Annotated in this window: 46 protein-coding genes and 1 pseudogene (1 of these 47 only partly in view); 22 read left to right on the forward strand and 25 right to left on the reverse strand. The window is 63.9% G+C overall.

Annotated features, from left to right (window positions below):
• The 3 genes and pseudogenes from AC1MHZ_RS07195 to AC1MHZ_RS07205 form a co-directional block, all read left to right on the forward strand.
• A protein-coding gene (locus AC1MHZ_RS07195) for an RHS repeat-associated core domain-containing protein (RefSeq protein WP_482966170.1) crosses the window boundary here: on the forward strand, window positions 1–1,444 show its 3' end. The gene continues 2,783 nt to the left of window position 1, outside the view; 1,444 of the gene's 4,227 nt are visible here — the last part of the coding sequence; its start codon lies beyond the left edge, outside the window; it ends in the stop codon at window positions 1,442–1,444.
• A complete protein-coding gene (locus tag AC1MHZ_RS07200) occupies window positions 1,422–1,859 on the forward strand; it encodes an NTF2 fold immunity protein (RefSeq protein WP_172402955.1) in 438 nt (145 codons plus the stop codon). Before AC1MHZ_RS07195 ends, AC1MHZ_RS07200 begins: the two co-directional genes overlap by 23 nt.
• Window positions 1,860–1,916: 57 nt before the next feature.
• Window positions 1,917–2,402, forward strand: a pseudogene (locus tag AC1MHZ_RS07205) (HNH/ENDO VII family nuclease); the annotation flags it as partial.
• A 180-nt stretch (window positions 2,403–2,582) separates the two neighbouring features.
• Here the strand turns inward: AC1MHZ_RS07205 and AC1MHZ_RS07210 are convergent.
• From AC1MHZ_RS07210 to AC1MHZ_RS07235, 6 genes are read right to left on the reverse strand one after another with little or no spacing between them, the layout of a single operon-like run.
• Window positions 2,583–4,208, reverse strand: a complete 1,626-nt coding sequence (locus tag AC1MHZ_RS07210) for a BatD family protein (protein WP_482966171.1) — start codon at window positions 4,206–4,208, stop codon at window positions 2,583–2,585.
• Window positions 4,205–5,923 carry a tetratricopeptide repeat protein gene (locus tag AC1MHZ_RS07215; RefSeq protein ID WP_084855089.1) on the reverse strand — a complete coding sequence of 573 codons (1,719 nt, stop codon included), beginning with the start codon at window positions 5,921–5,923 and terminating at the stop codon, window positions 4,205–4,207. The genes AC1MHZ_RS07210 and AC1MHZ_RS07215 overlap by 4 nt, the downstream gene beginning before the upstream one ends.
• Window positions 5,920–6,996 (reverse strand): vWA domain-containing protein, encoded by a 1,077-nt coding sequence (locus tag AC1MHZ_RS07220; RefSeq protein WP_480462889.1) that lies wholly within the window; start codon window positions 6,994–6,996, stop codon window positions 5,920–5,922. The genes AC1MHZ_RS07215 and AC1MHZ_RS07220 overlap by 4 nt, the downstream gene beginning before the upstream one ends.
• Entirely contained in the window at window positions 6,989–7,483 is a 495-nt protein-coding gene (locus AC1MHZ_RS07225) for a DUF4381 domain-containing protein (protein WP_084855091.1), read from the reverse strand. The genes AC1MHZ_RS07220 and AC1MHZ_RS07225 overlap by 8 nt, the downstream gene beginning before the upstream one ends.
• Entirely contained in the window at window positions 7,480–8,424 is a 945-nt protein-coding gene (locus tag AC1MHZ_RS07230) for a DUF58 domain-containing protein (protein WP_084855145.1), read from the reverse strand. Before AC1MHZ_RS07230 ends, AC1MHZ_RS07225 begins: the two co-directional genes overlap by 4 nt.
• 4 nt (window positions 8,425–8,428) lie before the next feature.
• A complete protein-coding gene (locus AC1MHZ_RS07235; protein ID WP_084855092.1) occupies window positions 8,429–9,388 on the reverse strand; it encodes an AAA family ATPase in 960 nt (319 codons plus the stop codon).
• 217 nt (window positions 9,389–9,605) lie between these two features.
• On the opposite strand from AC1MHZ_RS07235, the gene AC1MHZ_RS07240 reads away from it, so the two are divergent.
• Complete coding sequence (locus AC1MHZ_RS07240) at window positions 9,606–10,928, forward strand: T6SS phospholipase effector Tle1-like catalytic domain-containing protein (RefSeq protein WP_482966172.1); 1,323 nt, start codon at window positions 9,606–9,608, stop codon at window positions 10,926–10,928.
• Between the two features lie 60 nt (window positions 10,929–10,988).
• On the opposite strand, the gene AC1MHZ_RS07245 is transcribed toward AC1MHZ_RS07240, so the two are convergent.
• The 4 genes from AC1MHZ_RS07245 to AC1MHZ_RS07260 form a co-directional block, all read right to left on the reverse strand.
• Complete coding sequence (locus AC1MHZ_RS07245) at window positions 10,989–12,317, reverse strand: MFS transporter (protein WP_084855094.1); 1,329 nt, start codon at window positions 12,315–12,317, stop codon at window positions 10,989–10,991.
• A 42-nt stretch (window positions 12,318–12,359) separates the two neighbouring features.
• Window positions 12,360–13,553: an L-2-hydroxyglutarate oxidase gene (gene lhgO / locus AC1MHZ_RS07250; protein WP_084855095.1), complete on the reverse strand. Its 1,194-nt coding sequence runs from the start codon at window positions 13,551–13,553 to the stop codon at window positions 12,360–12,362.
• A 104-nt stretch (window positions 13,554–13,657) separates the two neighbouring features.
• Window positions 13,658–14,368 carry a FadR/GntR family transcriptional regulator gene (locus AC1MHZ_RS07255; RefSeq protein WP_084855096.1) on the reverse strand — a complete coding sequence of 237 codons (711 nt, stop codon included), beginning with the start codon at window positions 14,366–14,368 and terminating at the stop codon, window positions 13,658–13,660.
• A 220-nt stretch (window positions 14,369–14,588) separates the two neighbouring features.
• Complete coding sequence (locus AC1MHZ_RS07260; protein ID WP_084855097.1) at window positions 14,589–14,942, reverse strand: hypothetical protein; 354 nt, start codon at window positions 14,940–14,942, stop codon at window positions 14,589–14,591.
• 337 nt (window positions 14,943–15,279) lie between these two features.
• On the opposite strand from AC1MHZ_RS07260, the gene AC1MHZ_RS07265 reads away from it, so the two are divergent.
• Window positions 15,280–20,145, forward strand: coding sequence for an NAD-glutamate dehydrogenase (locus AC1MHZ_RS07265; RefSeq protein ID WP_084855098.1), 4,866 nt, complete (start codon window positions 15,280–15,282; stop codon window positions 20,143–20,145).
• Between the two features lie 203 nt (window positions 20,146–20,348).
• Here AC1MHZ_RS07265 and ppsR read toward each other — a convergent pair whose 3' ends face one another.
• Window positions 20,349–21,167, reverse strand: coding sequence for a posphoenolpyruvate synthetase regulatory kinase/phosphorylase PpsR (gene ppsR, locus AC1MHZ_RS07270; RefSeq protein ID WP_084855099.1), 819 nt, complete (start codon window positions 21,165–21,167; stop codon window positions 20,349–20,351).
• A 179-nt stretch (window positions 21,168–21,346) separates the two neighbouring features.
• Between ppsR and ppsA the strand changes: the two genes are divergently transcribed.
• The 8 genes from ppsA to AC1MHZ_RS07310 all read left to right on the forward strand — a co-directional run bounded on the left by ppsA (window position 21,347) and on the right by AC1MHZ_RS07310 (window position 29,591).
• Window positions 21,347–23,722 (forward strand): phosphoenolpyruvate synthase, encoded by a 2,376-nt coding sequence (gene ppsA, locus AC1MHZ_RS07275; protein ID WP_084855100.1) that lies wholly within the window; start codon window positions 21,347–21,349, stop codon window positions 23,720–23,722.
• A 95-nt stretch (window positions 23,723–23,817) separates the two neighbouring features.
• Entirely contained in the window at window positions 23,818–24,807 is a 990-nt protein-coding gene (locus AC1MHZ_RS07280) for an alpha/beta fold hydrolase (RefSeq protein ID WP_324817247.1), read from the forward strand.
• A gap of 152 nt (window positions 24,808–24,959) precedes the next feature.
• The gene (rraA, locus tag AC1MHZ_RS07285) at window positions 24,960–25,451 is read left to right on the forward strand and encodes a ribonuclease E activity regulator RraA (RefSeq protein WP_224458467.1); all 492 of its coding nucleotides are present in this window, start codon (window positions 24,960–24,962) and stop codon (window positions 25,449–25,451) included.
• Between the two features lie 27 nt (window positions 25,452–25,478).
• Window positions 25,479–26,474, forward strand: coding sequence for a zinc transporter ZntB (locus AC1MHZ_RS07290; protein ID WP_084855103.1), 996 nt, complete (start codon window positions 25,479–25,481; stop codon window positions 26,472–26,474).
• A gap of 213 nt (window positions 26,475–26,687) precedes the next feature.
• Window positions 26,688–26,939: a hypothetical protein gene (locus AC1MHZ_RS07295; RefSeq protein WP_043206741.1), complete on the forward strand. Its 252-nt coding sequence runs from the start codon at window positions 26,688–26,690 to the stop codon at window positions 26,937–26,939.
• 2 nt (window positions 26,940–26,941) lie between these two features.
• Window positions 26,942–27,766, forward strand: coding sequence for a mechanosensitive ion channel family protein (locus AC1MHZ_RS07300; protein WP_084855104.1), 825 nt, complete (start codon window positions 26,942–26,944; stop codon window positions 27,764–27,766).
• 113 nt (window positions 27,767–27,879) lie between these two features.
• Entirely contained in the window at window positions 27,880–28,446 is a 567-nt protein-coding gene (gene sigX, locus AC1MHZ_RS07305) for an RNA polymerase sigma factor SigX (protein WP_084855105.1), read from the forward strand.
• A 110-nt stretch (window positions 28,447–28,556) separates the two neighbouring features.
• Entirely contained in the window at window positions 28,557–29,591 is a 1,035-nt protein-coding gene (locus tag AC1MHZ_RS07310) for an OmpA family protein (protein ID WP_084855106.1), read from the forward strand.
• A gap of 97 nt (window positions 29,592–29,688) precedes the next feature.
• Here the strand turns inward: AC1MHZ_RS07310 and AC1MHZ_RS07315 are convergent, their stop codons facing one another.
• The 4 genes from AC1MHZ_RS07315 to AC1MHZ_RS07330 form a co-directional block, all read right to left on the reverse strand.
• Entirely contained in the window at window positions 29,689–31,359 is a 1,671-nt protein-coding gene (locus tag AC1MHZ_RS07315) for a bifunctional protein-serine/threonine kinase/phosphatase (protein WP_482966173.1), read from the reverse strand.
• Between the two features lie 10 nt (window positions 31,360–31,369).
• Window positions 31,370–32,581 (reverse strand): nitrate/nitrite transporter, encoded by a 1,212-nt coding sequence (locus AC1MHZ_RS07320; RefSeq protein ID WP_482966174.1) that lies wholly within the window; start codon window positions 32,579–32,581, stop codon window positions 31,370–31,372.
• Window positions 32,582–32,789: 208 nt separating this feature from the next.
• Window positions 32,790–33,365: an ANTAR domain-containing response regulator gene (locus AC1MHZ_RS07325; protein WP_084855109.1), complete on the reverse strand. Its 576-nt coding sequence runs from the start codon at window positions 33,363–33,365 to the stop codon at window positions 32,790–32,792.
• Window positions 33,366–33,376: 11 nt separating this feature from the next.
• Window positions 33,377–34,591, reverse strand: coding sequence for a CmpA/NrtA family ABC transporter substrate-binding protein (locus tag AC1MHZ_RS07330; RefSeq protein ID WP_482966175.1), 1,215 nt, complete (start codon window positions 34,589–34,591; stop codon window positions 33,377–33,379).
• A gap of 128 nt (window positions 34,592–34,719) precedes the next feature.
• Here AC1MHZ_RS07330 and AC1MHZ_RS07335 point away from each other — a divergent pair, with 128 nt between their 5' ends.
• Window positions 34,720–35,745 (forward strand): quinone-dependent dihydroorotate dehydrogenase, encoded by a 1,026-nt coding sequence (locus AC1MHZ_RS07335; protein WP_482966176.1) that lies wholly within the window; start codon window positions 34,720–34,722, stop codon window positions 35,743–35,745.
• Window positions 35,746–35,844: 99 nt separating this feature from the next.
• On the opposite strand, the gene rmf is transcribed toward AC1MHZ_RS07335, so the two are convergent.
• Window positions 35,845–36,060 (reverse strand): ribosome modulation factor, encoded by a 216-nt coding sequence (gene rmf / locus AC1MHZ_RS07340; RefSeq protein ID WP_080642046.1) that lies wholly within the window; start codon window positions 36,058–36,060, stop codon window positions 35,845–35,847.
• A gap of 551 nt (window positions 36,061–36,611) precedes the next feature.
• Between rmf and rlmKL the strand changes: the two genes are divergently transcribed.
• Together rlmKL and AC1MHZ_RS07350 are read left to right on the forward strand one after the other, a co-directional pair.
• Window positions 36,612–38,804 carry a bifunctional 23S rRNA (guanine(2069)-N(7))-methyltransferase RlmK/23S rRNA (guanine(2445)-N(2))-methyltransferase RlmL gene (rlmKL, locus tag AC1MHZ_RS07345; protein WP_482966177.1) on the forward strand — a complete coding sequence of 731 codons (2,193 nt, stop codon included), beginning with the start codon at window positions 36,612–36,614 and terminating at the stop codon, window positions 38,802–38,804.
• 94 nt (window positions 38,805–38,898) lie between these two features.
• Window positions 38,899–41,289, forward strand: coding sequence for a sensor domain-containing diguanylate cyclase (locus tag AC1MHZ_RS07350; RefSeq protein WP_482966178.1), 2,391 nt, complete (start codon window positions 38,899–38,901; stop codon window positions 41,287–41,289).
• Window positions 41,290–41,484: 195 nt separating this feature from the next.
• Here AC1MHZ_RS07350 and dacB read toward each other — a convergent pair whose 3' ends face one another.
• A complete protein-coding gene (dacB, locus tag AC1MHZ_RS07355; protein WP_482966179.1) occupies window positions 41,485–42,948 on the reverse strand; it encodes a D-alanyl-D-alanine carboxypeptidase/D-alanyl-D-alanine endopeptidase in 1,464 nt (487 codons plus the stop codon).
• A gap of 186 nt (window positions 42,949–43,134) precedes the next feature.
• On the opposite strand from dacB, the gene AC1MHZ_RS07360 reads away from it, so the two are divergent.
• Complete coding sequence (locus tag AC1MHZ_RS07360) at window positions 43,135–43,482, forward strand: YggL family protein (protein ID WP_482966180.1); 348 nt, start codon at window positions 43,135–43,137, stop codon at window positions 43,480–43,482.
• A gap of 33 nt (window positions 43,483–43,515) precedes the next feature.
• Here the strand turns inward: AC1MHZ_RS07360 and AC1MHZ_RS07365 are convergent, their stop codons facing one another.
• From AC1MHZ_RS07365 to AC1MHZ_RS07390, 6 genes are all read right to left on the reverse strand, one after another.
• A complete protein-coding gene (locus AC1MHZ_RS07365; protein WP_482966181.1) occupies window positions 43,516–47,127 on the reverse strand; it encodes a transporter substrate-binding domain-containing protein in 3,612 nt (1,203 codons plus the stop codon).
• Between the two features lie 8 nt (window positions 47,128–47,135).
• Window positions 47,136–47,756: a response regulator transcription factor gene (locus AC1MHZ_RS07370; protein ID WP_084855125.1), complete on the reverse strand. Its 621-nt coding sequence runs from the start codon at window positions 47,754–47,756 to the stop codon at window positions 47,136–47,138.
• 270 nt (window positions 47,757–48,026) lie between these two features.
• Window positions 48,027–49,358, reverse strand: a complete 1,332-nt coding sequence (locus AC1MHZ_RS07375; protein WP_084855126.1) for a deoxyguanosinetriphosphate triphosphohydrolase — start codon at window positions 49,356–49,358, stop codon at window positions 48,027–48,029.
• Window positions 49,359–49,432: 74 nt separating this feature from the next.
• Window positions 49,433–49,762 carry a hypothetical protein gene (locus tag AC1MHZ_RS07380; protein WP_482966182.1) on the reverse strand — a complete coding sequence of 110 codons (330 nt, stop codon included), beginning with the start codon at window positions 49,760–49,762 and terminating at the stop codon, window positions 49,433–49,435.
• Window positions 49,759–50,133 carry a phage holin family protein gene (locus AC1MHZ_RS07385; protein WP_084855128.1) on the reverse strand — a complete coding sequence of 125 codons (375 nt, stop codon included), beginning with the start codon at window positions 50,131–50,133 and terminating at the stop codon, window positions 49,759–49,761. The genes AC1MHZ_RS07380 and AC1MHZ_RS07385 overlap by 4 nt, the downstream gene beginning before the upstream one ends.
• A gap of 9 nt (window positions 50,134–50,142) precedes the next feature.
• On the reverse strand, window positions 50,143–50,457 hold the full coding sequence (locus AC1MHZ_RS07390) for an ElaB/YgaM/YqjD family protein (RefSeq protein ID WP_084855129.1): 315 nt from the start codon (window positions 50,455–50,457) through the stop codon (window positions 50,143–50,145).
• A 299-nt stretch (window positions 50,458–50,756) separates the two neighbouring features.
• Between AC1MHZ_RS07390 and AC1MHZ_RS07395 the strand changes: the two genes are divergently transcribed.
• The 5 genes from AC1MHZ_RS07395 (at window position 50,757) to AC1MHZ_RS07415 (ending at window position 54,103) form a co-directional block, all read left to right on the forward strand.
• A complete protein-coding gene (locus tag AC1MHZ_RS07395) occupies window positions 50,757–51,965 on the forward strand; it encodes an ammonium transporter (RefSeq protein WP_482966183.1) in 1,209 nt (402 codons plus the stop codon).
• 72 nt (window positions 51,966–52,037) lie between these two features.
• Entirely contained in the window at window positions 52,038–52,274 is a 237-nt protein-coding gene (locus AC1MHZ_RS07400) for a glutaredoxin family protein (RefSeq protein WP_084855131.1), read from the forward strand.
• Window positions 52,275–52,363: 89 nt separating this feature from the next.
• Complete coding sequence (locus AC1MHZ_RS07405; RefSeq protein ID WP_482966184.1) at window positions 52,364–52,795, forward strand: D-Ala-D-Ala carboxypeptidase family metallohydrolase; 432 nt, start codon at window positions 52,364–52,366, stop codon at window positions 52,793–52,795.
• A 64-nt stretch (window positions 52,796–52,859) separates the two neighbouring features.
• Window positions 52,860–53,168 (forward strand): transcriptional regulator, encoded by a 309-nt coding sequence (locus AC1MHZ_RS07410; RefSeq protein ID WP_084855133.1) that lies wholly within the window; start codon window positions 52,860–52,862, stop codon window positions 53,166–53,168.
• A gap of 50 nt (window positions 53,169–53,218) precedes the next feature.
• Window positions 53,219–54,103, forward strand: coding sequence for a pseudouridine synthase (locus AC1MHZ_RS07415; protein ID WP_084855134.1), 885 nt, complete (start codon window positions 53,219–53,221; stop codon window positions 54,101–54,103).
• Window positions 54,104–54,392: 289 nt separating this feature from the next.
• On the opposite strand, the gene AC1MHZ_RS07420 is transcribed toward AC1MHZ_RS07415, so the two are convergent.
• Both AC1MHZ_RS07420 and AC1MHZ_RS07425 read right to left on the reverse strand, forming a co-directional pair.
• On the reverse strand, window positions 54,393–55,958 hold the full coding sequence (locus AC1MHZ_RS07420; protein ID WP_368829521.1) for a methyl-accepting chemotaxis protein: 1,566 nt from the start codon (window positions 55,956–55,958) through the stop codon (window positions 54,393–54,395).
• 63 nt (window positions 55,959–56,021) lie between these two features.
• The gene (locus tag AC1MHZ_RS07425; RefSeq protein ID WP_084859035.1) at window positions 56,022–56,807 is read right to left on the reverse strand and encodes a CPBP family intramembrane glutamic endopeptidase; all 786 of its coding nucleotides are present in this window, start codon (window positions 56,805–56,807) and stop codon (window positions 56,022–56,024) included.
• Between the last annotated feature and the right edge of the window lie 159 nt (window positions 56,808–56,966).

A 56,966-nucleotide genomic window follows, 5' to 3' on the forward strand; every position in this document is an offset into this window, starting at 1 on the left:
GGTCTACCGGACCCAGGGCAAGCTCACCAGTTGCTTCGGTTATGACGCCATGGGGCGCAAGGCCTGGCAGTTTGCCTCGACCTTGCCAGCCGACAAGCTCTCGCAAGTGCACAACACCGGCATCAATACCTCGCTGCTGGTGGAGCATGCCTACAACCCGATCCATCGACGTTACCAGTACGACCCGGCCGGTGAGCTGGTGCGCACCCTCGACAAGCTGCGCGGCGAGGTCAAATACGAATACGAAGCCAACGGGCAATTGCGCAGCCGCGATACCGGCTCACTGATTGGCAGTGAAGAGTTTCGTTACGACGCGGCGGCCAACCGACTCGATTTCAACGCGCGCCAGTTCGACAAGGTCAAGGACAACCGGATCAAGCAGTGGCGGGACCAGGAGTACCGCTACGATCCGTGGGGCAACCTGATCGAGAAGCGCTCGGGGCATAGCAAGCTGCAGCACTTTGTCTATGACTGCGAAAATCGATTGGTGCGGGCAGAAACAACGGTCAATGGCAAGCTGGAAAGCACCGGGCACTACCGTTATGACAGCTTGGGACGGCGGGTTGCGAAGCAGTCGGAAATCAATGGCGAAGTCGAGCAGAAGCGCTTCCTGTGGCAAGGGCTGCGGATGCTGCGTGAGGAGACGCCGGGACAGAGCATTCTGTATTTCTATGAGCCAGGGAGTTACGCGCCGCTGGCACGCGTCGATCAGGTCGAAGGGGAAGGGCAGAAGGTCTATTACTTCCATACTGACCAGATCGGAACGCCGCTGGAGCTGACGGATAGCGAAGGTGGGATCGTTTGGCAGGCGACGTATCGCTCGTGGGGTTCGATAGAGCAACTGACTGTTGATGAGGTCGAACAAAATCTGCGCTTTCAGGGGCAATACTTCGATGACGAGACGGGACTGCACTACAATACCTTCCGTTACTACGATCCCGAGATCGGGCGTTTTACCACTCAGGATCCTATAGGACTACTGGGTGGGTTCAATATTTACAATTATGCGCCTAGCTCAACTGGTTGGCTTGACCCACTTGGTTGGTGTGTCACCACGAATGTTACAAGAGGGGCGGCAGGTCAACCCTTAAGAGCAACTGCTACAATAACTAAAAGCGATCTGAAAACAGGCTCGGCCACTAACCAGTCATCGAGGGCTTGGGCTCGTATGGTGGGGAATCAGGACGATGATGCTGGCCATATAATCGGAAAGCTCCTAGGTGGCTCTGGAGGGAAGCATGGGGTGTTTCCACAGCTTTCAAAAGTGAATCGTGGTTTGTTTAGAGATTTTGAAAAGCAAATTGCAAAAGATGTTTTTGATAATGGGCCTGTTGATGTCGAGCTTCTGTTTAAGTACGGTGCTGGTGGTACAAGGCCAACTAAAGTTATTTACAATGTATTCAGGAATGGGGAAATCGTCGATGGCAAAGTATTCAGAAACTAATTTGAGTGATGAGTGTGTGATGGTGTTGAAAGGCTTTATGAGTGATATGCATGACTGGGAGACGGAATGTTATAAGAAAAGTGTCGAGAATTTTGATGATGATTTGCATGGGTCGGATGTCGAGGAAGTTATGCGTAGTGAGCTTTTGAATATCTTCAATAAATACGTACTGAAGGGGGGGAGGAACTATGATCGAGTAGAGAATTTGGTTTGCGGTAGACATCCTGAATATGACGAGGAAAGTGATCAGATTGAGGTTGTTGGGGTTGGTGAAAAGGGAGTGTCAGTTGTCATCAAGAAAACCAAGGGTTTGGCCTCTTTGTTTCGCTTGACTCTTTCTTTGACTGACGGTGTATTCATGATTGCCAGTCGAGAGCTGCAGAGTGGTGGAAGGTGGCAAAAAACCTACATTTGATTTAAGGTTTGATCTTGCCGTGCTGTTAGTTTGTCGCTAATGGTTTGGCTTGTTTTCCGGCGTTTCAGCTACAACGTCGGAAGTCATCTCACCCGACTGGATGAAATTGGCTACGGCGAAAACGCCGAACGCCCGGAACGGCACACGCTGTTCGAGCGTGACACCATTGGCCGGTTGGTCGCCAAGATCAACCGCGATGCGAGCCAGACCTTCGCGTACGACGACGGCGACCGGTTACTGAGCATCGAGCGGCAACCGACCGGGATCGGCAAGCGGCTTGGGGTCACGGAAGAGAAGCTGGAGTACGTCTACGATCTGCTGGGCCGGCTGACGAAAGAAATCACGCCCGCTGGCACGCTCAGTTATGAATATGACCCGCTCAGCAACCTGACCACATTGACCCTGCCAGATGGCCGCAAGGTCAACCACCTGTACTACGGCAGCGGGCACCTGCACCAACTGAACCTGGACGGCCAAATCATCAGCGACATGGAGCGCGATGACCTGCACCGCGAGGTCTACCGGACCCAGGGCAAGCTCACTTTGCGTTCCTTTACAGCTACCTCACCCACCGCGCGTATTACCTGAAGCAGACAACGGATCAGCAGGGCTGGAACCCGTTCGAGGGCCAGCGGATGATTTAAACCGGGTTGGTCGGCCCCGCCATCGATTGCTTGGGGCCGCTGGAGGCTTGAAGATTCCAGGCGTGCCCTGTTTCAAGCCTCACTTCGGGTAGAGCGGAGGTAAGCTTGTGCTTTCACCTGCCGGCAACAACACCTGCTCCGCCGGCGGAATCGTGCCGATCGCTCGCCATAAGTCCTCACCCTGCCAGTACTGACCGCTCTCGCTGTACAGCGCCCCATTCAATCCATCCAGCGCGTCCGACAACGGCACGAAACGGGCGGCCATCTCGGCGAGGGTTTCCGGTTGCTGGCGCGCCCAGGCATCCAGGGCCTGGCGGGTGGCCTGGGGGTCGTTGGCCTGGCAGGCGCGCTTGAGGTCGTCCAGCAGGGTGCGTGGGCTTGGCCCGCTCTGTGCGGCGCGCAAGATGGCCGGTTGCGAGCGTGCGCGCCACCACAGGGCAAAACCCAGCACGGTGGTCAGGGCCAGCAGCACCGTCGCCAATTGCCACGGCCAGAGCAGGGCCGTGCCGCTGCTGGTGTCGCTGACCGGCGTTTCGCCGCTCAGGGCCGGGTTGTCCTGCACGGTCAGGGTGCGTGCCGGCAGGCTGCTGTGTTCCAGATGATCTTCGCGGGTGTTCCACCAGGTGACGTCCAGGGCTGGCAGGGCCAGGTCGCCGCTGTGGGTGGGGACCAGCGCCTCGCGTTCTTCACGGTTGGCGGTCATGCCGCGTTCGTTGATCTCGTTGCGCAGCAGCGGCTGGTCGGGGTAGCGGCGCAGGCCATGGATTTCGGTGGCCGGCAATTGAGGAAGCTGGGTGCTGGACAGCCCTTCGGCGCGCAGGGTGATGCTGCGGGTCAGGGAGTCGCCGATCTGCGTGGGCTGGCCGTTGGGTTCCGGGTTCCAGTGTTCCTCCAGGCTCAGGCTGCGGGCGGGCAGCCAGGGCTGGTCGGCTGGCCAGGCGCTGGGGATCGGCCGCACGCCAAGGTGCAGCGGCAGCGAGCTGACCTGCACCTGGCGGCCGACCCGGGGCGTGCCGGCCGGCTGCACGCCGCTGTCGGCGGCGGTGGCGGTGAAGGTCAGTGCCGGGATGTCGAGGCTGCCGCTTTGTTGCGGGTAGAGCGCATAGCGGGTCTCGATCACCCCGTGGCGGACCCCGTTGATTTCCTTTTCATAGGTGCGCGACTCGCCCAGCGGCTCGACCTTGGCGTTGTCCAGCTGCAGGGGGCTCAGGCTGCTGTCGTCGTACAGCGGGACCGAATGGTAGATGCGCAGGGTCAGCACGGCCTGGGCCTGGACATAGACATCCTGGCGGTCGAGGGTGGCTTCGATGAACACCTGGGCGGCGCTTTCCGGGCGGCTGGCGTCAGCCTGCAACACCTGCAGCTCGATGGCCTGGCTCTGCGAGCGGCCTAGCTGCAGTTCAGGGATGCGCAGGCTGCCGCTGCGCCGTGGCAGCAGGGTGATGATCCAGCGGGTGCTGGCGCGGGTCTCGCCGTCCAGGGTGTGCAGGCTGTTGAGCTGGCGCGTGCCGCGCACTTCGAAGTCGCCTTCCAGGGCGCGCAGATCGGGCTTGCCGAACTGCGTGACATCCTGGCTTTCCAGGGTCAGTTCCAGGGTTTCGCCGGCCTGCAGGCGGGTGCGGTCGACGCTGGCCTGCAAGGTCGGTTGCGCCTGGGCCTGGAGAAGCCACAACAGGCTGAGTAGGAAGACGCCGAGGCGACTCATCGTGGGTTGTCCTGATGCAATTGCTGTTCATACCAGAATTTGCGCCGTAGCAGCTGGGCGGGGTTGTCGGGAATCTCCCGTAACCATTGCTCCAGCGCCTGGCGCTGTTCGGCATCCAGGCTGGTGGAAGCCGGCCGCTGTGGTGGCTGGGTCACCCCATCGTCAGCGCCGGGCTGGTTGCCGCCTTGGGCCTGCTCGTTGCTGGCGCCTTCGCCGGGTTCTTCGGCGGCGCCCTGTTCTTCGTTGCCGGGTGTGCCCTGGGCCGGGTTGGCCGCCGAGCTGCTGTTGCCTTCGGTCTCGTTGCCGGGTGTGCCTTGGGCATCGCTGTCGGCCGGTTGTTCCTCGGCCTTGGCCTGGCGTTGTTGCAACAATTGCTGGACCAAGGCCTGGTTGTCCAGTGCCGGTTGCAGGTCGGGCTGGCGTTCCAGGGCTTGTTCGTAGGCATCCAGCGCGGCCTCCAGTTCGCCGGCGCGGGCCAGGGCGTTGCCCCGATTGTAATGGGCCGCGGCACTGCTGCCCTGGGCGAAGGCCCGCGCGGCGCCTTCGTAGTCGCCGGCCTGGTACAGCGCCACGCCACGCCATTGTGGGTCCTGGAAGTGCCGGGCGGCCTCGGCGGGGCGTTGTCGCTCCAATAGACGCTGGCCTTGTTGGTCAGGGCGCAGCCACAGGTCGTTGAATTCGAAGGCCTGACTTGGTTGTGGCAAGGCCAGCAGCAAGGGCAGGCAGAACAACCAGCCGCGTCGGCCGGCGCAGGCTGCCAGCAACAGCAGGGGCAGCAGCAGCCAGTGGCCCTGGTCGGCCCAGCTGTCGAGCTGCATTGTCTGGCCGTCGTTGCGCAGGGCGCGGGGAGTGTCGAACAGGCCCAGGCCACGCAGGTCCAGGTCGTCGATGCGGGCATGACGATAGCGCCCGCCGGTGCCGTTGATGAAGGCCTTGAGGCTGGCGCCGTCCAGGCGCGGCACGAGAATGCCGCCTTGTTCGTCCTTGAGGAACTCGCCGTTGGCCTGGCGCACGGGGGCGCCTTCGGCGCTGCCGACCCCCAGCATCAACAAGCTCGGGCCCTGGCGGCCGAGGGCCTTGAGAATACCGGTGCGTTCCTGCTCGTTCAGGGAGGAGCCGATCAGCAGCAGACGGCCCTGACCCAGGCCGCTCTGGGCCAGCAGGGCCAGGCCTTTCTGCACGGCGAGGTCCGCGCGCTGGCCAGGTTGCGGCATGATCGACGGGTCGACGGCCTCGAGCAGGTTGCGCGTGGTGCCCAGGTCGTCGGACAGCGGCACCAGGGTATGTGCGCTGCCGGCATACACCACCAGCGCGGTCTGGCTGTCGCGGCGGTGCTCGAGCAGGTCCAGGACCTTGCGCCGGGCCTGTTCCAGGCGGTTGGGCGCGCTGTCCTCGGCGAGCATCTGCGGGGTCAGCTCGAGCAGGATCACCAGCGGGTCGGCAGGGCGCTGGCGGGTTTCTTCAAGGCGTTGCCAGCTGGGGCCCAGCAGGGCCAGGACCACCAGCAGCCAGGCCAGCCCCAGGGCTACCCAGGGCAGCTTGCTGGCCTGGCCCTTGCCGCCGCCGAGCAGCACGGCATGGAATTGCGGCGGCAGGATCATCTGCCAACGCCCGGCACGCTTGCGCCGATGCCACAGCTTGAACAGCAGCCAGCCGAGCAGGGGCACCACCAACAGCCAGAGCGGGCGCAGCCATTGTGGCCAGAGTTCGATCATCGCCGCCTCCTCAGGCGCAGGCGCTTGAGGCGCTGGCGCCATTCCGGGTGCGGCTGCAGGAAGCGTGGCCGGCGCAGCAGGCGCTGCAACAGGTTGTCCGGCCATTGCACAGCCACCACCAACAATACGCTCAGCAGCAACGCCAGGGCCAGCGGCCAGGCGTACAGCGCCTTGGCGGTGCGCGCCTGGGTCGGTTGCTGGGCCACCGGTTCCAGCTGGTCGAGGGCATCGCCGATGGCGTCCAGTTCGGCGCCGTTGTGGGCGCGGAAATAGGTACCCTGGGTCAGCTCGGCGATCTCCTTGAGCGAGGCTTCGTCCAGGTCCAGGCTCGGGTTCAGGCCGAGCAGGCCGGGGGTGCCGCTGGCCTCGGGGTTGGCGCCGATGCCAATGGTGTAGATGCGCACGCCTTCCTGGGCAGCCAGGCGGGCGGCGGTCAGCGGGTGGATCTGCCCACCGTTGTTGGCGCCGTCGGTGACCAGCACCAGCACACGGCTCTGTGCCGGGCGCTGGCGCAGGCGCTTGACCGCCAGGCCGATGGCGTCGCCGATGGCGGTGTTCTTGCCGGCGATACCGATCTGCGCTTCGAGGAGGAAGGTGCGCACGGTGCGTCGGTCGAAGGTCAAGGGCGCCTGCAGGTAGGCCTCGCTGCCGAACAGAATCAGGCCGACCCGGTCGCCTTCGCGATCTTGGAGAAAGTCGCCGAGCAGCGCCTTGACCAGGTCCAGACGGCTGATTTCGTCGTCCTTCCACTGCATGTCGGGGAAGTCCATGGAGCCGGATACATCCACCGCCACCAGCAGGTCGCGGCCACTGGCCGCCACGGGTACCGGGTCGCCCAGCCATTGTGGGCGCGCGGCAGCCAACAGCAGCAGCACCCAGATGACCACGAACGGCGCCTGTTGGCGCCAGGTCGGCAGGTTCAGCCGCGCCCGGCGTCCGGCGAGGCCTTCGAGCTCATCGAGAAAGCCTACCTTGAGTACCGGCTCGCCGCTGTCGGCGGCAGGCAGCAGCAGGCGCGCGAGCCAGGGCAGCGGCAACAGCAGGAAAATCCACGGCCAGGCCAACTCAAACATGCTTGCGGATCCAGGTTTCGACCGCCTGGGCAAGCCCGGCGATGGCCTTGTCGTCGAGCTTGCACTCGGGTTTGTAGGCGCCTTCGACCAGTACCATCCAACGGGTCAGGCCGGCGGCCGGGCAGCGGTTGTCGAGAAACGCCAGCCATTGCCGGCCGTTGAGGGTATGGCTGTTGGCACCGGGGTAGTGGTTGCGGCACAGGCGCTTGAGCAGCGCGTTGATCTGCTGCAGCCAGGCGCCGGCCGGCGCGCCGTCGTACGGGCGCGGCAGGCGGGCGAGCTCGGCCAGTGCCTCCACGCGCACCGGGTCCAGGGGCAGCTCGGCGCGTACGATCGGGCGCTTGGTCGGGCGCCAATGGCGAACCCGCCATAGCCCCCAGCCAAGCAGCGGCAGCAGGGCGAGCAGCACCCACCAGCCGGGCGCGGGCGGCCACAGGCTGACCGCTGGCGGGGCGATCAGCGGTTGCAGCTGGTCCAGCGGGTTCATTGCGTGCTCCCGGGCCGCTGGGCGTTGAGGTACTCGCGCAGCTGTTCGATCATTTCGCTCTGGGTGCTCAGGGGCATCATCAATACCCGTAGCTTCTGCGCCAGCAGCTCCCAGCGTTCGATGCGCGCCTCGGCCTGCTGGCGGTAGGCCAGGCGCAGGTTGGCATCGAGTGTGTCGAGTTCCAGCTGTGCGCCACGCTGGGCGAAGCGCAGCAGGCCGGCGGCGGGCAGGGCATGGTCGAGCGGGTCGGACACCGGCATCAGCAGCACGTCGCAGTGGCGCGAGAGCATGCTCAGGTGCTGCTCCACGCCGGGGCTCAGGGCACGTTCGTCGCAGATGATGATGGCCAGGCTGCCGGGGCGCAGCACCTCGCGGGCGCGGCGCAGGGCCAGGGCCAGGCTGTCGGCCTGGGGCAGGGTCTCGGTGTGCAATGCCTGGTTGACCTTGGCCAGGCGGTTGAGCAGTTGCAGCAGGCTCTGCTTGCTGCGCCGTGGCTTGATCTCGTGGTGCTCGTTATCGCCGAACACCAGGCCGCCGATGCGGTCGTTATGCCCCAGCGCGGCCCAGCCGAACAGGGCCGCCGCCTGGGCGGCCAGTACCGACTTGAACATCAGCCCCGAACCGAAGAACAGGCGCTGGCTCTGCTCGACCAGGATGAAGATCGGCCGCTCGCGCTCTTCGTGGAACAGCTTGGTATGAGGCTCCTGGGTCCGCGCGGTGACGCGCCAGTCGATGTTGCGCACATCATCGCCCGCCTGGTAGACACGTACCTGGTCGAAGTCCACGCCGCGCCCGCGCAGCTTGGAATGGTGCAGGCCGACCAGCGGGCTGCGCTGGCCGGGCCGGGAGAACAGCTGGATCTCGCGCACGCGGTGGCGCATGTCGATCAGCTCGGCCAGGCCAATGCGGATGCCGGGTTCGGCCAGGTACGCGGTGGGCATGGAATCAGGCGACGGCGACAACGTCGAGGATGCGCTGGACCACCCGGTCCTGGTCGATCCCCGCCGCTTCCGCCTCGAACGAAAGGATGACGCGGTGGCGCAGCACGTCGAACAGCACCGCCTGGATATCCTCGGGGCTGACGAAGTCGCGCCCGGCCAGCCAGGCATGGGCCCGTGCGCAGCGGTCCAGGGCAATCGAGCCGCGTGGGCTGGCGCCGTAGGCGATCCAGTCGGCCAGCTCGGCATCGAACTTGGCCGGCGTGCGGGTGGCCATGACCAGTTGCACCAGGTATTCCTCCACGGCATCGGCCATGTACAGGCCGAGGATTTCCTTGCGCGCGGCGAAGATCGCCTGCTGGCTGACCCGCCGTTCCGGCTTGGCCTCGCCGCCCAGGGCTTCGCCGCGGGCCTGCTGGAGGATGCGACGTTCCACTGCGGCATCCGGGAAGCCGATCTTCACGTGCATCAGGAAGCGGTCGAGCTGGGCTTCGGGCAAGGGGTAGGTCCCTTCCTGCTCGATCGGGTTCTGGGTGGCCATGACCAGGAACAGCGGCGACAGCTCGTAGGTGCTGCGCCCGACGCTGACCTGGCGCTCGGCCATGGCTTCGAGCAGCGCCGACTGGACCTTGGCCGGGGCGCGGTTGATTTCGTCGGCCAGCACCAGGTTGTGGAAGATCGGGCCTTGTTGGAACACGAAGCTGCCGGTTTCCGGGCGGTAGATCTCGGTGCCGGTGATGTCGGCCGGGAGCAGGTCGGGGGTGAACTGGATGCGGTGGAACTGCGCCTCGATCCCCTCGGCCAGTTCCTTGATGGCCTTGGTCTTGGCCAGGCCAGGCGCGCCTTCGACCAGCATGTGGCCGTCGGCCAGCAATACGATCAGCAGGCGTTCGACCAGTTTCTCCTGGCCAAGGATCTGGGAGGAAAGAAAGGTGCGCAGCGCGATCAGCGCCTCACGGTGTTCCATCGTCGACGGTTCCTGGAAATGGGCCGGCGATGCGTGTACCGCAGCGTCCGGGCAGGGGCTGATACTTTAATCCATACGGGCCCATGCCGACCAATGGCGGCGTGGAAATTTCTCGGCAGGCACAGTGCCATCTGCCTGACCACCTCGGTAATCTGCTGATTTTCCAGGCCAGCGGTTTGCTCCTTCATTGTTCATTTTCGAACAGCGGAAAGGACCGATGGACCTACCACAGCCGACTGGCCCGATCACCTTGCGGATCGGCGTTTTCTTCGACGGGACCGGCAACAACCAAGGCAACAGCGTTGCGCCCGGTGGGGCGGTGGACGGCCGCCTGGGCAGCTACGGCAATGCGCCCAGCAACGTGGCGCTGCTCCATGGCTTGTACCCGCAGGCCAGCGATGGCGCTTCCACGGTGTATCTCAGGTGCTATATCGAGGGGATCGGTACCTGGGCGGGCAAGGACGATTCAGCATTCGCCCAGGCGACCGGCCTAGGCCGCAGCGGCGTCGAGGCCCGTGTCGCGCAGGCCGCCCAGGCGATCGCCGGGCAGATGCGTGCCTGGCTGGCCAGCCGCCCCCAGGCGCAGGTCGTGGCGCTGGAGTTCGACCTGTTCGGCTTCAGTCGTGGCGCGGCGGCGGCCAGGCACCTGGCCAATGACCTGGGCAAAGGGGGCGATAGCCTGCTGGCGCGGACCGGCGTGCTGGGCGAGGGGTTCGACTGGCAGGCCAGGCCGGTCATCAACTTCATCGGCCTGTTCGACACCGTGGCGGCGATCGTCGAGCCGCTCAAAGGCAATTTCAGCCCGGCCAACGACCGCTATGCCGGGCTGCAGCTGGGGCTGGCCGCAGGTGCGGCGCGCAAGGTGGTGCAACTGGTGGCCGCTGACGAGCACCGGCATAACTTCCCGCTGGTGCGCAGTGACAACGACATCGTCGTGCCAGGCTCCCATTCGGATATTGGCGGGGGGTACCTGGAATGCATGGTTGAGCAGATGCTGCTCAGCAAGCCGCGCTCGAACCTGGTGCCGGTGCGCACACCTGTGGAGCAGACCCAGGCCTACATCCTGACCACCGCACAATTGGCCAGGGACCATGCTCATACGCCAGCGCCTGCGCCCCGGGTCTTGACCTGGGAGGAGCCGGTCGAACGAAGCGACCCCCGTGATGAGCCGTACAAACGGGTCTATGCGGCGATACACCGCGAGCGGGAGGTACGTGGGCACTTGTCGCGGGTGTACCTGCGCATCATGCGTGAACTGGCGGTGCGGGCGCAGGTGCCGTTCGCCGAGGTGGACGAGAGGGGCGCGGCGTTCTGCTTGCCGCAGGAGCTGCAGGGGATCAGCCACAAACTGCATGACTTCGCCTTGGGGCGAAGCACTGAGCCGGGGCTGACCGTGGAGCAAAGGCAATTGCTGGAGGCGCGCTATATCCATGCTTCGGCGCATTGGAATGCGCTGAAGGGGCTGCGCAACGGTGAACTGGATGTGTTGTACATCGACCGGCCGGCGGAGGGCGGGCGGGTGATGCATGGCAATCGGTGATTGGCCTGAGCCGGCCCGATCGCGGGACAAGTCGGACCGCGATCAGGCCGGAGGGGCCGGTCAGTTCTTCGAGGTCGAATGCCTGCGCCCCTGGTCCAGCAGCGCAAAGACCACCACCAGCACACCGGAGACCGCCAGGATCAACGCCACGCCATCGGTGGAGTGGGTCGCCGAGCCAGCCACCAGTGCCAGGCCGCCCAGTGGGGCCAGGCCACCGGCCACGGCCGTGCCGATCTCGCGGCCGGTGCCGAAGCCCGAGGAGCGGGTCTGGGTCGGGAATTGGCGGCTGAGGAACGAGCCTTGGGGGGCGAACATCATCGGGGCGAGCAGGCCGGTGCCGATGGCGATGGCGATGTAGATCAGCGTCGGCTCGCCGGTTTCCAACAGCTTCAGGAATGGGAAGGCGAACAACGCCGACAGCAGGCCACCGAGCATCAGCACATGCTTGCTGCTCCAGCGGTCGCACAACCAGCCGAAGAATGGCACGGCGAAGATCGCCACCAGGCTGGCCAGGGTCACCGACAGCGAGGTGACATGGGCTTCGACGCCCTTGAACTGGGTCAGGTAGGCCAGGGAGAAGGTCTTGAAGATATAGCTCAGGGCGTTGTAGCCCACGGCCACGAAGAACACCACGGCCAGGCCCTTGAGGTCGTGCTTGAACAGCAGCTTGAGCGGGGAGACCTGCGGCTTGTCCTTGGCCTGGTCGAGTTCCTTGAAGTCCGGCGTCTCGGGGATACTCTTGCGCACCCACAGGCCAATGCCCACCAGGGCGATGCTGGCGATGAACGGGATGCGCCAGCCACCGGCCAGGAGGAATTCGTTACCGTTCATGGTCAGTAGGTACACCGTCAACGACGACAGCAGCAGACCCAGGTTCAGCCCCAGCGCCGGCCAGGCGCCCTGGCTGCCGCGCTTGCCTTCGCTGGCATGCTCGTAGGAGGTGACGGCTGCGCCCGATAGTTCGGCGCCTGCGCCCAGGCCCTGGATGATACGGATCACCACCAGGATGATCGGCGCCCAGATGCCGATGCTGGCGTAGCTGGGAATCAGGCCGATCAACGCGGTGCACACGCCCATCATGCAGAAGGTGATCACCAGCACCTGCTTGCGGCCGAACCGGTCGCCCAGGTAGCCGAACAGCACGCCGCCGAAGGGGCGGGCGATGAAGCCGATGGCGAAGGTGGAGAAGGCCAGCAGCGAGGCCACCGCCGGGTTGCTGGCGTCGAAGAAGATCTTCGAGAAGACGATCGCCGCCATGGTGGCGTACAGGTAGAAGTCGTACCACTCCAACATCGAGCCGAAAATGGTCGCTGCGGCCACCTTGCGCAGGCGCTTGCGTTGCTGTTCCGGGGTTTCGGGCGCGGCCGGGGCCGCCTCATATACCGACATCTGAGGTTCCTTATTGTCTTTGTAGTTGGGTGTGCAGCAGGTTCAGCGGGCCTTGAGGATCCTTTCGGCGATCATCTGGCCGATGGGAATGGCCGAGGTCGCGGCCGGTGACGGGGCATTGCAGACATGCACCATGCGCGGGGTCTCGGCGAACAGGAAATCGTGCACCAGGGTGCCGTCGCGCATCACCGCCTGGGCGCGGATGCCGGCCTCGTAGGGCAGCAGGTCCTGGACTTCGAGCTGGGGGCAGTACTTGCGGCACTGTTCCAGGTAGCCGCGCTTGAACAGCGAGTTCTTCATCTCGGTGGTGCCGGAGCCGAGGTTGTTCCAGAGGGTCTTCCAGAAGCCGGGGAAGCGCGCGTATTCGGCAACGTCCCGCCAGTTCACCGAGAACTTGCGGTAGTTCTCCCGGCCCAGGCCGAGCACGGCGTTGGGGCCAACGGTGACGCTGCCGTCGATCATCCGCGTCAGGTGCACGCCAAGGAACGGCAGGTCCGGATCGGGGATCGGGTAGATCAGGTGGTTGACGATCTGGTTCTTGCTCGGCGGCAGCCGGTAGTACTCGCCACGGAAGGGGATGATCTGGTGGTCGATCTTCACCCCGGCCAGGCGCGCCAGGCGGTCGGACTGCAGGCCTGCGCAGGCGACCAGCTGGCGGGTGCGCCAGCTCTGGCCGTCGCTGCTGACTTCGACATGCTCGCCGTGTTCCTTGATCGCCCGCACCGTGGTGGCCAAGCGCACTTCGCCGCCGGCCTTCTGGATGACACGGGCCATGGCGTCGCACACCTGCTTGTAATCGACGATGCCAGTGGCATCGAGGAACAGTGCCCCCTTGCCGACGATATTGGGCTCGCGGCGCTTGAGCTCGGTGGCGTCCAGGCGTTCGACCTTCAGCCCGTTCTGCCGGGAGCGCTCGTGCAGCGCCTGCATACGCTGCATCTCCAGGTCGTTGGAGGCCACCAGCAACTTGCCGCAGACCTCGAAGGCAATGCCGTGCTCGGTGCAGAAGTCTTTGGTGGCCTGGGCGCCGCGCTTGCACAGGTCGGCCTTGAGGCTGCCCGGGGCGTAGTAGATGCCCGCATGGATCACGCCGCTGTTGTGGCCGGTCTGGTGACGGCCGAGGCTGGTTTCCTTCTCGAGGATCAGCAGCGATGCGCCGGGGCGCTGTTCGAGCAGGGCCATGGCGGTGGCGAGGCCGACGATGCCGCCGCCGATGATGCAGTAGTCGTAGGTCATGCAGGAGGTACCTTGGATTTCTTGTCGGTGGATCTGCTTATCAGGTTGTCAGACTAAGTAGGGCGTGTGAAAGGCTCGCCAAGCCATTGCGTGTGGCTCCGGTATCAGTCGAGTTCGGGAAGGTCGATTTTCAGGCGCCGTGCCGAGGCCCGCAGGTGCGCTTCGGCGCACGCTGCAGCCGCCAGGCGGTCGCCGTCGGCGATGGCCTGGTACAGCGCCTGGTGTTCGCGGTTGGCATCGGCCGAGCCGCCCACCGAAGAGGTGGCGGAGTTTTCCCAGGCGCTACGCCGCGCGGCCGCCAGCTGGCCGCCGAGAAAATCGTGGAAGGCCACGAAATAGTCATTCTTGCTGGCTTCGGCGATGGCCCGGTGGAAGGCCACGTCGGCGGCGGAGGCGCTGGCCAGGTCGCTACGCTTGTCGAGCATCGCCTGCAGGGCTTGGCCCATGCGCGCCAGGTCCGCGTCGTCGCGACGGCGGGCGGCGATGGCCGCAGCCTGGGTCTCGATCCACAGGCGCATTTCGAACATCTGCGCCAGGTCCGGCTTGCGCCCGTTGCTGCCGGGGAAACGGAAAACGGTGCCGCTGGGGGTTTGTGAAATGTACGAGCCGAGCCCGCGCCGGGCGATGAGCACGCCATCGGCCTTGAGTTGCGCCACCGCCTCGCGCACGACCGAGCGGCTGACGTTCAGCTGTTCGGCCAGTTGCTGTTCGGTGGGCAGGCGCGATTCGGCAGCCAGGCGGCCGGAATCGATCTCTGCGCGGATGGCGCTGACAACCCGTTCGACCAGGGTGTCGGGGCGCTGGAGCTCTAGCATTGGGAATGATTGCCTATTGATCAGGTTGTCAGACAATGCCTGTGCCGGGGGCGGTCTGTCAATGATCTGGCGTTATCGGGGGGGCTGTAGGAGCGGCCTTGTGCCGCGAAAGGGGCGCGCAGCGCCCCTGGCCATCCATGCGTCTATACGCAAGAACCTAGGGCCGCGTTGCGACCCTTTCGCGGCACAAGGCCGCTCCTACAAAGGGGGCGGGTCGGCTTCAGAGCTCGGAAACGAAAGTCCCGGTACCGTCGAGGATGTTGCGCAAGGTCAGCTCGACCTCCTCGAGGTCGGTACCTGCCGAGGTCAGCACGATCTCCAGCTGTTCGGAGCCCTTGAGGGCATCCCGGTCGCTGGCCGCCACTTCGATCAGCAGCCGCGTGGCACTGAGCGTCACCTTCAGGCCGTCGAGCGTCGATGGCTCGTCATCCAAGGTCAGGTCCACGGTGTCTTCGTCCGGGTAACGGGTGAGCAGGAACATCTGGCCCTTGTCGCTGTGGCAGCACAGGGTCGCCATGTTGTCTTCTTCTTCGTCGCAGGGCGTGGCGAAGAGCAGGGCGGTTTTCAATTGCATGGCTGGCTCGGGTCGAAGGTATGAAAGGGGAATTCTGACAGCCTTGCCCGCGTACATAAACGTAAAGTTACCGCCCCTTGACCGAAATTGTCGCAGCGCTGCAAGCCCTGGTGACCACTCAGTCGTTAAGCTGCCCAGTCGATGGACACCCGTAAAGCCACAGCCCGAGGGCGGCAGTCGTCTTTGCAGGTGCTCATCCATGAACGGATGGACGCGAAATGGCGTCCGACGCCTGGTTTTCACCGTCCAGTCGCCACGGGTTGGCTATCGTTGATTCGTGTACGGCGGACGCACGCGACGCTTCACCAAATAACAAAGCCCAAGCGGAGTACCACAGATGGCGTTCTTCACCGCAGCCAGCAAAGCCGACTTCCAGCATCAACTGCAAGCGGCCCTGGCGCAGCACATCAGCGAACAGGCACTGCCACAAGTGGCGCTGTTCGCCGAACAGTTCTTCGGCATCATCTCTCTGGACGAACTCACCCAGCGCAGGCTTTCCGACCTGGCCGGCTGCACCCTCTCTGCCTGGCGCATCATCGAGCGCTTCGATCCCGAGCACCCGCAGGTACGGGTCTACAACCCCGACTACGAACGCCACGGCTGGCAGTCGACCCACACCGTGGTCGAAGTGCTGCACCATGACCTGCCGTTCCTGGTCGACTCGGTGCGCACCGAACTCAACCGCCGCGGCTACAGCATCCACACCCTGCAGACCACGGTGCTCAGCGTACGGCGCGGGGCCAAGGGCGAGCTGGTCGAGCTGCTGCCCAAGGGCACCCAGGGTGAAGGCATCCAGCATGAATCGCTGATGTACTTGGAGATCGATCGCTGTGCCAGCGCCGCCGAGCTGACCACTCTGAGCAAGGAGCTGGAGCAGGTACTGGCCGAGGTACGTGTGGCGGTGGCCGACTTCGAGCCGATGAAGGCCAAGGTCCGCGACCTGGTGGAGCTGGTGGAGCAGACCGCGTTCGGCCCGGCACAACACGACAAGGCCGAGGTGAAGAGCTTCCTGTCGTGGCTGCTGGACAACCATTTCACCTTCCTCGGCTATGAAGAGTTCGTGGTCGAGTCCGATGCCGGCGGTGGCCACCTGGTCTATGACGAAGGCTCGTTCCTGGGCCTGACCCGCCTGCTGCGGGCGGGGCTGGGCGCCGACGACCTGCGCATCGAGGACTACGCCGTCACCTACCTGCGCGAACCCGAGCTGCTGTCGTTCGCCAAGGCCTCGCAACCGAGCCGCGTACACCGCCCGGCCTACCCGGACTACGTGTCGATCCGCCAGATCGACGCCGACGGCAAAGTGGTCAAGGAGTGCCGCTTCATGGGCCTGTACACCTCCTCGGTGTACGGCGAGAGCGTGCGCACCATTCCGTACATCCGGGGCAAGGTGGCCGAGGTGGAGCGCCGCTCGCACTTCGATCCCAAGGCCCACCTGGGCAAGGAGCTGGCCCAGGTACTGGAAGTGCTGCCGCGCGACGACCTGTTCCAGACCCCGATCGACGAGCTGTTCACCACGGTCATGGCGATCGTGCAGATCCAGGAACGCAACAAGATCCGCGTGTTCCTGCGCAAGGACCCGTACGGTCGCTTCTGCTACTGCCTGGCCTACGTGCCGCGTGAAATCTACTCCACCGAGGTGCGCCAGAAGATCCAGCAGGTGCTGATGGAGCGCCTGAAGGCCAGTGACTGCGAGTTCTGGACCTTCTTCTCCGAATCGGTGTTGGCACGGGTGCAGTTGATCCTGCGTGTCGACCCGAAGAATCGCATCGACATCGACCCGCAGCAGCTGGAAAACGAAGTGATCCAGGCGTGCCGCTCCTGGCAGGACGACTATTCGGCGCTGGTGGTGGAGAACTTCGGCGAAGCCCAGGGCACCAATATCCTGGCCGACTTCCCCAAAGGCTTCCCGGCCGGCTACCGCGAGCGTTTCGCGGCGCATTCGGCGGTGGTCGACATGCAACATGTGCTGGCGCTGTCCGAGAGCAAGCCGCTGGCGATGAGCTTCTACCAGCCGCTGACCCAGTTGGCCGAGCGCCAGCTGCACTGCAAGCTGTACCACGCCGATACGCCGCTGGCGCTGTCGGACGTGCTGCCGATCCTGGAAAACCTCGGCCTGCGCGTGCTGGGCGAGTTCCCGTATCGCCTGCGCCACGCCTCGGGCCGTGAGTTCTGGATCCACGACTTCGCCTTCACCTACAGCGAAGGCCTGGACCTGGACATCCAGCAGCTCAACGACATCCTGCAGGACGCCTTCGTCCATATCGTCAAGGGTGACGCCGAGAACGACGCCTTCAACCGCCTGGTGCTGACCGCCGGCCTGCCATGGCGCGACGTGGCGCTGCTGCGCGCCTATGCCCGCTATCTCAAGCAGATCCGCCTGGGCTTCGACCTGGGCTACATCGCCAGCACCCTGAACAACCACACCGATATCGCCCGCGAGCTGACCCGGCTGTTCAAGACCCGCTTCTACCTGGCGCGCAAGCTCACGGTCGACGACCTGGACGACAAGCAGCAACGCCTGGAGCAGGCGATCCTCAGTGCCCTGGACGAGGTCCAGGTGCTCAACGAAGACCGCATCCTGCGTCGCTACCTGGACCTGATCAAGGCCACCCTGCGCACCAACTTCTACCAGCCGGACGCCAACGGGCAGAACAAGCCGTACTTCAGCTTCAAGTTCAACCCCAAGCTGATTCCCGAGCTGCCCAAGCCGGTGCCCAAGTTCGAGATCTTCGTCTATTCGCCACGGGTCGAGGGCGTGCACCTGCGCTTCGGCAACGTGGCCCGCGGTGGCCTGCGCTGGTCGGACCGCGAGGAGGACTTCCGTACCGAAGTGCTCGGCCTGGTCAAGGCCCAGCAGGTGAAGAACTCGGTGATCGTGCCGGTCGGTGCCAAGGGCGGCTTCCTGCCGCGCCGCCTGCCGCTGGGCGGCAGCCGTGACGAGATCCAGGCCGAGGGCATCGCCTGCTACCGCATCTTCATCTCCGGCCTGCTGGACATCACCGACAACCTCAAGGACGGCGGCGTTGTGCCGCCGGCCAACGTGGTGCGCCACGATGACGACGACCCCTACCTGGTGGTGGCGGCCGACAAGGGCACCGCGACCTTCTCCGACATCGCCAACGGCATCGCCATCGACTACGGCTTCTGGCTGGGCGATGCCTTCGCCTCGGGCGGTTCGGCCGGCTACGACCACAAGAAGATGGGTATCACCGCCCGTGGCGCCTGGGTGGGCGTGCAGCGTCACTTCCGTGAGCGCGGCATCAACGTGCAGGAAGACCCGATCACCGTGGTCGGCATCGGCGATATGGCCGGCGACGTGTTCGGCAACGGCCTGCTGATGTCCGACAAGCTCAAGCTGGTGGCCGCGTTCAACCACCTGCACATCTTCATCGACCCCAACCCGGACCCGGCTACCAGCTTCGCCGAGCGCAAGCGCCTGTTCGAGCTGCCGCGTTCGGCCTGGAGCGATTACGACACCAGCATCATGTCCGAGGGCGGCGGGATCTTCCCGCGCAGTGCCAAGAGCATCGCCATCAGCCCGCAGATGAAGGAACGCTTCGCCATCGAGGCCGACCGCCTGACGCCGACCGAGCTGCTGCATGCCCTGCTGCAGGCGCCGGTGGATCTGCTGTGGAACGGGGGTATCGGTACCTACGTCAAGGCCAGCAGCGAAAGCCACGCCGATGTCGGCGACAAGGCCAACGATGCCCTGCGGGTCAACGGCAACGAGCTGCGCTGCAAGGTCGTGGGCGAGGGCGGCAACCTGGGCATGACCCAGCTTGGCCGGGTCGAGTTCGGCCTCAATGGCGGCGCGACCAACACCGACTTCATCGACAACGCCGGCGGCGTGGACTGCTCCGACCACGAGGTCAACATCAAGATCCTGCTCAACGAAGTGGTGCAGGGTGGCGACATGACCGAGAAACAGCGCAACCAGCTGCTGGGCAGCATGACCGATGAAGTCGCCTCGCTGGTGCTGGGCAACAACTACAAGCAGACCCAGGCCTTGTCGCTGGCCGCGCGCCGGGCCCTGGAGCGCATCGCCGAGTACAAGCGCCTGATGGCGGACCTCGAAGCCCGTGGCAAGCTGGACCGGGCCATCGAGTTCCTGCCGTCCGAGGAGCAGTTGGCCGAGCGCCTGGCCGCAGGCCAGGGCCTGACCCGCGCCGAACTGTCGGTGCTGATCTCCTACAGCAAGATCGACCTCAAGGAGCAGTTGCTCAAGTCGCTGGTGCCGGACGACGACTACCTGACCCGCGACATGGAGAATGCCTTCCCGCCGTCGCTGGTCAGCAAGTTCGCCGAGGCCATGCGCCGTCACCGCCTCAAGCGCGAGATCGTCAGCAACCAGATCGCCAACGACCTGGTCAACAACATGGGCATCACCTTCGTGCAGCGCCTGAAGGAGTCCACCGGTATGAGCCCGGCGAACGTCGCCGGTGCCTATGTGATCGTGCGTGACATCTTCCATCTGCCGCACTGGTTCCGCCAGATCGAGGCCCTGGACTACCAGGTCCCGGCCGAGATCCAGCTGACCCTGATGGACGAGCTGATGCGCCTGGGCCGTCGTGCCACCCGCTGGTTCTTGCGCAGCCGTCGCAACGAGCAGGATGCAGGCCGTGACGTGGCGCACTTCGGGCCGAAGATCGCGCAGCTGGGCCTGAAGCTCGACGAACTGCTCGAAGGCCCGACCCGCGAGCGCTGGCAGCAGCGCTACCAGGGCTTCGTCGAGGCCGGCGTACCGGAGTTGCTGGCGCGCATGGTCGCAGGCACCACGCACCTGTACACCCTGTTGCCGATCATCGAGGCCTCGGACGTCACCGGCCACGACCCGGCCCAGGTGGCCAAGGCGTTCTTCGCCGTGGGCAGTTCGCTGGACCTGACCTGGTACCTGCAGGAAATCAGCAACCTGCCGGTGGAGAACAACTGGCAGGCCCTGGCCCGCGAGGCGTTCCGCGACGACATCGACCTGCAGCAGCGGGCGATCACCATTTCCGTGCTGCAGATGGCCGACGCGCCGGATGACATGGACGCCCGCGTGGCCCTGTGGAACGAGCAGCACAAGGTGATGGTCGAGCGCTGGCGCGCCATGCTCGACGACCTGCGCAACGCCACGAGTACCGACTATGCGATGTACGCGGTGGCCAACCGCGAGCTGGTCGACCTGGCGATGAGCGGGCAGGCGGCGGTGATTCCGTCCTGAGTGGGGGATTGAGGTAAAAAGAAAGCCCCGGCAGCGATGCCGGGGCTTTTCTTTTATAGCCTACCGCGTGCCCATGTAGGAGCGGCCTTGTGCCGCGAAAGGGCCGCACAGCGGCCCCGGCAATATCCGCTTGATGCACTGATTCCTTGGGGGCGCTTCGCACCCCTTTCGCGGCACAAGCCCGCTCCTACAGGGAGGCGGTGCTATTTGAAGCGGCGCTCGACGCCTTTTTCCACCAGGATCTTCGCCGAGATCTCCTCCACCGAAAAATGCGTGGAATTGATATGCGGGATGTTCTCCCGTCGGAACAGGCTCTCCACTTCGCGCACCTCGAATTCGCACTGGGCGAAGCTCGAATAACGGCTGTTGGGCTTGCGCTCGTGGCGGATGGCGGTCAGGCGGTCGGGGTCGATGGTCAGGCCGAACAGCTTGTTCTGGTGCTTCTTCAGCACCGCCGGCAGCTGCAGGCGCTCCATGTCGTCTTCGGTCAGCGGATAGTTGGCCGCGCGGATGCCAAACTGCATCGCCATGTACAAACACGTCGGCGTCTTGCCACATCGCGACACGCCCACGAGGATCAGGTCGGCTTTGTCGTAATAATGGGTGCGCGCGCCGTCGTCGTTGTCCAGGGCGAAGTTGACCGCCTCGATGCGCTCCATGTAGTTGGAGTTACCGCCGATCGAGTGGGACTTGCCCACGGAATACGACGAATGGGCGGTTAATTCCTGCTCCAGCGGGGATAAAAACGTCGAAAAGATGTCGATCATGAAGCCGTTCGAGGTGGCCAGGATCTCACGGATGTCCTGGTTGACGATGGTGTCGAAGATGATCGGCCGCATGCCGTCCCGCTCCGCCGCGTCGTTGATCTGGCGGACCATGTTGCGCGCCTTGTCGGGCGTGTCGATGTAGGGACGGGTGAATTTATTGAAAGGAATGCTATCGAATTGTGCGAGCAGGCTTTGGCCCAGCGTTTCGGCAGTGATACCGGTACCGTCGGAGATGAAGAACGCGGATCGTTTCATTTGCACCCTGGGCCTTAAGCTGCCGAAGTTTTCTGGAGTATGATAGGTTCGGTTTGCCGAACGCGTGTGTTCGGCATTCTCACTTATTTTCCAGGTCCAGGCCACAAGCGTCCGGCCAAGTCGGAGTCGACAGGCGGGCGCCCTTGAGCTTTTCCAATACAGTTAGTGGAGAGATCACCTTGGTAGAGTACGTAGTTTCCCTCGATAAGCTCGGCGTCCACGATGTAGAGCATGTGGGGGGCAAGAACGCATCCCTGGGCGAGATGATCAGTAACCTCGCAGGTGCCGGCGTCTCGGTGCCGGGCGGCTTTGCCACTACGGCTCAGGCGTACCGCGACTTTCTCGAACAGAGTGGCCTGAACGACCGCATCCATGCAGCCCTGGACGCATTGGACGTCGATGACGTCAATGCCCTGGCCAAGACCGGCGCGCAGATTCGTCAGTGGGTGATGGACGCCGAGTTCCCGGCGCGCCTGGACGCAGAAATCCGCACCGCTTTCGCCGAAATGGCCCAGGGCAACGACAACATGGCCGTCGCCGTGCGTTCCTCGGCCACCGCCGAAGACCTGCCGGACGCCTCCTTCGCCGGCCAGCAGGAGACGTTCCTGAACATCCGTGGCGTGGACAACGTGATCCGCGCCGCCAAGGAAGTGTTCGCCTCTCTGTTCAACGACCGCGCCATCGCCTACCGCGTGCACCAGGGCTTCGACCACAAACTGGTCGCCCTGTCCGCTGGCGTGCAGCGCATGGTCCGTTCGGAAACCGGCACCGCCGGCGTGATGTTCACCCTCGACACCGAGTCCGGCTTCCGTGACGTGGTGTTCATCACCGGTGCCTATGGCCTGGGCGAAACCGTTGTACAGGGCGCGGTCAACCCTGACGAGTTCTACGTGCACAAGCAGACCCTGCAGGCCGGCCGTCCGGCCATCCTGCGTCGCAACCTGGGCAGCAAGGCCATCAAGATGGTCTACGGCGACGAGGCCAAGGCCGGCCGTTCGGTCAAGACCGTCGACGTCGACCGTGCCGACCGCGCGCGCTTCTGCCTGACCGACGCCGAGGTCAGCGAGCTGGCCAAGCAGGCCATGATCATCGAGCAGCACTACCAGCGCCCGATGGACATCGAATGGGCCAAGGACGGGGACGACGGCAAGCTGTACATCGTCCAGGCACGTCCCGAGACCGTGAAGAGCCGCTCCAGCGCCAATGTCATGGAGCGCTACCTGCTCAAGGAGAAGGGCACCGTCCTGGTGGAAGGTCGCGCCATCGGCCAGCGCATCGGCGCCGGCAAGGTCCGAGTGATCCACGACGTTTCCGAAATGGACAAGGTGCAGCCAGGCGACGTGCTGGTCTCGGACATGACCGACCCGGACTGGGAACCTGTGATGAAGCGTGCCAGCGCCATCGTCACCAACCGCGGCGGGCGCACCTGCCACGCGGCGATCATTGCCCGTGAACTGGGCATCCCGGCGGTCGTCGGTTGTGGCAACGCCACCCAGGTGCTCAAGGACGGCCAGGGCGTGACCGTCTCCTGCGCCGAAGGCGACACCGGCTTCATCTTCGAGGGTGAGCTGGGCTTCGACGTCAAGCAGAACTCGGTCGACGCCATGCCTGAGCTGCCGTTCAAGATCATGATGAACGTCGGCAACCCGGACCGCGCCTTCGACTTCGCCCAGCTGCCGAACGCGGGTGTGGGCCTGGCGCGCCTGGAGTTCATCATCAACCGCATGATCGGCGTGCACCCCAAGGCGCTGCTCAACTATGCAGGCCTGCCGGCCGATCTGAAAGAGAGCGTCGACAAGCGCGTGGCCGGTTACGCCGACCCGGTCGGCTTCTATGTCGAAAAGCTGGTCGAGGGCATCAGCACCCTGGCTGCGGCGTTCTATCCGAAGAAGGTCATCGTGCGCCTGTCGGACTTCAAGTCCAACGAGTACGCCAACCTGATCGGTGGCAAGCTGTACGAGCCGGAAGAAGAGAACCCGATGCTGGGCTTCCGCGGCGCCTCGCGCTACATCAGCGAGTCGTTCCGTGACTGCTTCGAGCTCGAGTGCCGCGCCCTCAAGCGCGTGCGCGACGAGATGGGCCTGACCAACGTCGAGATCATGGTGCCGTTCGTGCGCACCCTGGGCGAGGCCAGCCAGGTCGTCGACCTGCTCGCCGAGAACGGCCTGGGCCGTGGCGTCAACGGCCTGCGCGTGATCATGATGTGCGAGCTGCCGTCCAACGCCCTGTTGGCCGAAGAATTCCTCGAGTACTTCGACGGCTTCTCCATCGGGTCCAACGACCTGACCCAGCTGACCTTGGGCCTGGACCGCGACTCGGGCATCATCGCCCACCTGTTCGACGAGCGTAACCCCGCGGTCAAGAAGCTGTTGGCCAACGCCATTGCCGCGTGCAACAAGGCCGGCAAGTACATCGGTATCTGCGGCCAGGGCCCGTCGGACCACCCGGACCTGGCCAAGTGGCTGATGGAGCAGGGCATCGAGAGCGTGTCGCTGAACCCGGACTCAGTGCTCGAGACCTGGTTCTTCCTGGCCGAGGGCCAAGGCGCAGCCTGATGCAACGAACGCGGGAGCGCTCCAGGGCGCTCCCGCCTGGTTTACCCAGGGCGAGTTCCAGCAATGGATCCCGCCCTTTTTTGTGCAATCGACCTATGCAAAGCAGCAGTACCCTGTTTCCCGTGGCCTTGCTCAGCGCCGAGCGACGCGGTGACCTCAGCGAGGACGTGTACCGGATCAAGGCCGGCAACAGCCCCGACCCCAGCGTGGAACTGGCCGTGACCCGCCTGGGCCTGGCCAGCCAGGCGAGTGCCCAGGGTGTGCCGGTGATCCTCCTGCATGGCAGTTTCTCCAACCGTCGTTTCTGGTATTCACCCAAGGGCATCGGCCTGGGCGCCTACCTGGCCCGGGCCGGGTTCGATGTGTGGATTCCGGAGATGCGCGGCCATGGCCTGTCGCCACGCAATCGCCAGTGGCGGCATAACCGTGTCGCCGACTACGCTCGCTTCGATTTGCCGGTGATCGGCGCGTTCGTCCAGGAACAGGCCGGGCAGGCGCCGCACTGGGTTGGCCATTCCCTGGGGGGCACCACCCTGGCGGCGGCGTTGGGAGGTGGCTACCTGGGTGCAGACGAGGTGGCCAGCGTGGCCCTCTTCGGCTCCCAGGTCAGCCGTGTGTACTGGCCGCTGAAAGTGCCGCCGGTTGCCTGGAGCGCGCGCGTGCTGCTCAAGCGTTTCGCCCAGTTGTCCGGGTCGCGGCTCAGGCGTGGCCCGGAAGACGAACCCATTGGCCTTGCGCTGGAGAGTTTGCGTTGGCACAAGCTGTTCGGGCGTTTCGGCGACAAGCAGGACGACTGGTGGGCCGGGTTGGCGCAGGTCGATGTGCCGCTGCTGGCCGTGGCAGGCGCGGCGGATCACCAGGACCCGGTATGGGCCTGCCGCAAGCTGTTCGAGCAACTGGGCGGGACGCGCAAGCAATTCCTGCGCCTGGGGCGGGAGGAGGGCTTCGATGCGTTCGGGCACGTCGACATGCTGGTGAGCAAGGCGGCGCAGGCGCAGGTGTGGCCGTTGGTGGAAGGGTGGTTGAACGACCCGCTTTCGCCGTTGCCCGGGGCTGCGGTGGTGGAGCCTGGCTTGGCCGGGTGAAGCCAGGCTGGTCTGCTCGGCCCCATCGCCGGCAAGCCGGCGATGGATCTACACCTGGCCTCGACTGACCGAGCAGTCTCGGATGACTGCGAGGGCTTCCCCGGTGTAGCCTTGGGCAACTTCGCTTTCGTTGTGACTGACAGGAGTTTCCCATGCAGCATTACGTAACGCCCGACCTGTGCGACGCCTACCCGGACCTGGTCCAGGTGCTGGAGCCGATGTTCAGCAATTTCGGTGGTCGCGACTCCTTTGGCGGCCAGATCGTCACCATCAAATGCTTCGAAGACAACTCGCTGGTCAAGGAGCAGGTCGAGCTCGACGGCACGGGCAAGGTCCTGGTGGTCGATGGCGGTGGTTCGCTGCGCCGTGCGCTGCTGGGCGACATGCTCGCCGAAAAGGCTGCCAAGAACGGCTGGGAAGGCCTGGTGATCTACGGCTGCGTGCGCGACGTGGATGTACTGGTGCAGACCGACGTCGGTGTCCAGGCCCTGGCCAGTCACCCGATGAAGACCGACAAGCGCGGCATCGGCGACCTCAACGTGGTAGTGACCTTCGCTGGCGTGACCTTCCGCCCGGGCGAGTACGTGTACGCCGACAACAATGGCGTGATCGTCTCGCCAAGCCCGTTGAAGATGCCCGAGTGACGCGCTGCGCGCGCTGATGGAGCTGGAATGTTCGAGGAAGACAACGCGCAGTGGGGGCTGGTCCATGCCCTGGTGCTCGACGGCAAAGGCGGCGCGCGCTCGATTGCCCGGACCGAACTGGACGACCTTGCCTTGCAGGCCGGGGAAAGCCTCTGGCTGCACTGGGATCGCAGCCATCCCCAGACCCGCACCTGGTTGCTGCACGACAGTGGCCTGAGCGAGTTCGCCTGCGAGCTGCTGCTGGAGGAGAACACCCGCCCACGCCTGCTGCCGCTGGCCGAGGAGCAGATGCTGCTGTTCCTGCGTGGGGTCAACCTGAACCCGGGGGCTGAACCCGAGGACATGGTATCGGTGCGTATCTTCGCCGAGGCCCGACGGGTGATCTCGCTGCGCTTGCGGCCGCTGCGTGCCAGTGACGAGATTCTCCAGCAGTTGGACGAGGGCCGGGGGCCGAAGTCGGCGTCCGAGCTGTTGCTGCTGATGGGCGAACTGCTTACCGAGAAGGTCCAGGCGTTGGTCGATGACCTGTCGGAAGTGGTCGACCTCGAGGAAGAGAAGGTTGAATCCGACGAACGGTATAGCCCGGTGCAGGGCAGTCTGCAGCAGATCCGCCGCCGTGCCGCCGGCCTGCGTCGATTCCTCGCGCCGCAGCGGGAGATCTACGCCCAGCTCTCGCGCAACAAGTGGAGCTGGTTCGCCGATGGCGATGCCGACTACTGGAACGAGTTGAACAACAGCCTGACCCGTTACCTGGAGGAGCTGGAGCTCACCCGAGAGCGGGCTGCACTGGTGCTCGAGAGTGAGGACCGGCGGCGCAGCGAGCGCATGAACCGGACCATGTACCGCTTCGGCATCATCACCTGCATCTTCCTGCCCATGAGCTTCGTCACCGGCCTGCTGGGCATCAACGTCGGCGGTATCCCGGGCGCCGACAGCCCCTATGGTTTCCTGCTTGCCTGCGCCGTGGTGCTGGGCTTGGCGGCAGGGCAGTGGTGGCTGTTCCGGCGGTTGCGGTGGGTATGATTCAGCCTCGTCTGTCGTGCCACCGCCATCGCGGGGTAAGCCGGCTCCCACAGTTTCGGTGCACCCTTTCAACTGCCGCTGAGTCTGTGGGAGCGGGCTTGCCCCGCGATGAGGATTGCCAGAGGCCAAAGCATTTTGAAACATTCGTGCCACATCCAGGTGTGACCCATCGGCCCGTGCCCTCGTCTTTGACAGACATCACGCGAGGTGCCCATGCACGATCCGTTTGAAGAATCCTTGCGCGACCTGCTCAAGGCATCGCCGTCCGGCCAGGACCGTGACGATGCCGCTTGCCTGGGTCGCGTCCTCAAGACCGCCAACCGCCAGGTCGGTGCGGGTGATCTGTTCAGCTTGCTCGGCCGTTGGAGCCAGGCGCTGATGATCGCCGTGAACAATGGCTCGGCGCATGTCGCGCCGGTGCGCCGCAACCCTGCCGCAGGCAGAAAAGCTGATAAGGCCGATTGAATATGGAACTCGATCTCTGGACCCAGAGCCTGGTCACTGCGATGACCGCCCTTTGGACCAAGGTGGCGAACTTCATCCCCAACCTGTTCGGCGCCCTGGTCGTGGTGCTGCTCGGTTTCGTGGTGGCCAAGCTGCTCGACACCCTGTTGTCCAAGCTGCTGGCCAAGTTCGGCCTGGACCGCCTGATGAGCGGCACCGGCCTGACCAAGATGCTCAGCCGCGTCGGCATCCAGGTGCCCATTTCCACCCTGATCGGCAAGATCGTCTACTGGTTCGTACTGCTGATCTTCCTGGTCTCGGCCGCGGAGTCCCTGGGCCTGGAGCGGGTTTCAGCGACCCTCGACATGCTCGCCCTGTACCTGCCGAAAGTGTTCGGCGCGGCGCTGGTATTGCTGGCCGGCGTGCTCCTGGCGCAGTTGGTCAATGGCCTGGTGCGCGGCGCCGCCGAAGGGGTGGGCCTGGAATATGCCGCCGGGGTCGGGCGTATCGCCCAGGGCCTGGTCATCATCATCAGCATCTCGGTGGCGATCAGCCAGTTGGAGGTCAAGACCGACCTGCTCAACCATGTGATCGTCATCGGTTTGATTACCGTTGGTCTGGCCGTTGCACTGGCGATGGGCCTGGGCAGCCGGGAAATCGCCGGGCAGATCCTGGCTGGAATCTACGTGCGTGAACTCTACCAGGTCGGCCAGCAGGTGCGGATTGGAGAGGTCGAAGGGCAGATCGAGGAGATCGGTACGGTCAAGACGACCCTGCTGACCGATGATGGCGAATTGGTGTCGTTGTCCAATCGGGAATTGCTCGAGCAGCGAGTCAATAGCCGCTAACCGCACAAAAGCTGTTAATGTATGCCGCCGCGAAAACCGGCCCATGGGGCCGAGCGGCGACATTGACCCGACTGTCGGCCAGATCCGTTTTGAATAAAGTTCATTCGCCGCCCATGCGCTATGACCCCCGAGAACTCACTGACGAGGAGTTGGTGGCGCGTTCGCATGAGGAGCTGTTTCACGTAACCCGCGCCTATGAGGAGCTCATGCGGCGCTACCAACGGACCCTGTTCAACGTCTGTGCACGTTACCTGGGGAACGACCGGGATGCCGACGATGTCTGTCAGGAAGTGATGCTCAAAGTGCTGTACGGCCTGAAGAACTTCGAGGGAAAGTCCAAGTTCAAGACCTGGCTCTACAGCATCACCTACAACGAATGCATTACCCAGTACCGCAAGGAACGACGCAAGCGAAGGCTGATGGATGCCCTGAGCCTGGACCCTATGGAAGAGGCGTCCGAGGACAAGGCACCGAAACCTGAAGAAAAAGGCGGGCTGGATAAATGGCTGGTGCATGTGAACCCGATCGACCGGGAAATCCTGGTGCTTCGATTTGTCGCAGAGCTGGAATTCCAGGAGATCGCAGACATCATGCACATGGGCCTGAGCGCCACGAAAATGCGCTACAAGCGTGCGCTCGACAAGCTTAGAGAGAAATTTGCGGGGCTCACTGAAACTTAGTGGCGCGTAAATATCTCTAACCAACCGGCAAGTTCTGCTAGACTTGCCGTCGAGTTGTCCCCCGGATGTTGGTGGGACTGCTTAACTATCACCAGATGGGGATTTAACGGATGAAATTGAAAAACACCTTGGGCTTGGCCATTGGTTCGCTTGTAGCCGCCACTTCGTTTGGCGCTCTGGCACAAGGTCAAGGCGCCGTCGAGACCGAGATCTTCTACAAGAAGGAGTTCTTCGACAGCCAGCGCGACTTCAAGAACGACGGCAACCTGTTCGGTGGCTCGATCGGTTACTTCCTGACCGACGACGTCGAACTGCGTCTGGGCTACGACGAAGTTCACAACGCTCGTGGCGAAGACGGCAAGAACATCAAGGGCTCCAACACCGCCCTGGACGCCGTTTACCACTTCAACAACCCGTACGACGCCATCCGTCCGTACGTTTCGGCTGGTTTCTCGCACCAGAGCCTGGGCCAGACCGGCCGTGGCGGTCGTGACCACTCCACCTTCGCCAACGTTGGCGCTGGTGCCAAGTGGTACATCACCGACATGTTCTACGCCCGTGCCGGCGTCGAAGCTCAGTACAACATCGACCAGGGCGACACCGAGTGGGCCCCGAGCGTCGGTATCGGCATGAACTTCGGCGGTAGCCCGAAGCAAGCTGAAGCTGCTCCGGCTCCTGTTGCCGAAGTCTGCTCCGACAGCGACAACGACGGCGTCTGCGACAACGTCGACAAGTGCCCTGACACCCCGGCCAACGTTACCGTTGACGCCGACGGCTGCCCGGCTGTTGCCGAAGTCGTACGTGTTGAGCTGGACGTCAAGTTCGACTTCGACAAGTCGGTCGTCAAGCCAAACAGCTACGGCGACATCAAGAACCTGGCTGACTTCATGAAGCAGTACCCACAGACCACCACCACCGTTGAAGGTCACACCGACTCCGTTGGTCCGGATGCTTACAACCAGAAGCTGTCCGAGCGTCGTGCCAATGCTGTCAAGGAAGTCCTGACCCAGCAGTACGGTGTTGAATCCAGCCGTATCGACTCGGTTGGCTACGGTGAGACCCGTCCGGTTGCTGACAACGCCACCGAAGAAGGCCGCGCTATCAACCGTCGCGTTGAAGCTCAGGTCGAAGCCCAGGCCAAGTAATTTGGTTTGATGCTTCACGAAAAACCCGGCTTCGGCCGGGTTTTTCTTTTTTTGGCCTGCAGGCTTCGCTCTGTGGGAGCAGCAATGCCGTGACGTCTCATCGCTTGAGCAAAAGCACCAGCAGGAGCAGGTTCAGCAGCAACGACAGTAACGCCACCCCCTGCCAGACCTTCAACGGTTCCCTTTCCAGCAGCGGCCGGGCTCGCTTGGGCGCCTCGTCCCTGTCTCCTCGCTCGAAGGCCAGCAACCATTCCTCGGCCGTCTCGAACCGTCGCGCAGGCTCACGCGCTACTCCTCGCAACAGGTTCCCCTGCACCCAGGCCGGCACATCCGGTCGGTAGCGTGCCGGATCGACCGCCACGCCGAACCGGGGCCGCTGGAACGCCTCGACCTCGCCATACGGGTAACGCCCCGTGAGCAGGAAATACAGGCTCACCCCGACCGCATAGAGGTCCTGCTGCGGGCTGGGCTGGGCGCCTTCGAACGCTTCCGGTGCGATGAACGAAGGGGTACCGGGCAGCGCGTGGGCCGCGTCCTCGGACAAACCCGGGCAATAGGCCAGGCCAAAATCCAGCAGCCGTACCTGGCCATCGCTGCCAAGGTGCAGGTTGTCCGGCTTGATGTCCCGATGCAGCAGGTTGCGCCGGTGCAGTGCGCCGACTGCTTGCAGTAGCTGGCGCGCCACCTCCAGCCAGCGCTGCAGGGGCAGCGGTCCATGCTCGGCAAACAGGCTCGCCAGGGTCTGCCCTGGGTATTCGCGCATCAGGTAGTACAGGTGCTGGCGCTGGCTGGCGCTGTGCACTTCGGGAAAATGCCGCCCGGCGACCCGGCGCAGGAACCATTCTTCCAGCAACAGGCGCTGGGTGGCGCCCGGTTCGGCACGCAGGTCCTCAGGCAGGGTCTTGAGCAGCCAGGCTTGCCCCTGGCTGTCGTGCACCCGATACAGCACCGATTGACGGCTGCGCGACAGCACGGCATCGACCTGCCAGCCATCGATCGACTGGCCTGGGCGTAGCAGCCCGGGCACCGGCCATTGCTGCAGGTGCGCCAAGGTATCGCCTAGGTTGGCCGGGCCCAGCTGGTCCACGCGCACCAGCAGGGCGCTGGCGTTGTCCTGGCTGCCGGCATGGTGGGCCGTGGCGACCAGGGTGTCGGCGGCTGCCTGCAGGTCGGGCTGGTCATGCAGTATCGACTGGATAAGCCGATCGCCGAGGGTCGCCCAGACGCCATCGCTGAGCAGCATGAAGCAATCGCCGACCTGCAGCTCACCCTCGAGGTAGTCCACCAGCAGGTGCTGGTCCAGCCCCAGGGCCCGCTTGAGCACATGCTGCATGCCGGGCTGGTCCCAGACATGGTCTTCGCTTAAACACTTCAGGTGGCCTGCGTGCCAGCGGTAGATGCGGCAGTCGCCCACGTGGGCCAAGGTGAAACGCCGCCCGCGCAATACCAGGGCGCTGAGTGTGGTCAGCAGCGGCTGGCCGTTGCCTTGGGCACGCAGCCAGCGGTTCTGTGCCAGCAACAGGCGGTCGAGGGCCTGGGTCACGCCCCAGGTGGCGGGGGTGGCGTAGTAGTCCAGGGCCAGCGCCTGCAGGGTGGCCTTCGCGGCCAGGCCGCCGTCGGCGCACTGGCTGACGCCATCGGCCAGCGCGCACAGGTAGCCCTTGCTGGCGGCCAGCTCCGCAGCGGGCGTGACCAGGCGCAGGGCATCCTGGTTCTCGGCCCGTGGGCCGGTGGCCGTGGCTTGGGCGAAGCTCAACTGCAGGCTCATGGGTACTTCCTCAGACCCGCGCCGCAGTGACGGCCGCAGAGCCCCAGGTGGTGCGCCAGCGCTGTTTGACACCGTGCAGGCCGAACCAGGCCAAAAGGCCGAGGCTGGCGAACAACCACAGGGCTAGCTGGTAGTCGCCGGTATGTTGCTTGATCGCCCCCAGCCCGGCGGCCAGGAGGAACCCTCCGATGCCCCCGGCCATGCCGATGAGCCCTGTCATCACGCCGATCTCGTGGCGAAAGCGCTGGGGCACCAGTTGGAACACCGCGCCGTTGCCCGCGCCAAGGCCGAGCATGGCGCTGACGAACAGGGCCAAGGCCGCCATGGCGCTGGGCAGGTTGAAGCCGACCGCGGCGATGCAGATGGCGGCCACGCTGTACATGGCCAGCAAGGTGCGGATCCCGCCGAACCGGTCGGCCAGGGCGCCGCCCAGGGGGCGCATCAGGCTCCCGGCGAATACGCAGGCGGCCGTATAGTAGCCGGCGGTCACCGGGCTCAGGCCGTACTGGTCGCTGAAATAGCCGGGCAGGGCACTGGCCAGGCCGATGAAACCGCCGAAGGTTACGCTGTAGAAGAACATGAACCACCAGCTGTCGCGGTCGCCCAGGGCCTTGAGGTAGTCCGCCATGGCCTTGGGCTTGGGCCGTTGCGGTGCATTGCGTGCCAGCAGGGCGAACAAGGCCAGGGTCAGCACCAGGGGCAGCAGGGCGAAGCCGAACACGTTGTTCCAGCCATAGGCCGCCGCCAGGGCCGGGGCCAGCAGGGCGGCGAACACCGTGCCGGAATTGCCCGCGCCGGCGATGCCCATGGCCTTGCCCTGGTGCTGAGGGGGATACCACTGCGAGGCCAGGGGCAGGGAGACAGCGAACGAGGCGCCGGCAACGCCGAGGAATACGCCCAGCAGCAAGGCTTGCCCATAGCTATGGATGCCCAGATGCCAGGCGCTGGCCAAGGCGGCGATCACCACGACCTGGCCGAGCAACCCGGCCGTCTTCGGCGACAAACGATCGACCAGCAGGCCCATGACGAAACGCAGCACGGCCCCGGCCAGGATCGGCGTGGCCACCATCAGGCCCCGTTGCTGTGCGCTGAGCCCGAGGTCGGTGGCGATCTGCACCGCCAAGGGGCCCAGCAGGTACCAGACCATGAAGCTCAGGTCGAAATACAGGAACGCGGCAAACAGGGTGGGCACATGCCCGGATTTCCAGAAGCTCGTATTCATCGAACACCTCGCGTGGCTGCAACGCTGGTCACGCCCTGGCTGTGCAGGGCTGGAACGAAAAAGACGCCGCTGCCCGCTCCACGAGAGGAGGGGAGAGCGACGTCTTTGTCGGGAATCAAGTGAGGTAACCGCCGTTGGCTACCGGTGAGGTTTGCTCAGCAAGAGATGGGCCAACTGTTGGCGAGGGTTGGCTTTGGATTTTCGGTGCCTAGCCCAGCATCTCGTGCATGGCGATGATCTGCTCGGCCACCTGTATCAGCTTCTGCTGGCGGCTCATGGCCTGGCGTCGCATCAGCGTGTAGGCCTGTTCCTCGTTGCAGTCTTTCATCTTCATCAACAACCCCTTGGCTTGTTCGATGCGCTTGCGTTCGGCCAACTGCTGGTCGCGAGCCAATAACTGTGCCTTGAGCGCCTGGTCGCTTTCGAAGCGGGCCATGGCCACGTCGAGGATCGGCTGCAGGCGCGTGGCCTGGATGCCTTCGACGATATAGGCGCTGACCCCGGCCTGGATCGCCTGGCGCATCACGCCCGGGTCGTGCTCGTCGGTGAACAGCACGATCGGGCGAGGGCGGTCGCGGCTGACCAGAACCACCTGTTCCATCACATCCCGGCCCGGTGATTCGGTATCGATCAGAATCACGTCCGGGTGCACGGTTTCGACGCAGGTGGGCAGGTCGATGGTCAGCGCGCCGGCCTCGATCACCTCGAAGCCCGCCTCGATCAGGGCGCCCTTGAGGCGGCCGACTTTCTTTTCGGTATCGTCGATCAGCAGGATACGCAGCATGTTCGTGCTCCTCACAGTCCGGCTCGGGTGCCGAGAGCGTCATCCAGGGCATGCAGGCGGAAGCTGCGGGCATAGCCGTAAGGGTCGCTGCCGTCCCAGCGGCTGCCGTCGATCAGCAGGCTGCTGCGCATGAGGGGATAGGAGCATGGCACGCCGATGGCCTCGGCTGCCTGTCGGTAAAGATCCAGCTGCTGGACTTGGTGGGCGATCTCCCGGTAGTCCGGGTCTTCGCGTAGCAGGCCCCAGCGGCGGAACTGGGTCATGAACCACATGCCGTCGGACAGGTAGGGCATGTTCGCCCGCCCCTGGTCGAACAGGCGCAGGGCGTGAGGGTCGTGCCACTGGTTGCCAAGGCCGTCCTGGTAGTCGCCGAGCAGTCGCGGTTCGATGCTGCCCAGCGGGGCGTCCAGGTAGGCCTTGCCGCTGAGCAGTTGGGCTGTGCTACGACGGTTTTCCTGGCATTGCTCGATGAATCGGCTGGCAGCCAGAACGGCTTTCAACAACGCTCGGGCACTGTTGGGGTATTGCTCTACGAATGAGCGGGTAGCGCCGAGGACTTTTTCCGGGTGGTCCGGCCAGATCGACTGGCTGGTCGCCAAGGTAAAGCCCAAGCCCTTGGCCACCGCATCGGCCGACCAGGGCTCGCCGACGCAAAAGCCGTCGATGCGTCCAGCCTGCAGGTGGGCAGCCATTTGCGCGGGGGGTACCACCACACTGCGCACGTCCTGCAGTGGATGGATACCCTGGCTGGCCAGCCAATAGTACAACCACATGGCGTGGGTGCCGGTTGGGAAGGTCTGGGCGAAGGTCAGGCGTGCGCCATGCTGGTGCACCAGGCGCGACAACGCCTCGGGGCTGGTCACGCCTTTGCGCTGTAGGGCCGGGGAGAGGTTCAGGGCCTGGGCGTTCTGGTTCAGGCCCATGAGCACGGCCATGGCATGGCTGGGGACGCCGCCCAGGCCCAGGTGCACGGCATAGACCAGGCCGTACAGGCAATGGGCGGCGTCCAGTTCGCCACTGACCAGCTTGTCGCGCAGCCCGGCCCAGGAGGCCTGGCGCTTGAGGTTGAGGGTCAGGCCGTGCAGCTGGGCGAAGCCTTGTGTGGCGGCCACTACGACTGGCGCGCAGTCGGTCAAGGCCATGAAGCCGATGTCCAGGGAGGTTTTCTCGGGGGCATCGCTGCCATTGACCCAGGCCAGGGGTGTCGTGGGGAGTGCTGTATTCAAGGGGTTCCTCGCCGATACGGGGCTGTCTGCCTGTACCTTGCGAAGCAACCCATGTGCCAGCGCCCCTGTCGCCCGGGCCGCGCGCTGGCTATAATCGCCCGCTCACTCACCGCGAGTCTTGCCTGCCCATGTATACCCTGGCCCGCCAGCTGCTGTTCAAGCTTTCCCCGGAAACCTCCCACGACCTGTCCCTGGACCTGATCGGCGCCGGTGGCCGCCTCGGTCTGAACGGCCTGCTGTGCAAGCAGCCGGCGGCGTTGCCGGTAACGGTCATGGGCTTGAACTTCGCCAACCCGGTCGGTCTGGCCGCTGGCCTGGACAAGAACGGCGCGGCCATCGACGGTTTCGCCCAGCTGGGTTTCGGCTTCGTCGAGATCGGCACCGTGACCCCGCGCCCTCAGCCGGGCAACCCCAAGCCGCGTCTGTTCCGCCTGCCCGAAGCCACGGCGATCATCAACCGCATGGGGTTCAACAACCTCGGCGTCGATCACCTGCTGGCGCGGGTTCGCGCAGCACGTTATGACGGTGTGCTGGGCATCAACATCGGCAAGAACTTCGACACGCCGGTCGAGCGCGCGGTTGACGACTACCTGATCTGCCTGGAGAAGGTCTACGCCCACGCCAGCTATATCACCGTCAACGTCAGCTCGCCCAACACCCCAGGCCTGCGCACCTTGCAGTTCGGCGATTCGCTCAAGCAATTGCTGCAGGCGCTGGCGGTGCGCCGCGAGCAGTTGGCTACCGAGCACGGCAAGCGCGTGCCCCTGGCCATCAAGATCGCCCCGGACATGACCGACGAGGAAACCGCGCTGGTGGCCTCGGCGCTGATGGAAACCGGCATGGACGCGGTGATCGCCACCAACACCACGCTCGGCCGCGAAGGCGTGCAGGGCCTGCCGTTCGGTGACGAGGCCGGTGGCCTGTCCGGTGCGCCGGTGCTGGAGAAGAGCACCCACACGGTGAAGGTATTGGCCGGTGAACTGGCCGGCAGGTTGCCGATCATCGCCGTAGGCGGGATCACCGAAGGGCGTCACGCAGCGGAAAAGATTGCCGCTGGTGCCAGCCTGGTGCAGGTGTACTCGGGCTTTATCTACAAGGGGCCTGCGCTGATCCGCGAGGCGGTGGATGCCATTGCGGCGATGCCTCGGCAATAAAGGAACGGGCATAAAAAAGGGCCCCTCGAGGGGGCCCCTGGGCCTCAGCCCGCCGCCCGGATAGGGCGCGCATGGTGACTCGAATTCAGTGTCCTCGTCTCAGCCAACGGCGTGATTTTCGTTGAGTCTCTGGATGCCAGCGGTGCCGGTCATGCCATCCCAGTTGTCACCGCGTCCTTCGCGCCAGCCATTGATCCAGGCTTGACGTACGGACGGCAGGTTGAAGGGGCAAAGCTCGCGGGATTTGCCGGTGACCCCATACTGGTAGCCACGTGAATATGCTCTTTCCAACGGATCACGCTTAAGTCTTCTCATAGGGTGTTGCCCTCACTTGTTGACTGTAATGTCCCGTCGGCCTCTCCGAGGCCGGGCAGAATCGTTCTGCCGGTTTGCGCTCGCTGCCGGCGTGGCGAGCGGAAGGTGTTGCCTCGTTGCGAGACAACCTGAGGTCAGTTCTAACCAAAGCGAGTCACAGTGTGAATGATCGATTTGTCATAAGGACGTAACCTTTCCAAGGGTCAAAGGATAAGTAAATAAATGCGACTCAACTTGATTTATCGTTGAGCCCGCTATGATCAGGGTTTAGCGCTGCTGTGCAGTCACCTGGCCAGTGGTGCCGGACGATGACCGTAACAATTTGAAATGCGACGAAGGGTCACATTGGCGGCCCCGTCGCTGGAAATTTTCATACTGCCTGATGATCTAACCCACTTTCGCCATGACGCGATGGGCTCGTCGATCAGGTGGCCCGGCCTTCCCTCAATGGGCAAGGCCACCCGAGCGCCTGCTGGAAGGGCGCCCGGGCAAACTCAGGCGGGGCGATGCGTCGGCCCGTCACTCAACCAGCCCAAGGCTTTGGATTGCTCATGTCGGACCGTTTCGAACTCTATCTCACCTGCCCCAAAGGCCTGGAAGGCCTGCTCGTCGAGGAAGCCCGCAGCCTGGGCCTTGAAGAGGTGCGCGAGCACACCTCGGCGATCCGCGGCTCGGCCGACATGGAAACCGCCTACCGCCTGTGCCTGTGGTCGCGCCTGGCCAACCGCGTGCTGCTGGTGCTCAAGCGCTTTTCCATGAAGAACGCCGACGAGCTCTACGGCGGCGTCCATGGTGTCGACTGGCAGGACCACCTGATGGCCGACGGCACCCTGGCGGTGGAGTTCAGCGGCCACGGCTCAGGTATCGACAACACCCACTTCGGTGCCCTGAAGGTCAAGGACGCCATTGTCGACAAGCTGCGCAACCGTGAAGGCCAGCGCCCCTCGGTGGACAAGATCGACCCGGACGTGCGCGTGCACCTGCGCCTGGAGCGCGGTGAGGCGATCCTGTCCCTGGACCTTTCCGGCCACAGCCTGCACCAGCGCGGCTACCGCCTGCAGCAAGGCGCTGCGCCGCTGAAGGAGAACCTGGCGGCGGCGGTGCTGATCCGTGCCGGGTGGCCGCGTATCGCCGCCGAAGGCGGCGCCCTGGCTGACCCCATGTGCGGCGTGGGCACCTTCCTGGTCGAAGCGGCGATGATCGCTGCCGATATTGCACCTAACCTCAAGCGCGAACGGTGGGGCTTCACGGCCTGGCTCGGCCATGTGCCGGCGCTGTGGCGCAAGGTACATGACGAGGCCCAGGCCCGTGCCCACGCAGGGTTGGCCAAGCCGCCGCTGTGGATTCGCGGCTACGAAGCCGACCCTCGGCTGATCCAGCCGGGGCGCAACAACGTCGAGCGCGCGGGCCTGGGCGACTGGGTGAAGATCTACCAGGGCGAGGTGGGCAGCTTCGAGCCGCGCCCGGACCAGAATCAGAAAGGCCTGGTGATCAGCAACCCACCCTATGGCGAGCGCCTGGGCGACGAGGCGAGCCTGCTCTACCTCTACCAGAACCTTGGCGAGCGCCTGCGCCAGGCTTGCCTGGGTTGGGAGGCGGCGGTGTTCACCGGTGCGCCGGAGCTGGGCAAGCGCATGGGCATTCGCAGCCACAAGCAGTACGCGTTCTGGAACGGCGCGCTGCCCTGCAAGTTGTTGCTGTTCAAGGTGCAGCCCGACCAGTTCGTGACCGGCGAACGCCGCCAGGCCGAGCCTGAAGCGGGCGAGCCGCGCCGCCCTGCGGCGGTTGCCAGCGAGCCGGCACGCCTGTCCGAGGGCGCGCAGATGTTCGCCAACCGCCTGCAGAAGAACCTCAAGCAACTGGGCAAGTGGGCCCGTCGCGAGCAGGTCGGTTGCTACCGGCTGTACGATGCCGACATGCCCGAATATGCCCTGGCCGTGGACCTCTACCAGGACTGGGTGCACGTGCAGGAATATGCCGCACCGCGTTCGGTCGACCCGGACAAGGCCCAGGCGCGCCTGCTCGACGCCCTGGCGGCCATCCCCCAGGCGCTGGGCATCGACCCGCAGCGCGTGGTGCTCAAGCGCCGCGAGCGCCAGAGTGGAACCCGCCAGTACGAGCGCCAGGGTGCCGAAGGACGTTTCCATGAAGTGAACGAAGGTGGCGTCAAGCTGCTGGTCAACCTCACCGACTACCTGGACACCGGCCTGTTCCTGGACCATCGCCCGATGCGTATGCGCATTCAGCGCGAAGCGGCCGGCAAGCGCTTCCTCAACCTGTTCTGCTACACCGCCACGGCCACCGTGCATGCGGCCAAGGGCGGGGCGCGCAGCACCACCAGCGTCGACCTGTCCAAGACCTACCTGGACTGGGCGCGACGCAACCTGGCGCTCAATGGCTTCTCCGACCGTCACCGCCTCGAGCAGGGCGACGTCATGGCATGGCTGGAGGGCAACCGCGACAGCTATGACCTGATCTTCATCGACCCGCCGACCTTCTCCAACTCCAAGCGCATGGAAGGCGTGTTCGACGTACAGCGCGACCATGTGCAACTGCTGGACCTGGCTATGGCCCGGCTGGCGCCAGGGGGGGTGCTGTATTTCTCGAACAACTTCCGCAAGTTCCAGCTCGACGCCGGGCTGGAGGAGCGTTATGCGGTCGAGGAGATCAGCGCGCAGACCCTGGACCCGGATTTCGCCCGTAACAACCGGATCCACAAAGCCTGGCGCATTCAGGCCCGCTGAGCCGACCAGCTACGTTGCGCGCCTAGTGGCCAATAGCTATAACTGAGCGAAGGGCTGGACAATTCGCAGGACGCTGACGTGGTGAGAGCCTTCTATGAAGTGTGGCGTGCGTGCGAAGGTGCTTGGCGTATTTCGCGAAGCCGTGCCTGCGTGGGCGGTGGCGCTGGCGGCCTTGGTCGCCGGCGGGCTGCTCACGGCCGCCTTGGTGATCGCCGCCCAGACATTCTATAAGCAGCAGTTGCGCCAGCGTTTCGACTTGCTGGCCAACGAGCGCTACAGCCGTATCGCCGAACGTTTCGAAGACCAGGAGCAGCGCCTGGACGGGCTGCGGCGCTTCTTCAGCTATTCCACCCAGATCACTCCGTTGGAGTTCGATGGCTATGCCCGGCCATTGTTGTACCGCACCCAGGCCTATTCCTGGGCGCCGCGGGTCGATGCCGGCCAGCGAGGCGACTTCGAGCGCCGGGCCAGGGTGTGGCTGGGCCAGGACTACCAGATTCGCGACCAAGGCGCGCAGGGCGGTTGGCAGCCAGCCGCCGAGCGCGACTACTACTACCCGGTGCTCTATACCCAGGCCGCCTCGCTGCAGGGACAACCCTATGGCCTCGACCTGCGTGGCCAGCCCCTGCGCGAGGCTACGTTGATCCGCGCCCAGTCGCCGGGCGGCATGGCGGTTTCGGCGCCGCTGGACATGATCAATGTCGAGCCGGCCTATGCGCGTGGCGTGCTGATGGTCGCGCCGGTATTCGCCGACGGCGTGGTCGCCGGTCTGCCGACGGGCTATGTGATGGCGCTGCTGAGCATGCGACGTCTGATTGCCGAAGGCCTGCCGCCGTCGGAGGAGGACAACCTGGTGGTGCGCATCACCGATAATTCCGGGGACAAGGGCCCGGAGGTGCTGTTCGACTCACAGAACCCTATCGCCCCGGTGTCCCTGGCCAGCAGCCACCTGCTGCACTTGGCAGACCATCATTACCAGCTCGACATCCGCCCCAGTCTGGCCTTCCTCCAGGCCAACCGCTCCTCCGCTTCGGTGGCCATCGGTTTGCTGGGCGGCTTGTTGAGCCTGCTGCTCAGCACCTTGCTCTACAGCCTGTTCAGCCAGCGCCAGCGCGCTCTGGGCCTGGTGGAGCAACGCACCGCTGAGCTGCGCGTCAGCGAGCAATCCCTGCGCGACACCCATAACCAGCTGCGCAGCGTGCTGGATGCCGCCACCCAGGTGGCGATCATCGCCACCAGCCTCAGGGGCGTGGTCAGCACCTTCAATGCCGGTGCCGAACGCATGCTGGGCTATTCGGCCAGCGAGGCGGTCGGCCGGTTGCGCCTGGAGGACCTGGTTCCGCCCGAGGAGCTGACCCAGCGCGCTCATGCCTTGAGCGTGCGCTACGGACGTGATTTCGGCGGCGGCCAGGCGATGTTCGCCGAGACGGTACAGGAGAGTGGCAGCGAGCCGGGGGAATGGACCCTGGTGCGCAAGGATGGCAGCCACCTGCTGGCGAACATGCTGGTGACGGCCGTGCTTGACGAGCAGGGCCTGTGGGTGGGGTACCTGGCGATCTGTATCGATGTCACCGAGCGGCGACGGGTCCACGAGGCCCTGGCGGCACGTGACCGGCTCCTGGAAAAGCTCAGTGCCGAAGTGCCGGGCGGTATCTACCAGTATCGGCAGGACGCCGACGGGCATTCGTGCTTTTCCTACGCAAGCCAAGGGCTGCGCGACATCTACGAGATCGACCTGCAGGTGCTGCGTAAAGACGCCTCGGCGGTGTACGAGCGCATCCACCCGGACGACCTGGAACGCGTGCGCAGGTCGGTGCGGTATTCTGCCGAGCACCTGGCGCCCTGGCGTGAGGAATACCGGGTCGTGCTGCCCAAGGCGGGCCTGCGTTGGGTCCGCGGGGAGGCGACGCCGGAAGTCGACGATGCCGGCTGCACGGTCTGGCATGGGTACCTGACGGATATTTCCGACCTCAAGCGAGTAGAAGAGGAGCTGCGCGCCCTGTCGGTCACCGATTCGCTGACAGGCATCCACAACCGTCGTTACTTCCAGGAGCGGCTCAAGCATGAGCTCGAGCGGGCCCAGCGTGATGGCCTGGACCTGGCAGTGATCATGCTGGACATCGATCATTTCAAGCGCATCAACGACCAGTATGGGCATGCGGTCGGGGACCATGTGCTGCGCAGCCTGTGCCAGCGGATTGGCAATCGGCTGCGTCGCACGGATGTGTTCTGTCGCCTGGGCGGCGAGGAATTCATGGTGTTGTGCCCGGGCAGCAATGCCGAGCAGGCGCGGTTGCTGGCGCTGGAGTTGTGGCAGGGGGTGCGGACTGTGGCGGTCGAGGGGGTCGGGCGGGTGACGGCGAGTTTCGGGGTGGCGGGATGGCGGGCGGGTGAGGGCGCGGATGCGCTGTTGCTGCGAGCAGATGCCGGGGTTTATGCGGCCAAGCAGGCGGGGCGGGATCGGGTGGAGTCAGAATTGACCTGAAGGATATGGAACAGGTAGCGGGGCTGCTTTGCAGCCCATCGCCGGCAAGCCGGCTCCCACACAAAGACCCGGGGCGCTACTGGTCTTTGTGGGAGCCGGCTTGCCGGCGACAGGGCCGGGATTGCCAGCCAGGTAGCATGCCCCTATCGCCATCGATCATTCAGACCCAGGCGCTGAAGGCCAGGCTCCGGGCCATCAGGGCACGACGCCCACGGTCCCGGCACCCACCTTGGGCTGGCGATAAAGGTCCAGCAACACTTGGTCCAGAACCTGGGACGCTCCCCAAGGCTTGGGGTCGTTCAAGATCGCCGCCACGGCCCAGGTATGCCCATTGCTGTCCCGGCTGAAGCCGGCGATTGCCCGGACCGTATTGAGCGTCCCGGTCTTGATATGGCCCTCGCCACTGAGCGCGGTGCGCTTGAGCCGTTTGCGCATGGTCCCGTCCATGCCCACCAGGGGCATGGAGCTTATGAATTCTGCTGCATAAGGGCTCTTCCAGGCCGCCTGCAACAGCGCCGCCATTTCACGGGTGCTGACCCGTTCGGCACGGGATAGCCCGGAGCCGTTCTCCATGACCAGGTGCGGGGCGGTGATGCCTTTCTTCGCCAGCCACTGGCGCACCACACGCTGGGCGGCACGTGCGTCATCCCCGTCGGCATCGGTGCGGAACTGTGCCCCCAGGCTCAGGAACAGCTGCTGGGCCATGGTGTTGTTGCTGTACTTGTTGATATCGCGGATCACTTCCACCAGGTCCGGCGAGAACGCTCGGGCCAGCAGGCGTGCGCTCTTGGGCACGTTCTCGATCCGGTCGCGGCCCTGGATGCTGCCGCCCAGCTCGTTCCAGATCGCACGTACGGCGCCAGCGGCGTAGGTCGGATGGTCGAGCAGCGACAGGTAGGTCTGGGAGTTGCAGCCATCACCAAGCTGGCCACTGACCACCACACTGACACCGTCGGCCTGGGGCACCGGGTTGTAGCGCACATCACCCGTGCAACGCTTGGACGCCACGGCCTTGACCTGGTTGTCGATACGGATGTTGGCCAATGGCGGCTCGACGGCCACCGTCACTTTGCCGCCGTCGTTACGGGCCACGAAGCGCAGGGCCTTGAGGTTGACCAACAGCGAATCAGGGCGTACCAGGAACGGCTTGTTCATGTCGCCGCCGTCGTCATTGAACTGTGGCAGGTTGGGCTGGACGAAATGGCTGCGGTCCAGCACCAAGTCGCCGGTAATGGTACGCACGCCGTTGGCACGCAGGTCGCGCATCAGCAACCAGAGTTTCTCCATGTTCAGCTTCGGGTCGCCGCCACCTTTGAGATACAGGTTGCCGTTGAGTACACCGTTGCCCAGGGTGCCGTCGGTGTAGAACTCGGTTTTCCACTGGAAGGTCGGGCCGAGCAGCTCCAGCGCCGCGTAGGTGGTGACCAGTTTCATGGTCGAGGCAGGATTGACCGAGACATCAGCGTTGAACACGGTCGGCGTGCCTGGGCCGTCCAGAGGCAGCATTACCAGGGACAGCGCCGAATCCTGCAGCTTGTTGGCCTTCAGCGCCTGCTGCACCTTGGGCGAGAGGGTGGTATTGACCGTGGCGGCCTGGCTGGTCATGGCGAACGGCAGGAACAGGCCGGCGAGAATCAGGGGGCGAAGCGTTTTGATCATGTGCGATTTCAACCCTGCGGACGAGGGAAAATGACAACGGGGCTGTATAGATGATGGCCCCACGACAAAATACTGTGCGCATTATGCCCCAAGCGCACCGACCATGGGTCATGTTCGACGGAAAAGCGCCGCTCTGGCGCGGAAACTGGTAAAGTGCCGCGCGTTAATACTCAAGAGGATTGTTTCATGGCCACCAACCGTTCCCGTCGCCTGCGCAAGAAGCTCTGCGTGGACGAATTCCAGGAGCTGGGTTTCGAACTGAACCTGGAATTCAAGGAAGACCTGTCCGACGAAGCCATCGACGCCTTCCTCGATGCCTTCCTCGCCGAAGCCATGGATGCCAACGGCCTGGATTATGTTGGCGGCGATGATTTCGGCCTGGTCTGCCTGGCCAAGCGTGGCTCGGTCAGCGAAGAGCAGCGCGCTATTGTCGAAGCCTGGCTCAAGGGTCGTAGCGAACTGACCAAGATCGAACTCAGCCCGCTGCTGGACGCCTGGTATCCGGACAAGCCGATCATTACCCCGGCTTCCTGATCCACCTGTGCGGCCGCCGTTCGGCGCGCCGCTTCAGCGAGCCCTGGCCAGATCCTGCAGATGCCTGGCCAGGGCGTTCTCGACACGGCGCATGTGCCGTGCCAAGGCCTGCCTTCGCAGCTTGCGTTGCGGCAAAGCCAATGGCTGGCACTCCAGCGCCTCACAAGCCTTTACCAGCGCCCGCGCGTCGAGCATCCTCGCTACGCCAAGGATATGGTGCGCCTGGGTGGCGAGCTTCTGTGGATCAAGGTCTGGGTCGATGGCCATCAATGTAGTCAGGTCCTGTTGCAGGCTTAGTTGCAGCGCTTTGAGCAGCCGTTCATGGTTGGCGGGGTTCTCTCCGGCGATGGCGGTCAGGCCTGCGGGTTCGAAAGGTTTGGGGCGCGGGTTCGCCTGCTTACCCGGGCGGGTGGGGGCCATGGCAGCGAGGCGTTGGTTCAACATGTGCAAGCTGATGGGCTTGAGCAGACAATCGTCCATGCCGACATCCAGGCATTTCTGACGTACCTCAGGCTGGGCATTGGCGGTATAGCCAAGGATCACGCAACGTGGCCAGCCGAGCTGGTGCTCGTGCGCTCGGATCGCTTCGGCTACCTGGTAGCCGCTCATGCGTGGCATGTTGCAGTCCAGAATCACCAGGTCGAAACCGCCCGTGCGCCATTTTTCCAAGCCTTCATGGCCATCGCGAGCACTGTTCAGGCGTAGCCCCAGGAAACTCAATTGTTGCTCCATCAGCAACAGGTTGGCCGGGTGATCGTCGATCACGAGCGCTTTCAGGCGCGCCACCGGCGCCTCGACCTCAGGTATCAGCGGCGCAGCTTCCATTGGGGGCGCGACACATTGCAGCGGCATGACCAAGCGGACCTGGGTCCCCACACCCGGAAGGCTCTTGATCGTCAGGTCGCCTCCCATCATTTCGCACAAGCTCTGGCTGATCGCAAGGCCCAGGCCAGTACCCGCCCGGGCGCCTTCGCTGTGAGGGTTGGCCTGAACGAACGGGTTGAACAATCGCTGCAGGTCATCTTCATGGATGCCGATGCCGGTATCACGCACCTGCAGCTCCAGGACAGGTGTACCCGATTTGTCGTCGAGGGCGAGGTCGATGCACACCTGGCCATCTTCGGTGAACTTGATGGCATTGCTCACCAGGTTGGAGACGACCTGCTTGAAGCGTAATGGGTCGAGCAGGGCATGACAGCGGGCATCCGGTGCGATCACCACTTGCAAGGCGAGGCCCTTCTGTCGTGCCAGGCCGTCGAATATCCGGGCCACCGATTCCACCAGTGCGCTTGGGTCGACTGGCTCGGGCGCGAGGTAGAGATGCCCGGATTCGATACGAACGAAATCCAGGATATCTCCAATCAGCCCCAACAGGTCCTTGGCCGAATGATAGGCGACCTCCAGTGCCGGTCGGTCCAGCTGCCCTTTGTCGGCGCGCCGCACGGCCAGCTCCAGCATGCCGATGACTGCATTCATGGGCGTTCGGATTTCATGGCTGATGGTCGCCAGAAAGGTGCTTTTGGCACGGTTCGCGTCATCGGCTTGCTGCTTGGCCAGGCGCAGTTCCTGAACCAGCTCGCGGCGCTCGCTGATATCGATCCAGCCGCCAATGATGCCCTGGACTTCGCCCAGAGAATCACGATAAGGCAGGATCCAGTGATAGAGCGTCAGGTGGCGACCCCCTATGTGCAAGGCACGATCGAGTATCAGGGGCGTGCCGGCAGCCATCACCTGCCGATAGTCGGTTTCTATCTGCTGGGTATATTCACGTTCGTTGCCCAGGCTCTCATCCAGGCGCTTGCCGATCAGGTCCTCGGCCTGTGCTTCGATAGCTTCCAGGTAGCTGTCGTTACAGCTTTGCAAGCGCCCTTCGCGGTCACGTACATACATGGGATGGGGTGTGCCGTTGAGCAGGGCGCGCATGAACTCCAGTTGGTCGTTGAGCGCTCGCTCCACGCGTTGGCGGTGTTTGATCTGTCGACGCAGGTGCGCATTCCAGAGCAAGGCCAGCAGCAACAGCAAGCCTATGGCCAGCAAGAACTGCAGGGCTTCGCGCCGAAATTCGCGCCAGGGCGCATCGTCATGCAACCGATAGCCCCGCCAGCGGTTGTCGATCACACCCAGCTCTTCCGGCGAGATGCTCTGCAGGGCCTTGTCGAGTATCGAGGCGAGCGCCTGGGGTTGGCTGTTGGTGGCCATCGCAAAGGTTGCCGGCTCGCTGCCGATCGTGCTGCGGATCACCAGGTCCGGGTTGTCGGCCAGTGCGTGGTTGGCATCGATCAATGTGGTAATGGCCGCATCCACCTCGCCGCTGCCGAGCAGGGCCATGGAAAAGAATGGGCTGTCCGTCTCGATCCTGCCGATCTGCGGATGGTGTGCCGAGAGCAGTTCGGCGATGTTGCTGTCACGCATGATCGCGACCTGGCGGTTCTGCAGTTGCTCGAGCGATGACGCCTGATCACCGCCTGCACGCGTGACCAATACATAGGCGCTTTCCAGGTAGGGGCGGCTGATATGCAGGGCAAGGTCATGTTTCTCATCGCTGGAAATGGCCGCGATGACATCGGCTCGGCCATCCTTGAGCCGGGCCAGCATGTCCCGAATGCCGCTGGCCCGTTCGATTTCGAAGCGCAGGCCCGTGCGCAGGCGGACGAGTTCGAGCAAGTCGGCGGCAATGCCTCGAAAATGGCCGTTGCTGTCGAAATAGGATATGGGGGCGGCCGTTTCGTTGATGGCCACGCGCATGACCGGATGCTCCCGCAGCCACTGTTCCTCGCTTGGCGAAAGCTGCAGCTTGCGGTCGCTCAAAAGCAGGTCGCTGCCGGCCCCCCAGCGTTTGAAGATGCTGGCCTTCATGGCGTTGGTCTGGGTGTCGAGGGCTGCGTCGACCAATGCCTTGAGTTGGGTATCCTGGCGACGCAGGGCGAAGCTGAAGCCTACGGCCTCATGCTTGCCGAAACTGGCCATGCGTAGGGGCGGCATGTGGCCGCGGTTGAGCTGGTAATGGGTGGAAATGGTATCGCCGATGAATACGTCGGCCTGGCCGAAGGCGACGGCATTGAGCGCCAGGGTCGAGGATTGGAAGGCGAGCAGTTCGGCCTTTGGGTAGGTTTGCAATACGGTCTTTGGCGACAAGTAATGGTAGAGCATGCTCAGGCGTAGGCCTTCGAGCTGGTCATCCAGTACACGACCTTCCTGTTCGCGGGTCACCAGGACCGGTTGGTCGACGGCGTAGGGCCGCGAAAGGGCAAGCCCGGCATTGGCCTCGTAACCGTTGGCGCTGCCGAGCAGGTCGATCTCGCCTCGGGTGAGTGCGTCGATCGCAGCTTGGCGACTGTCGAAACCCAGCACCTGTACCTGTAGCCCCAAGGCGCTGCCGACCAATCCTGCATATTCGGCAGTGAGCCCCTGGTAGTCTCGCCCCCCGGTGGTGATATCGAACGGCGGATAGTCCGGAAAGGATGTCCCGACGACCAATACCTGCTTGTTTTCAAGCCATTGGCGTTGTGCTTCGCTCAGCACGGGCGGCATCGGCTTGAGGTTCGAGCGCGTAAGCAGGTTCAATGCCTTGGGTGTTGCCGGTTCAGCGAGGACCGAGCTGCACATCAGCGCCAAGGCAAGATAAATGGCCAGGTACCGCCCCATGTCGCACCTCAAACCAAGGCGTTGCGTTTGGCGACATCGATCAGGTCGACCAATGTTTGAACCTGAAGTTTTTGCATGAGCCGTTTTTTATAGGTGCTGACGGTCTTGTTGCTGAGAAACATGCCCTTGGCGATATCCTTGTTGCTTCTGCCTTGCGCGAATAATTGCAACACCATCAGTTCTCTGTCATTGACCTGTCGGAAAAGTCGTATTTCGGAGTTGGCGTCGGAGAGGCTGCCATTAACGGCTTGGCTCGGAAAGTAGTTATAACCCGACAGTACTGCCTTGATTGCACTTAGCAATTCACTCAGGTCTTCTTGCTTTCCGACATACCCTGCGGCGCCGGATTGCATGCAACGGACAGCGAATAGCGCAGGTGACTGGGCGGTCAGAACCAGAACCTTCAAGGGGAGTGCCATGCTCTGGAAGCGGGAAAGCACTTCCAGGCCGTCCAGCTTCGGAATGGCAATGTCGAGGATTACCAGGTCGGGGCGTGTTTCGCGGATCATTTGCATGGCGTCCACGCCATTGTCCGACTCGCCGACAATCTTGTAATCCTGATTTTCCAGCAGCATGCGAACAGCCAGACGGATAACGGGGTGATCATCGACGATATATACAGAGTGCATATTCAACTTCCATGCGTAGGTGTCGGAAAACAACATCTACCTTAGCGCAGTTGGTAGATGAGGAATATGCGGTGAAGGGCTGTAATTATGATATGGGAAAAGGCTTACAGTAAAAAACTATCCGCGCTACGCCGCCCGTGTATCGGGGCGGCGGCAAGGGGCGAATTTGGTTACTTTTTATTTGGAAATATAAAGAGATGTTTAATTGAAGGGTTGGTTATTAAGATGTTTCCTTCATCAAAGCCCATCGGATCTGGGCAGCTCCTGCCCTTATGTCGGGCTGGAGCGTCCAGTCATTTCACTGGCCATTTCGCTGGCATAACTATCGGTCATGCCGGCGATGAAATCGATCATGCGCAGGAATGCATTGTGTAGCGAGCCATGGGGGTCAGGTGCATGGTTGCCGATCAGGTCCAGGACACGTCGGCTCTTGAACGAAGGCGTGCGCCCGCCATGCTGTTCCAGCGCAGCGCCGCAAAACGCGTTCAGAAGGATCTCAAGGGTGGTGTAGGCGCCTATTTCATGCAACGTCTTGCGCTTGTCCTGGAAGATTTTCTTACGCGCCATGTCCTTGGCTTGCAGGACGCAGCGCTTGGCCGGGCCATGCATGTGCTCGACCAAGTCACCGGCCAGATGGCCGGCGAGCAAGGCGTGCTGCTGCTCGACGAAGGCCTGGGCGGCGGCGTTGGTCAGGTGTTCGATGGCCTTGCCGCGCAGAATCGCCAGTTTGCGTCGCTTCGAATCCGCCGGCCCCAGCTGACGATAGGTCTCGGGAAGGTCGTCGCCCACCAGGTCGAGCAACAAGGCCTCCACTTCTGCGTATTGCAGCAACTCCATCTCCAGGCCATCTTCAAGGTCGATCAACGCGTAGCAGATATCGTCGGCCGCTTCCATCAGGTACACCAATGGATGCCTTGCCCAACGTTGCTGCTCGAGCTGTGGCAGGCCAAGCTTGCGAGCAATTTGCTCGAGCAGCGCCAGTTCGCTCTGGTAGCAGCCGAACTTGTGCTTCTTGTAGCCCAGGGCGTCGGCGTGACGGGCACTCCAAGGGTATTTCAAATAGGTGCCCAGGGTGGCGTAGGTCAATCGGGTACCGCCGTCGAACTGGTGGTATTCCAGTTGGGTGAGGACCCGAAAACCCTGGGCGTTGCCTTCGAAATTGAGGAAGTCGGCCCGCTGGTCGTCGCTCATGTCGTCCAGCCAGCCGCGCCCGGCGGCCTGTTGAAACCAATGGCGGATGGCGTCTTCGCCGGAATGCCCGAACGGTGGATTGCCGATGTCATGGGCCAGGCAAGCAGACTGGATGATCATGCCCAGGTCGCTGGGCTCGCACCAGGCGGGCAGGTTGTCGCGTAGCGTCTCGCCCACGCGCATGCCCAGCGAACGGCCGACACAACTGACTTCCAGGGAGTGGGTCAGACGGGTATGGATATGGTCGTTGCTGGAGACCGGGTGCACCTGGGTCTTGCGCCCCAGGCGGCGGAAGGCGCCGGAGAAGATGATGCGATCATGGTCCTTGTGGAAGGGGCTGCGCCCCAGCTCCTCGGGGCTGTACAGGGCTTTGCCCAGGCGTTCGCGGGTCAGCAGGGTATGCCAGTCCAAGGCTCTATCTCCCATCAGGTGGACGCCATAGCTTCCCGTGTCGAGCGCGCCCGCGCAAGCGGCGGGCACGAGGTTCAGGGACGTTGGCCGCTGCGCAGGAACAGGCGTACCAGGGGGACCAGGGTGGTGCTCAGGCGCAACAGGCGGCTGAGGTTGCCGCTGCGCACACCTTTGCCTGTGACAAAACCCAAGGCGACCACTGCGCCCAGGCCCCACAAGGGCGCGTGCTTGATGCCCAGGCCGTCGTGCAGCGAATCGCCTACGCCACGCAGGCGGCGGACGGGTTCGAGCAGTTGCGCCGATTCGTGGCGGATTTCCTGGCGGTGCATTTCCAGGCGCAGGCGCAGCAGCGCCTTGCGCAGTTCCCTGGGGTTCCGGGTATTGGGCAGTTCGGGCAGGCTCATGGCAACAGGCGCTCCCTGTCCTTGGCAAGTTCCTCGAGCGTGGCGCTGAAAGGCGACGACTCATCGAACACGGCCGCCTTCAGACGCAACCCGCAATACAGCGCGGCAATGCCGTAGAACACGCACAGCCCGACGATCCCGGCCAGGCGATAGCTGTCCCACAACAGCACCAGGAGCAGGCCGGACAATGCGGTCAGCAACAGGAGCCCGAATACCAGGGCGAGGCCTGCGAACAGCAGGAGGCTGAGGGTGCGGGCTTTCTGTTCCTGCAGTTCGATGCCGAACAGTTCGATATGGCTGTGCAACAGGCCGAGCAGGGCCGCGCCGAGGCGCTTGCCGGAAGCGCTGGCGCCGGGGGCGTCGGTGTCCATGGGCGCTCCTTAACGTCGATTGGCCAGCAGGCCGATGAGCAGGCCGACGCCGGCGGCAATGCCAATGGCTTGCCAGGGGTTTTCCTGGACGTACTGTTCGGCGGTGCCAAGTGCCGCCTGACCGCGTTCGCGGACCGAATCCTGGGTCAGTTGCAGGGTCTCGCGGGCCTGGGTCAGGCGTTCGTGCAGCTGTTCGCGAAGGGCATCGGCCTGGTCGCCTGCAAGGTTGGCGGTGTCGGCGAGCAATTTCTCGGTGTCGCGCACCAAGGCCTGGAAGTCAGCCATCAATAGCTCTTGAGCAGTCTTTGCCGATTTATTGGCCATGCGATCTCTCCCTGTGAAATGTGTGTGGCTATTTCGAGTGATGGGCGAAGCGGAAGGTTCAGTGCGGTTGCTGGTATGGCCCTTGCTATCAGCAGGGGCGTGACCATCAGGTTGCGCGCCGAATACGTGCACCTGGCTGGCCGATACCGATAAACCTTAACCCAATCCACGACAAACCCAAGAAAAAACCACGCAGGTCCCGCCCCATTCACCGAAACAGGGCAGAGGCCTGGCACCGAATCGGTGCACGGATGCGGGCTCTTGAACTGTCCTGGTGCTTTTTTCAGGTCTGCCTACTCATGGAAAACATGCACAGCGCGATGGACTCTCTCGTTCATGGCTCCAATACCTTGTTCATCCTCATGGGCGCCATCCTGGTGCTGGCCATGCACGCCGGCTTCGCCTTCCTCGAGGTGGGTACCGTGCGGCACAAGAACCAGGTCAACGCCTTGTCGAAGATCCTCAGTGATTTCGCTATCTCGGCCCTGGTGTACTTCTTCGTCGGCTACTGGGTGGCCTATGGTGTCAACTTCGTCCAGCCGGCCAGCGAACTCGCCACCGACCATGGCTATGCCCTGGTCAAGTGCTTCTTCCTGCTGACCTTTGCCGCGGCGATCCCGGCGATCATTTCCGGTGGCATTGCCGAGCGCGCCCGTTTCGTGCCGCAGCTATGCGCCACGGCCTTGATCGTGGCGTTGATCTACCCCTTCTTCGAAGGCTTGGTATGGAATGGCAACTTCGGGGTGCAAGCCTGGTTGCAGGCCCGTTTTGGCGCTCCGTTCCATGATTTCGCAGGTTCGGTGGTGGTGCATGCCATGGGGGGGTGGCTGGCACTGGCAGCGGTATTGCTGCTGGGCGCGCGCCGTGGGCGTTATCGCGAGGGTCGGCTGGTGGCGTTCGCGCCGTCGAGCATTCCATTCCTGGCGTTGGGTTCGTGGATTCTCATCATCGGCTGGTTCGGCTTCAACGTCATGAGCGCCCAGACCTTGCAGGGTGTCAGTGGCCTGGTGGCGATCAACTCGTTGATGGCCATGGTCGGCGGTACGCTGGCCGCCTTGCTGGCCGGGCGCAACGACCCAGGTTTCCTGCACAACGGGCCGCTGGCCGGGCTGGTGGCCATTTGTGCCGGCTCCGATCTCATGCACCCGATCGGCGCCCTGGCAACCGGCCTGGTGGCGGGTGCGATGTTCGTCTGGTGCTTCACCGCTGCGCAGAACCGCTGGAAGATCGATGATGTGCTGGGCGTGTGGCCACTGCACGGGTTGTGTGGTGTCTGGGGCGGCATTGCCTGCGGCCTGTTCGGGCAGACCCTGCTGGGCGGAATGGGGGGTGTCAGCTTGGCCAGCCAAGTGCTTGGCAGCCTGGCGGGCGTGCTGGTGGCGTTGACCGGCGGTTTTGCCGTGTATGGCCTGATCAAGGCGGTGCATGGGCTGCGCCTGAGTCATGAGCAGGAGTTCCAGGGCGCTGACCTGTCGCTGCATCGTATCGGGGCGACCAGCCAGGACTGACCCACCACAGGTGCACGTGGCAGGGGATGGACCTAGAATAAGACTCCTTCTCCACAGACCTGGGGCCTGGCCATGTTGCCTGAATGCCAACTGTTCGGCACCGTTGGGTGTCATTTGTGCGAAGTCGCCGAGGCCGTGCTGATGCCTTTTGTCGAGCATGGTCTGCTGGTTGAACTGGTCGATATCGCCGACAGTGAGGCCTTGTTCGAGCGCTATGGGTTGAGCATCCCGGTGTTGCGCCGTTGCGACACCGGGGCTGAACTGGGTTGGCCGTTCGATGCCGAGCAGGTGGTGGCATTCTTGGGGTAAGAAATGCTCGGGCAGGAGTCATCTCCATCCTGCATCCAACAGGGCGTGGATCGAAAATTCGGGTCCGATCCAAACCCTGGAGTACCGTGATGTTCATTACCCCCCATTTCACCCTCGCAGAAATGACCGTCTCGCAAGTCGCCGCGCGTGAAGGCCTGAGCAACGAACCGGGCCCGCAGGCCTTGGCCAATCTTGACCTGCTGTGCCAGGCATTGGAGGGGGTGCGTGAGTTGTGTCATGCCCCTATTCTCATCAGCAGTGGGTTTCGCAGCCCCGCCGTCAATCAGCGGGTGGGCGGCGCTCGCAACAGTGCCCACCTTTCCGGGCTGGCCGCCGATTTCAATGTGGTGGAAATCGAGCCTCGGGAAGTGGTTCAGCGCATCCTCGACAGCGACCTGATGTTCGACCAATTGATCCTGGAGTATGACAGCTGGGTCCATCTTGCCGTGGCGGTACAGACGCCGCGACGGGAGGTGCTGACCGTTCGCCGTGGCAGCGGTTACCTCCAGAGGTTGCATTGACGCGATTGACGCAGGCGCTGTTGCGTCCGTATGCTGTATATAAATACAGTATCAGGGATGCCACATGCTCAATGTCGAGCAATTGAAGTACAGCGTCAATCGCATGCCGCCGGAGCGCGTGTGCGAAGCCGTGCTGGAGCTGCGACTCGAAGGCCTGGTGACCGACGACCGGACACCCTTCGGCAAGGTCCATTTCAACACCTGCTTTGCCGAAATCGAGGCGCTGTTCCAGCGCGCCGGCTACCACCGCCCCCTGGATGTGGTGGGGTACCAAGGGCTGGTCTATGCCCTGTTCGATCCTGGTCGTTGGGAGGCCGTGCAGGTGTTGCGCTGGTTGAAGGAGCGCAGTGAGTTGACCGGCCAGGCTGGTTGAGCCAGCGGGCATGACGGATAATGCCCGCCTTTGAATGCCCGAGCCTTGCCATGACCGCACCTTTCGACCCCGCCCGCCAGCAAGCCAGTACCGTATGCCTGCCCCCTGGCCGTTGGACGACCGTGCTCGATTGCCTGAGCGATCACTTCAAGGGTATCGGCCGCGAGCAGTGGCTCGACCGTTTTACCCGTGGGCGGGTACTGGACGCCGAGGGGCGGGCGATCCCGGCGGACCTGCCCTACCGCCAGGGCATGCGCCTGCATTACTTTCGCGAAGTGCCCAATGAAAAGCCGATCCCCGTGCAAGAGGCGATTCTGCACGTCGATGAACACCTGGTGGTGGCGGACAAGCCGCATTTCCTCCCCGTCACGCCCACCGGGGAGTATGTCGAGCAGACCTTGCTGCGCCGCCTGATCCGCCGTCTGGACAACCCACACCTGGTGCCATTGCATCGAATAGACCGCCACACCGCAGGGCTGGTGCTGTTCTCGGCGAACCCGCAAAGTCGCGGGGCCTACCAGCGGCTGTTTCCCGAGCGGCGCATCGACAAACGCTACCAGGCGATCGCGGCAGCGCTGCCTGGGCGAGAGTTCCCGTTGGTGCACCGCAGCCGTCTGGTGCATGGCGAGCCCTTCTTTCGCATGCACGAAGTGGAAGGCGTGGCGAACAGCGAAACCCTGGCCGAGGTGCTGGAGAAGAACGGCGAATTATGGCGGTATGGCCTGTCGCCGGTCACCGGCAAGACGCACCAGTTGCGGGTGCACATGGCGGCGCTGGGCGCTGCTATCTGCAACGACCCGTTCTATCCGCAGCTGACCAACGAAGAGGACGACTACCAGCGGCCCTTGAAACTGTTGGCGCAGAGCTTGCGGTTCGAGGACCCCTTGACCGGGCAGGCGCGTTATTTCGAGAGCCGGTTGGCACTTGATTGGTGATTGACGGCTTGGTGTGAGGCCGGCCGATCGGCGGGCTGGTATAAGGGCTTCGCCGTTGATCGCGGGACAATCCCACAGGGTGCGGTACATGTGGGTGGCGGAGCCTGCGATGGGCCGCAAAGCGGCCCTGCGTCAGTCCATGCCTCAGCGGTTGAGTCGCTCCACCAGCGAATACTGGCTGCCGGTCGTGCTCCCACCGAGATTGCGCCGCGCTCAAGACTTGCGAAATCACTGTGGGAGCCGGCTTGCCGGCGATGGGCTGCGAAGCAGCCCTGCGTCAGGCCAAGCCTCAGCGGTTGAACCGCTCCACCAGCGAATACTGGCTGCCGGCCGTGCTGGTCAGTTCCTCGCTCAGCAATGCCGAACGCTGCGCCTGTTCGGCCGTCTGGTCCGCCAGGTCGGCGATGGTGCTGATGTTGCGGCTGATCTCGTCGGCCACGGCGGTCTGTTCTTCGGTCGCGGCGGCGATCTGGGTGGCCATGTCGGTGATATTGGCTACCGCTTCGCTGATGCCTACCAGTGCCTGGTCGGCTTCCATGACGCGCTCCACGCCCTCCTGGGCCTGGCGATGGCCATTTTCCATGGTCTGTACCGCATTGCTGGCGGTCTGCTGCAGCTTGGCGATCAGACCGTGGATCTGCCCGGTAGATTCGGCGGTGCGCTGGGCCAACTGACGAACCTCATCGGCCACTACCGCGAAGCCACGTCCCATCTCTCCCGCCCGGGCGGCCTCGATGGCTGCGTTCAGCGCCAGCAGGTTGGTCTGGTCGGCAATGCCCTTGATCACATCGACCACGCCACCGATCTCGTCGCTGTCCTTGGCCAGCTGGGTGACGGTCTGCCCGGTTTCGCCAACGGCAACCGACAGGCGCTCGATGGCTTCACGGGTTTCCCCGGCGATCTGACGGCCCTGGCTGGTCAGACGGTTGGCTTGCTGGGTGGCGTCGGCGGTGCGCTGTACGTGGTTGGCCACTTCCTGGGTGGTGGCGGCCATTTGGTTGACCGCAGCGGCCACCTGTTCGGTTTCCACGCGCTGACGCTCGAGCCCGGTGGAGCTCTGGTGGGCCAACGCATCGGACTGGCGAGCCTGGTCGCTCAGGTGTTCGGCGCTGTCCTGCAGGCGCGTCAGGCACGTCTTCATGCGTGCATCCTGGCTGAGCATGGCCATTTCCAGGCGTGCCTGGACGCCGCGGCTGTCGGTGTACATCTGCGCGATCAACGGGTCGGACGTGGTCTGCTCGGCCAAGCGCAACAAGCGCTTGAGCCCACGCTGTTGCCAACCCAGGCCAAGCAGGCCGAGCGGCACCGAGAGGCCCGCCGCCAGGGCGAAGCCCCAGGAGTGGCCAAGCCAGTTGCCGATGCAGAAGCCGATCTGGCTGATCAGGATGAACGGCAGCCAGTCCTGCAGCACCGGCAGCCACTTATCGCGCCGAGGGATCGCTGGCTTGCCCTGGTTGATGCGCTGGTACAGCGCCTCGGCCCGGCGGATCTGCTCGGCCGTGGGCTTGACCCGCACCGACTCGTAGCCGACCACCTGGTTTTGTTCGAACACAGGCGTGACGTAGGCATTGACCCAATAATGGTCGCCGGACTTGCAGCGGTTCTTGACGATGCCCATCCAGGGCAGGCCCTGCTTGAGGGTCTGCCACATATGGGCGAACACCGCCGATGGCACATCGGGATGACGCACCAGGTTATGGGGCGCGCCCGTGAGTTCCTCGCGGGAAAAGCCACTGATGTCGATGAAGGCATCGTTGCAGTAGGTGATCACGCCCTTGGCGTTGGTGGTGGAGATCAACCGCTGCTCGGCAGGAAACGTCCGTTCTCTCTGGGTAATGGGCTGGTTATTACGCATGGGGCTCAATCCGCAAGGCTTTGGACTGGTATCGGCATGTCCGGACTTTTATTGAGTGTTTATTTAATGGATTGGATAGGGCGATAGCATCGGATAGGTGAAGCCCGCGAAATGCGCCAGGTTCAGGCCGAAGTGACACAGCGTGGCGGCGAGCAAGCCGCCATGGCGATAGGCCAGGCCATAGCCGAAGCCGGCGAGGCTGGCGAGGCAGACCCATTGCCAGCCGCCCCCCAGATGCGCCAGGCCGAACAACAGTGCGGCAGCGAGCAAGGCCAAGTGGTCATGGCCGAACAGGCGTTGCAGGCCGCCCTGAATGTAGCCGCGGAACAACAGTTCTTCTGTAAGGCTTACCAGCAGCAGATTGTTCAACAGCCAGATCCAGGCCTGGTCCGGCCATTTCGGTGCCCAGGCCACCAGCCCTGCAGCCCAGGCCCCGCCCAGGCAGACGAGCACGGTAGCGGGCAACGTCAGTGCCAGGCTCGGCGCCCAGGCACGGCCGCGCCAGGCCAGGGCCCAGGGACAGGCCAGCAGTAGCCAGAAGCCGATCAGGGGTTTGTCCAGGTTCAGGTACATGGAAAAGGGCAGGGCGCCGGGGCTGAAGACTGCCTTGTCGATCACCTTGGCGCTATGGAAGCCGGGGAGCCAATGCAGGGCGAGGGCGATGGCCAGGGCAATGAACGAGGCGTGGCCAAGGACCTGTTGCCAGCGTACCTGGCGTCGGACCAGCAGGTAGGCGCCGAGCAGGGCGATGAAGTTGGGCAGGCTGGCCAGGCCTAGGCTGCCGTAAGCCAAGGCCAGGAGGTAGCCGAAGCCGAGCAGGAGCAGGGCGCTGATGTGAGGGAGGGACATGGGAAATCCTTGTCGAGGTGAGGCAGGTAAGGGTACGACTCACCGAATGTCGTCCAGGACACGTCATCGAGGGGCTGCCAATCGCGGCACAAGGCCCACAGTGATTTTCGCAGCGGCGCAATCTCGGTGGGAGGTTACCCAGCCCTTCGGGCTGCGCTG

The sequence above is a fragment of the Pseudomonas sp. FA-1 genome (genome assembly GCF_056856075.1).

What these genes read in the sequence shown, in the direction of transcription:
- AC1MHZ_RS07200 (WP_172402955.1), top strand. Translation starts at nt 1,422, where the DNA reads ATGGCAAAGTATTCAGAAACTAATTTGAGTGATGAGTGTGTGATGGTG.
- AC1MHZ_RS07210 (WP_482966171.1), bottom strand. Translation starts at nt 4,208, where the DNA reads ATGAGTCGCCTCGGCGTCTTCCTACTCAGCCTGTTGTGGCTTCTCCAG.
- AC1MHZ_RS07215 (WP_084855089.1), bottom strand. Translation starts at nt 5,923, where the DNA reads ATGATCGAACTCTGGCCACAATGGCTGCGCCCGCTCTGGCTGTTGGTG.
- AC1MHZ_RS07220 (WP_480462889.1), bottom strand. Translation starts at nt 6,996, where the DNA reads ATGTTTGAGTTGGCCTGGCCGTGGATTTTCCTGCTGTTGCCGCTGCCC.
- AC1MHZ_RS07225 (WP_084855091.1), bottom strand. Translation starts at nt 7,483, where the DNA reads ATGAACCCGCTGGACCAGCTGCAACCGCTGATCGCCCCGCCAGCGGTC.
- AC1MHZ_RS07230 (WP_084855145.1), bottom strand. Translation starts at nt 8,424, where the DNA reads ATGCCCACCGCGTACCTGGCCGAACCCGGCATCCGCATTGGCCTGGCC.
- AC1MHZ_RS07235 (WP_084855092.1), bottom strand. Translation starts at nt 9,388, where the DNA reads ATGGAACACCGTGAGGCGCTGATCGCGCTGCGCACCTTTCTTTCCTCC.
- AC1MHZ_RS07240 (WP_482966172.1), top strand. Translation starts at nt 9,606, where the DNA reads ATGGACCTACCACAGCCGACTGGCCCGATCACCTTGCGGATCGGCGTT.
- AC1MHZ_RS07245 (WP_084855094.1), bottom strand. Translation starts at nt 12,317, where the DNA reads ATGTCGGTATATGAGGCGGCCCCGGCCGCGCCCGAAACCCCGGAACAG.
- lhgO (WP_084855095.1), bottom strand. Translation starts at nt 13,553, where the DNA reads ATGACCTACGACTACTGCATCATCGGCGGCGGCATCGTCGGCCTCGCC.
- AC1MHZ_RS07255 (WP_084855096.1), bottom strand. Translation starts at nt 14,368, where the DNA reads ATGCTAGAGCTCCAGCGCCCCGACACCCTGGTCGAACGGGTTGTCAGC.
- AC1MHZ_RS07260 (WP_084855097.1), bottom strand. Translation starts at nt 14,942, where the DNA reads ATGCAATTGAAAACCGCCCTGCTCTTCGCCACGCCCTGCGACGAAGAA.
- AC1MHZ_RS07265 (WP_084855098.1), top strand. Translation starts at nt 15,280, where the DNA reads ATGGCGTTCTTCACCGCAGCCAGCAAAGCCGACTTCCAGCATCAACTG.
- ppsR (WP_084855099.1), bottom strand. Translation starts at nt 21,167, where the DNA reads ATGAAACGATCCGCGTTCTTCATCTCCGACGGTACCGGTATCACTGCC.
- AC1MHZ_RS07280 (WP_324817247.1), top strand. Translation starts at nt 23,818, where the DNA reads ATGCAAAGCAGCAGTACCCTGTTTCCCGTGGCCTTGCTCAGCGCCGAG.
- rraA (WP_224458467.1), top strand. Translation starts at nt 24,960, where the DNA reads ATGCAGCATTACGTAACGCCCGACCTGTGCGACGCCTACCCGGACCTG.
- AC1MHZ_RS07290 (WP_084855103.1), top strand. Translation starts at nt 25,479, where the DNA reads ATGTTCGAGGAAGACAACGCGCAGTGGGGGCTGGTCCATGCCCTGGTG.
- AC1MHZ_RS07295 (WP_043206741.1), top strand. Translation starts at nt 26,688, where the DNA reads ATGCACGATCCGTTTGAAGAATCCTTGCGCGACCTGCTCAAGGCATCG.
- AC1MHZ_RS07300 (WP_084855104.1), top strand. Translation starts at nt 26,942, where the DNA reads ATGGAACTCGATCTCTGGACCCAGAGCCTGGTCACTGCGATGACCGCC.
- sigX (WP_084855105.1), top strand. Translation starts at nt 27,880, where the DNA reads ATGCGCTATGACCCCCGAGAACTCACTGACGAGGAGTTGGTGGCGCGT.
- AC1MHZ_RS07310 (WP_084855106.1), top strand. Translation starts at nt 28,557, where the DNA reads ATGAAATTGAAAAACACCTTGGGCTTGGCCATTGGTTCGCTTGTAGCC.
- AC1MHZ_RS07315 (WP_482966173.1), bottom strand. Translation starts at nt 31,359, where the DNA reads ATGAGCCTGCAGTTGAGCTTCGCCCAAGCCACGGCCACCGGCCCACGG.
- AC1MHZ_RS07320 (WP_482966174.1), bottom strand. Translation starts at nt 32,581, where the DNA reads ATGAATACGAGCTTCTGGAAATCCGGGCATGTGCCCACCCTGTTTGCC.
- AC1MHZ_RS07325 (WP_084855109.1), bottom strand. Translation starts at nt 33,365, where the DNA reads ATGCTGCGTATCCTGCTGATCGACGATACCGAAAAGAAAGTCGGCCGC.
- AC1MHZ_RS07335 (WP_482966176.1), top strand. Translation starts at nt 34,720, where the DNA reads ATGTATACCCTGGCCCGCCAGCTGCTGTTCAAGCTTTCCCCGGAAACC.
- rmf (WP_080642046.1), bottom strand. Translation starts at nt 36,060, where the DNA reads ATGAGAAGACTTAAGCGTGATCCGTTGGAAAGAGCATATTCACGTGGC.
- rlmKL (WP_482966177.1), top strand. Translation starts at nt 36,612, where the DNA reads ATGTCGGACCGTTTCGAACTCTATCTCACCTGCCCCAAAGGCCTGGAA.
- AC1MHZ_RS07350 (WP_482966178.1), top strand. Translation starts at nt 38,899, where the DNA reads ATGAAGTGTGGCGTGCGTGCGAAGGTGCTTGGCGTATTTCGCGAAGCC.
- dacB (WP_482966179.1), bottom strand. Translation starts at nt 42,948, where the DNA reads ATGATCAAAACGCTTCGCCCCCTGATTCTCGCCGGCCTGTTCCTGCCG.
- AC1MHZ_RS07360 (WP_482966180.1), top strand. Translation starts at nt 43,135, where the DNA reads ATGGCCACCAACCGTTCCCGTCGCCTGCGCAAGAAGCTCTGCGTGGAC.
- AC1MHZ_RS07365 (WP_482966181.1), bottom strand. Translation starts at nt 47,127, where the DNA reads ATGGGGCGGTACCTGGCCATTTATCTTGCCTTGGCGCTGATGTGCAGC.
- AC1MHZ_RS07370 (WP_084855125.1), bottom strand. Translation starts at nt 47,756, where the DNA reads ATGCACTCTGTATATATCGTCGATGATCACCCCGTTATCCGTCTGGCT.
- AC1MHZ_RS07380 (WP_482966182.1), bottom strand. Translation starts at nt 49,762, where the DNA reads ATGAGCCTGCCCGAACTGCCCAATACCCGGAACCCCAGGGAACTGCGC.
- AC1MHZ_RS07385 (WP_084855128.1), bottom strand. Translation starts at nt 50,133, where the DNA reads ATGGACACCGACGCCCCCGGCGCCAGCGCTTCCGGCAAGCGCCTCGGC.
- AC1MHZ_RS07390 (WP_084855129.1), bottom strand. Translation starts at nt 50,457, where the DNA reads ATGGCCAATAAATCGGCAAAGACTGCTCAAGAGCTATTGATGGCTGAC.
- AC1MHZ_RS07395 (WP_482966183.1), top strand. Translation starts at nt 50,757, where the DNA reads ATGGAAAACATGCACAGCGCGATGGACTCTCTCGTTCATGGCTCCAAT.
- AC1MHZ_RS07400 (WP_084855131.1), top strand. Translation starts at nt 52,038, where the DNA reads ATGTTGCCTGAATGCCAACTGTTCGGCACCGTTGGGTGTCATTTGTGC.
- AC1MHZ_RS07405 (WP_482966184.1), top strand. Translation starts at nt 52,364, where the DNA reads ATGTTCATTACCCCCCATTTCACCCTCGCAGAAATGACCGTCTCGCAA.
- AC1MHZ_RS07410 (WP_084855133.1), top strand. Translation starts at nt 52,860, where the DNA reads ATGCTCAATGTCGAGCAATTGAAGTACAGCGTCAATCGCATGCCGCCG.
- AC1MHZ_RS07415 (WP_084855134.1), top strand. Translation starts at nt 53,219, where the DNA reads ATGACCGCACCTTTCGACCCCGCCCGCCAGCAAGCCAGTACCGTATGC.
- AC1MHZ_RS07420 (WP_368829521.1), bottom strand. Translation starts at nt 55,958, where the DNA reads ATGCGTAATAACCAGCCCATTACCCAGAGAGAACGGACGTTTCCTGCC.
- AC1MHZ_RS07425 (WP_084859035.1), bottom strand. Translation starts at nt 56,807, where the DNA reads ATGTCCCTCCCTCACATCAGCGCCCTGCTCCTGCTCGGCTTCGGCTAC.